This is a genomic window from Streptomyces sp. NPDC016851, from assembly GCF_055562795.1.
In genome coordinates this window covers 185,270-237,415 of the sequence record NZ_JBVHEP010000003.1, presented here as the reverse complement: position 1 = coordinate 237,415, position 52,146 = coordinate 185,270, and the positions used below count along the sequence as shown (strand labels likewise).

Below are 52,146 nucleotides of genomic sequence, written 5' to 3'. Positions count from 1 at the left end.
GGCGTCCAGGAGTCTTCGGCACCGAGCCGTGCGCCCGACCGACGCCGACGGCAACGAATCGTGGGAGTGCATGTCATGTGGCGCGAGTTCGTCGGAGCGTTCCCCTCAACGGAGCTCCGTGACCCCGTGTGTCCCGGCACCCTCGACCGGATCGAATCGGTCCTGGGGCAGCCGCTCCCGAGTGGCCTCCGCGCCTTTCTTCTCGAGAGCGATGGGCTGGCCGATGAATACGGCACCGACGTCATCTGGTCTGCCGAGCGGATCCTCTGCGACAATCTCTTGTTTCGCAACGACGAACAGTACAAGTCCCTGTACATGGCCTTCGATTCGCTGATGTTCTTCGGGGACAACGGCGGGGGAGACCAGTTCGCCTTCGTCCGGTGCCCCGAGCGCCAGGAGGTGTTCGTCTGGGACCATGAGACGGACAGCAGAAACCTCGTGGCACCGAGCCTGGAGCGCTATGTGCGCAGTGCGTTGGAGAGCGACGGCGGGGATTGGTACCGGTAGGGATACTGCTCATGGCGTCCGCATGGGACTGGGAAAGCGGCAAGGGCCTGTTGGGCCTCGACGACCCTGCGGAGTGGGATGCCGCGTGGGAGCGCGGTGAGAGTCGTCTCGGTACAGCGGCGATCGGGTTGGCGCTCCAGTGTTCGCTGGAGGAGGCCTCGCCTCGGATCGTGAGGGCGACGCAGTCGCCGCATCCCGAGCAGCGGGGATACGCGTTCACTGCCGCGGGTACCGCAGCGCGGCTGAACCGGGAGTTGACGCCGGAGCTGTACGCGGTGCTGCGCGTGGAGGGGTTCAAGGGCCAGGCCGGGGACGCCATCGACGACACGCTGACCTTCGTGCCGTTCCGCAAGCTGCCGGCGTGGTTCAAGTGGCGGTGGGTGCAGGCGACGGTGTGGAACAAGGTGGAGGGCTGGTGGCTGCGCTTTGTGGACATCGTCGGGGAGGCGTGGAGGGCTGGGCGCGGGCGTCGTTCCTGATGCTTGTAGGGTCTCCGGCATCATGACGGCAGAATTTCTTATGCGCCTCGACGAGGGCATGCTCGAATACTTCCGAGACATCGCGAGCGAAATGGTGTCGAGGTTCGGTATCTCCCGTGCCGAGGCCGTGGCGAGGATCAACGACCGGTACCAGCACGTCGACATTTCTCCCTACCCGGATCTCATGTGCCATGAGTTTCCGGAGTACTGGGCTTATGGCCTGTACTACCACCCGGACGAGGCGGGCCGACTGCCGACCGGGGGCGAGGTCGACCATGAGTCCATCGACTTCTCCGTCTTGAAGGTACGCCCCGCTCCTGAATCGGGCTCACCCGTCTGGACGATCAAGGATTGAGATGCGACCCAGGCTTCACATCACCGGAACCTCAGAGCCCTGGGTCGTATTGATTCCCCATGGAGAGGCCGGGATCCAGCAGCAGCTGTCACGGCTGGAGGCCAAGGGAGGCCGTGTCCACCACTTCGACTCCCGCGACCTGATGACCGAGGACGGGATCTACCGTTCGTTCGCGGAGGTTCTACGATTTCCCGGGTACTTCGGCAGGAACTGGGACGCGCTGGTGGACTGCCTGGACGATCTGTGCGCTGAGGTGACCGGTGGAGTCGGGATCGTAGGGGTAATTCGCGAGGCGGATCGACTCCTGGAAGCGGAACACTCCCCCCTCTTCGTATCGGTCCTCTGCCAGGGTGCTGACCGTGCGAACTCATCGGTCGATCTGGATGGCTTCCCCCTGGACCGGCCGGCGATCGTCGAACACTTCGTTTTCGAGTTCCACGAGTTCGATCGCGAGAAGATGGCGCGACGGATTGATCAAAATGACCTGACAGTCACCAGCGGTGAAATGTTCGTCGCTGCCGGGCTCAATCCCGAGAAATGGCATTGACATAAATGGTTGACGTAACTGAAGAACTGAGTCGGCTGTCCGACCTCGACAGGCTCACTGGTCAGGCCGTGGAAGCGGTTCTCGCCGCATCGGGCTGGGAAGGCGAGCGCAGGAACCCGGCGAAGGAATGGGCGACCACCTGGAGGCGGGGCGACGCCGGCGCTTGGATCCAGGGCGACGAGCCGGTGGAGGTGGAGTTCACCCTCTGGTTCCGCGAGGTCGCCGACGAGTGGCCCGACCCTGACACGTACCTGGACGACTTGTACGACGCTGCTGCCGCCGAACTCCCGGCTGTCGTCTCCCAGCTCGAGTCCGGAGCGCTCGGCACTCGCCTCGAGGTGTGCGACGAGGATCTGACAGGCGGGGCGGACTTCATCGACCACACCGCCTGGAGGGTCTCCGGCAAGGTCCTGCTGGCAGGGGTCAAGCACGATGACACCGAGGTGCCGGTGCAACTCGTCGTCGTCCTGCGCGAGGCGGGGCGGCCGGCCCGCTGATTCGACCACCACCTTGCACTGGCGGCGAGTCACCCATGCACCGTTCGTGTTCCCGGCCGTGTCGTCGTAGCTCCATAAATAAGGAGATTCATGACCTACCTCGCTGTTTTCGAAGGAAAGAGCGGCCAGGTCGTCGACCGCGATGCTCTTGTTCGGGCGCTCCGGTCGGACTGGCCCGAGGCCGACGTCTCCGTGAGCAGCGGTGACAGTCCCGGGCGCGAAGTGCGGGACGTGGCATGGCTGTATCGCGCGGCGGGAGACCGGCTGGAAGGCCGGACCCACATCGATGGGACCTGTCTCTACCTGGAAGGCCCCCTGGACCTCGCTGCCCGATTCGCCGTCTGGTATCGGAGGCTGGTGCCGCCGAACGAGGAACTCACCTTCTGTGATGACTCCTACAGCTTCGCGGTGCCGGTAACCGCGGAGGCGAGCCCTCAGAGCATCGAGCAGGCGGTGGAGGCGACCTTCTGACTCGACGGGGCTCCATCCTCGTAGGCAGCACAACAAAGGGCTGGTGGCAGGATGATCAGCTGGATGTGGCTGAGGAGGCCCTCGGCGTAGCGCTGCCGGACGACTACAAGTGGCTCGTCGAGCGGTACGGGCCGGGATCCTTCGATGATTTCCTGCACATCTTCCAGCCGGAGTCGCCCTTCTCCATGACCCGTCTCCTGGAGTCCTCGGAGCGGGCCGCTGGGATCCTGGACCAGGCGCGGGAGAGGGGTGTGAACATCCCGTACGAGACCGACGAACTGCTGGCCGTCGGGGCAACGGACAACGGCGACACGATCTACTGGGTGACCTGTCCGGAGGAGGAGCCGAATTCCTGGACCATCACAGCCAACGGCGCGCGCACCATGAAGTGGCCGCACTTCGAAGGCGGACTCGTCGAGTTCCTGGCCGCGGTGAGGTCCGGTGCGCATCACGTGGACGTCTTTCCGCAGGTTTTCCCCCGAGAGCCGGTGTTCTCCCCCTACCCGGCTCCGGATGCGCGCCGCCGCTGATCATCAGGTGGCTGCCCTCGCACCACGTCGGTTCGTGATGGCGTCCGACTTGGACTGGGAAAGCGGCGAAGGACTGTTGGGCATCGACGACCCGGCAGAGTGGGACGCCGCGTTCGAGCGTGGTGAAAAGCATCTCGGAACAGCGGCGATCGGTTTGGCCTTCAACTGTTCGCTGGAGGATGCGTCGCCGCGGATCGTCCGGGCGATGCAGCTACCGGATGCAGCTCAGCGCGGGTTCGCGTTCACGGCGGCGGGCACCGCGGCCCGGCTCAACGGCGCGTTGACGCCAGAGCTGTACGCCACACTGCGGGCGGAGGGCCTCGGCCGCAAGAGCATCGCCGAGAACGCCATCGACGACACCCTCGACTACGTGCCGTTCCGGCAGCTTCCGCTGTGGCTCAAATGGCGCAAGGTCGTGTCAAAGGTGCAGGACAAGCTGGAGACCTGGCGGCTGGAATCCGTCTACGCCGTCAGTGACGCCTGGCGGGCCCTGCGCGGCCGGCGGTGATGAACAAGAAGGGGCAGAGGATTGGCACCTACGACGCGGACCTCAACTACATCAAGAAGTAACGGATTCTCGCTTCAGGTGGTCTCTGTCCCGTCACCGAAAGAAGTCGAAGCCGGCGGTGGCGCCGTTGGTCGCATCGTGGTGGGGGAGTTCGCAGAGGATTTTCCGATGGCTCTGTCCTATTGGGGAGTGGAGCAATATCGTGCCAGCTGGGTCAAGGCCTTGAGGGCTCTGGAGCGCGAGAGCGATGCGACGTCGTGTCTCATTTCATCCATCACAGACCCAGAGAACAGTAACTTTATTTTCTGTTGGCCCCTTTACAGGTCAGGGGAAATCGTCTACGTCCAGAACTCGATCATTTTTCTCGAAGAGCTGGAGGAGGGATTTATTCCTGACGAGCCATGGCATTTTGTGGAAGCGCGATCAGCTATTGATGAAGATGGGAATGAGATCTCTGAGTGGCAGACGACTATTGATAGAGTCAGGGATTGGCGCATAAGGGGAGGTCAACATGGATCCGGCTGCGGTAGTTTCGGTATTTCCCGGCGTGGAGGAGTTCGCGGGGATCCCTGATGCCTGGCACTGGTCCCCTGTGCCAGGCCTGGACTTCGCTGCAGCTCTTAGTGCTGATGGGCGCCATCTCTTCCAGGTGAATGCTCGCGACACGTACGACCAGGCACTGGTGGGTGCGCTTCTCCAGGCTGCACGCGAAAACAGTTCGCTGTTGCTGGAAAAAGGTGCGCTGCTGAGCACTCTCCAAGGCTTTCGTCACCCCGGACGAAACTTCGAAGTCCTCGCGGCCGCACGGCCCGGGGTTCATCGCTACCATGAAGTTCAGCAGCCCGAGCTCCAGCAGGTCACATGGGCAGTCTTTCCCGGCTATGCATGTGAATTTGCGGACCCGAGCCGCTACTCACTCGAAGACGCACGGGAGAGTTTCATCCGGTTCCTCTCGCCGGCCAATCTCAACAGGGAATCCGTGCCGTTTCTCAGGCTCTGGTACGACAACACGGTCACCAAGGGGGGAACTGACGGCCCGGACGGAATCCTTGCAGCGGAGACCACGCTGTACCGGGAGATCAAACTGCTTGAAGGCGCGCCGGGCAGTTTCGTCCGGTTCGAAAACTTCCGAGGGCGCGTTTTCCGCATCGAGTGGGACTCGGAGCGAACCTGGACGCTCACCGAAGAGACGCAGGGCAGCGGTCCGGACACCCTCGCCCTTTCTGACATGTTGTCGTTCGTGGAGCAGTCCCTGCGATGACGCATCCCCGCCTGCGGGTCACCGTGGCCGACGACGAGGTCTGGGACGACCCTTCCGGCTGACAGATCAAGGGGCTTTTCGTGACGATCTGACGCTGCTGCTCGAATATCGAAACGGAAGCGCCCTTGCGCACTATCGCGCGGAGGTGAGCGTGAGGTCGGACCGGGGAGGTGCCGATCTGGTGATCCCTGTCATGCTGGAGTGGGCCGCCCGCCGACCGGGTTGGCGTACGGCATTGCCCTGGGTGCGCTGGGACGCGGACGACCGGCCGTGAAGCCGCATCAGCCGGATGTCGGAACGATCTGCGAGTGAGCGTTCGACAGAGGTCGGGCCGGGGCTGGTCCTGGCAGACCGAAGAAGTGCTGCGCCGCGCGGGCTGGCGCCCCGGGCGTTCGGTGCCGACCGAGACATGGGAATCGGTCCTGCGTGAACGCGGCTCCTTCGTCGTCCACGAAGCCGCGCGCCGGTTCCTCTCCGAGTCTGGCGACCTGGTGACGTACGGATGGCCCGCCGGCTCGATCACCACCTCGTCGGCCGTCCGGAGCGGGGCGTCCCTCTACCGCGTCGCCTCGGATTGTCCGGGCGACGCAGATGCCGGACGTGGTTCAGCGAGCGTTCGCTTTCACCGCCGACCATGTGCCGTTCCGGCAGCTGCCGCAGTGGCTCAAGTGGTGGAAGATCGCGTCAGAGGTGCAGGACAAACTGGAGGCCTGGCGGCTGGACGCGACCTACGCGATCAGTGACGCCTGGAAGGCGCTGCGCCGACGGCGCTGAGGGAAGACTCTCGGCTGTCGCGGCCGAGCGGGACGCCGCACACGAGCCGGCCGTGCGAGCCCTTGTTTGACCTACGTCACCCCCGGGGTATTCTCTCCGGCTCGATTGGCGTCCGCCGTGCCCCGTATGGCAGACTGTCCGAGTTGCTCGGTCGAGTGTTGATGCTGCGCGCCTCCCGCCGGGAGGACCGGAAGCGAGTCCCACAGTACTCGTCGCCCTAACTGCCACACGGCAGCGCTGGGGCGGACGTACGGGAATCTTTCGGGAAGTGTCAGTGCGGCGCCGGCCAGGCACCCGGTGGGCTTTCGCCTCCGGCTCGCGGTACCGGAAGGGCCGTGTGCAATCCCGCAGGGATGTTCGATCAAGGGACATCTATGTCAGCGGGAGAGCGACACGCCCGACCGCGTGGGTCGGAGAGGGAAGAGAAATGGAACACCGGGTTCCAGAGCGTTACGAGAGACAGGACTACTGAGTAGCCATGGCGGGACAGAAGATCCGCATCCGGCTCAAGGCCTACGACCACGAGGTCATCGACAGCTCGGCGAAGAAGATCGTCGAGACGGTGACGCGTACTGGTGCGTCGGTCGCGGGCCCGGTGCCGCTGCCCACTGAGAAGAACGTGTACTGCGTCATCAAGTCGCCGCACAAGTACAAGGACTCGCGCGAGCACTTCGAGATGCGCACGCACAAGCGCCTGATCGACATCCTCGACCCCACCCCCAAGACCGTTGACTCTCTGATGCGACTCGACCTCCCGGCCGGTGTCGACATCGAGATCAAGCTCTGAGGCCGGTGATCTGAGAGATGGCTAAGCAGATCAAGGGCATCCTGGGCGAGAAGCTCGGCATGACGCAGGTGTGGGACGCGAACAACCGCGTCGTCCCGGTCACCGTCGTCAAGGCCGGCCCCAACGTCGTCACCCAGGTCCGTACGAACGATGTCGACGGCTACGAGTCCGTCCAGATCGCTTTCGGCGAGATCGACCCGCGCAAGGTGAACAAGCCCCTCAAGGGCCACTTCTCCAAGGCCGACGTCACCCCCCGTCGCCACCTCGTCGAGATCCGCACCGCGGACGCCTCCGAGTACACGCTGGGCCAGGAGATCACCGCTGAGGTGTTCGAGGCCGGCGTGAAGGTCGACGTGACCGGCAAGAGCAAGGGCAAGGGCTTCGCCGGTGTCATGAAGCGTCACAACTTCAAGGGCCTCGGCGCCGGACACGGCACCCAGCGCAAGCACCGCTCTCCCGGCTCCATCGGTGGCTGTGCCACCCCGGGCCGCGTGTTCAAGGGCCTCCGCATGGCGGGTCGCATGGGCAACGAGCGGGTCACCACCCAGAACCTGACCGTCCACGCCGTTGACGCGGAGAAGGGTCTGCTGCTCATCAAGGGCGCGGTTCCCGGTCCGAACGGCGGCCTCGTCCTGGTCCGCACCGCGGCCAAGGGGGCCTGAGGTAATGAGCACTGTTGACATCCTTTCGCCGGCGGGCGACAAGGCCGGTTCCGTCGAGCTCCCCGCGGAGATCTTCGACGTCGAGAAGGTCAGCATTCCGCTGATCCACCAGGTCGTCGTCGCACAGCTGGCCGCTGCCCGTCAGGGCACGCACAAGACCAAGACCCGTGGCGAGGTCCGCGGCGGTGGCAAGAAGCCGTACCGCCAGAAGGGCACCGGTCGCGCCCGTCAGGGTTCGACCCGCGCGCCGCAGTTCGCCGGTGGTGGCGTCGTGCACGGTCCCGTGCCGCGTGACTACTCGCAGCGGACGCCCAAGAAGATGAAGGCTGCCGCGCTGCGTCACGCCCTCACCGACCGGGCCCGTCACAACCGCATCCACGTCGTCTCCGGCGTGGTCGAGGGCGAGAACCCCTCCACGAAGGCCGCCAAGAGCCTGTTCGGCAAGATCAGCGAGCGCAAGAACCTGCTCCTGGTCGTCGACCGCGCCGACGAGGCCGCGTGGCTGTCCGCCCGCAACCTGCCCCAGGTCCACATCCTGGAGCCGGGCCAGCTGAACACGTACGACGTTCTCGTCTCGGACGACGTGGTCTTCACCAAGGCCGCTTTCGAGTCCTTCGTCGCCGGCCCGAAGGCCAACGACACCGAAGGGAGCGAGGTCTGATGGCCATCCGTCACCCCGCTATCGCCTCGAAGGCCGCGAAGAAGGCCAAGGAGGCTCGCGTCAAGAAGGCGCGTCGCCACGCCACCGAGGGCAAGAACACCGTCGAGACCCCGCTGAGCAAGTCCTTCACGGACCCCCGTGACGTGCTGCTCAAGCCGGTCGTCTCGGAGAAGAGCTACGCGCTCCTCGACGAGGGCAAGTACACGTTCATCGTCGACCCGAGCGCCAACAAGACCCAGATCAAGCAGGCCGTTCAGTCGGTCTTCTCGGTCAAGGTCACCGGGGTCAACACGATCAACCGCCAGGGCAAGCGCAAGCGGACCCGCACGGGCTTCGGCCAGCGCGCGTCCACCAAGCGCGCGATCGTGACCCTCGCCGAGGGCGACCGTATCGACATCTTCGGCGGTCCGACCGCGTAAGCGGTCAGGATCGTCCGGAATCGGACGAGGACTGAGAAATGGGTATCCGCAAGTACAAGCCGACGACTCCTGGCCGTCGTGGCGCCAGCGTCGCCGACTTCGTCGAGGTCACGCGGTCCACGCCGGAGAAGTCGTTGGTCCGCCCCCTGCACAGCAAGGGTGGCCGTAACAACTCCGGTCGTGTGACCGTCCGCCACCAGGGTGGTGGCCACAAGCGCGCCTACCGCGTGATCGACTTCCGTCGTCACGACAAGGACGGCGTGCCGGCGAAGGTCGCGCACATCGAGTACGACCCCAACCGCACCGCGCGCATCGCGCTGCTGCACTACGCGGACGGCGAGAAGCGCTACATCCTCGCGCCGCGTGGCCTGTCGCAGGGCGACCGCGTCGAGAACGGTCCCGGGGCCGACATCAAGCCGGGCAACAACCTGGCCCTGCGCAACATCCCGGTCGGTACCACGCTGCACGCCATCGAGCTGCGTCCGGGCGGCGGCGCGAAGTTCGCCCGCTCCGCCGGCGCCTCGGTGCAGCTGCTCGCGAAGGAGGGCTCGATGGCCCACCTCCGCATGCCGTCCGGTGAGATCCGCCTGGTCGACCAGCGCTGCCGCGCCACGGTCGGCGAGGTGGGCAACGCCGAGCAGAGCAACATCAACTGGGGCAAGGCCGGCCGTAAGCGCTGGCTGGGCGTCCGCCCGACCGTGCGTGGTGTGGTCATGAACCCGGTTGACCACCCGCACGGTGGTGGTGAGGGCCGTACCTCCGGTGGTCGCCACCCGGTGTCCCCGTGGGGCAAGAAGGAAGGCCGTACTCGTTCGCCCAAGAAGGCGTCGAACAAGTACATCGTCCGCCGCCGCAAGACGAACAAGAAGCGCTAGGAGCGGGTTTAGATGCCGCGCAGTCTCAAGAAGGGGCCCTTCGTCGACGACCACCTGATCAAGAAGGTGGACGCCCAGAACGAAGCCGGCACCAAGAACGTCATCAAGACCTGGTCCCGTCGCTCCATGATCGTGCCGGCCATGCTCGGCCACACGCTCGCGGTGCACAACGGCAAGACCCACATTCCGGTGTTTGTCACCGAGTCGATGGTCGGCCACAAGCTCGGCGAGTTCTCGCCGACGCGCACCTTCCGGGGTCACGTCAAGGACGACCGGAAGTCGAAGCGCCGCTAAGCGCGGGGTGGAATGACCATGACAGACACTGGAAGGACAACCATGGAAGCCAGGGCCCAGGCGCGGTACATCCGCGTCACGCCCATGAAGGCCCGCCGAGTGGTGGACCTCATCCGTGGCCTGAACGCCACGGAGGCTCAGGCGGTCCTGCGTTTCGCCCCGCAGGCCGCGAGCGTGCCGGTCGGCAAGGTGCTGGACAGCGCCATTGCCAACGCCGCGCACAACTACGACCACACCGATGTCGACAGCCTCTACATCTCCGAGGCCTACGTCGACGAGGGCCCGACCCTGAAGCGGTTCCGTCCGCGCGCCCAGGGCCGTGCCTACCGGATCCGCAAGCGGACCAGCCACATCACCGTGGTCGTCAGCAGCAAGGAAGGAACCCGGTAATGGGCCAGAAGGTAAACCCGCACGGGTTCCGGCTCGGCGTTACGACCGACTTCAAGTCGCGCTGGTACGCCGACAAGCTGTACAAGGACTACGTCAAGGAAGACGTCGCCATCCGTCGGATGATGACGTCCGGCATGGAGCGCGCCGGCATCTCCAAGGTCGAGATCGAGCGCACCCGTGACCGTGTGCGTGTGGACATCCACACCGCGCGTCCGGGCATCGTGATCGGCCGCCGCGGCGCCGAGGCCGACCGCATCCGCGGTGACCTCGAGAAGCTCACCGGCAAGCAGGTCCAGCTGAACATCCTCGAGGTCAAGAACCCCGAGACCGACGCTCAGCTGGTCGCCCAGGCCGTCGCCGAGCAGCTCTCCTCCCGCGTCTCCTTCCGTCGGGCCATGCGCAAGAGCATGCAGTCCGCCATGAAGGCCGGCGCCAAGGGCATCAAGATCCAGTGCGGTGGCCGCCTCGGTGGCGCCGAGATGTCCCGCTCGGAGTTCTACCGCGAGGGCCGTGTGCCCCTGCACACGCTCCGCGCGAACGTGGACTACGGCTTCTTCGAGGCCAAGACGACCTTCGGCCGCATCGGCGTGAAGGTCTGGATCTACAAGGGCGACGTCAAGAACATCGCCGAGGTCCGCGCCGAGAACGCCGCTGCCCGTGCGGGTAACCGCCCGGCCCGCGGCGGTGCCGACCGCCCGGCCCGTGGTGGCCGCGGTGGCGAGCGGCGCGGTCGCAAGCCGCAGCAGGCTGCCGGCGCCGAGGCCCCCAAGGCCGAGGCTCCCGCTGCCGCCGCTCCGGCTGAGAGCACCGGAACGGAGGCCTGACCGACATGCTGATCCCCCGTAGGGTCAAGCACCGCAAGCAGCACCACCCCAAGCGCAGTGGTATGGCCAAGGGTGGCACTGAGGTCGCATTCGGCGAGTACGGTATCCAGGCGCTGACCCCGGCGTATGTGACGAACCGTCAGATCGAGGCCGCTCGTATCGCCATGACGCGTCACATCAAGCGTGGTGGCAAGGTCTGGATCAACATCTACCCGGACCGCCCCCTCACCAAGAAGCCGGCCGAGACCCGCATGGGTTCCGGTAAGGGCTCGCCGGAGTGGTGGGTGGCCAACGTCAAGCCCGGACGCGTGATGTTCGAGCTGTCGTACCCCAACGAGAAGATCGCGCGCGAGGCCCTGACCCGTGCGGCTCACAAGCTGCCGATGAAGTGCAAGATCGTCAAGCGCGAGGCAGGTGAAGCGTGATGTCGGCCGGTACCAAGGCGTCCGAGCTGCGCGAGCTGGGCAACGAGGAGCTGCTCAACAAGCTCCGCGAGGCCAAGGAAGAGCTGTTCAACCTCCGCTTCCAGGCGGCGACGGGCCAGCTCGAGAACCACGGTCGGCTCAAGGCCGTCCGCAAGGACATCGCGCGGATCTACACCCTGATGCGTGAGCGCGAGCTGGGCATCGAGACGGTGGAGAGCGCCTGATGAGCGAGAGCAACGTGACTGAAGAGACCAAGACGGACCGCGGATTCCGCAAGACCCGTGAGGGTCTGGTCGTCAGCGACAAGATGGACAAGACCGTCGTCGTCGCCGTCGAGGACCGCGTCAAGCACGCGCTGTACGGCAAGGTCATCCGCCGTACGAACAAGCTCAAGGCGCACGACGAGCAGAACGCCGCGGGTGTCGGCGACCGCGTCCTCCTCATGGAGACCCGGCCGCTGTCCGCGACGAAGCGCTGGCGCGTCGTGGAGATCCTCGAGAAGGCGAAGTAACCAAGCGGGGGCGCAAGCCCCCTGCTGACCCCCGCCGGGGGCGGCCATGCGGCCCCCGGCGTGGGTTTTCGCCCGCAGAGGCTTAAGTAATTCCTTCGGGGGCTACCCCGCAGGACAGTTCCGCCAGGCTCGCAGGTGCGTCCCGAAAGGGCCCTGCGGGAACCGGCAGACAACCAGGAGATAGACGTGATCCAGCAGGAGTCGCGACTGCGTGTCGCCGACAACACGGGTGCGAAGGAGATCCTCTGCATCCGTGTGCTCGGCGGCTCCGGTCGCCGCTACGCGGGTATCGGTGACGTCATCGTCGCCACCGTCAAGGACGCGATCCCCGGTGGCAACGTGAAGAAGGGTGACGTCGTCAAGGCGGTCATCGTTCGCACCGTCAAGGAGCGCCGCCGTCCGGACGGCTCGTACATCCGCTTCGACGAGAACGCCGCCGTCATTCTGAAGAACGACGGCGACCCTCGTGGCACCCGTATCTTCGGCCCGGTCGGCCGTGAGCTGCGCGAGAAGAAGTTCATGAAGATCATCTCCCTCGCGCCGGAGGTGCTGTGAGCATGAAGATCAAGAAGGGCGACCTGGTCCAGGTCATCACCGGTAAGGACAAGGGCAAGCAGGGCAAGGTCATCGCGGCCTTCCCCCGCGAGGACCGTGTCCTGGTCGAGGGTGTCAACCGGGTCAAGAAGCACACCAAGGCCGGTCCGACGGCTCGCGGTTCGCAGGCCGGCGGCATCGTCACCACCGAGGCGCCGATCCACGTCTCCAACGTCCAGCTGGTCGTGGAGAAGGACGGCAACAAGGTCGTGACCCGCGTCGGTTACCGCTTCGACGACGAAGGCAACAAGATCCGCGTTGCCAAGCGGACGGGTGAGGACATCTGATGACGACCACCACCACTCCGCGCCTGAAGCAGAAGTACCGTGAGGAGATCACGGGCAAGCTGCGTGACGAGTTCAAGTACGAGAACGTCATGCAGATCCCCGGTCTCGTGAAGATCGTGGTCAACATGGGTGTGGGCGACGCCGCCCGCGACTCCAAGCTGATCGAGGGCGCCATCCGCGACCTCACCACGATCACCGGTCAGAAGCCGGCCGTCACCAAGGCCCGCAAGTCCATCGCGCAGTTCAAGCTGCGTGAGGGCCAGCCGATCGGTGCCCACGTCACGCTCCGTGGCGACCGCATGTGGGAGTTCCTGGACCGCACCCTGTCGCTGGCGCTCCCGCGCATCCGCGACTTCCGCGGCCTGTCCCCCAAGCAGTTCGACGGCCGTGGCAACTACACCTTCGGTCTCACGGAGCAGGTCATGTTCCACGAGATCGACCAGGACAAGATCGACCGCGTCCGGGGTATGGACATCACCGTGGTCACCACGGCGACCAACGACGCTGAGGGCCGCGCGCTCCTCCGTCACCTCGGCTTCCCCTTCAAGGAGGCGTGAGCGAGATGGCGAAGAAGGCTCTGATCGCGAAGGCTGCTCGTAAGCCCAAGTTCGGCGTACGTGGCTACACGCGCTGCCAGCGCTGTGGTCGTCCGCACTCCGTGTACCGCAAGTTCGGCCTGTGCCGCGTGTGCCTCCGTGAGATGGCTCACCGTGGCGAGCTGCCGGGCGTGACCAAGAGCTCCTGGTAATCCCCCCAATCAGGGATTAGCAGGGCTCTCGGTAAGCATCTGGGGCGGCAGGACGTCCAGCTCGCATGCCTTAGGCTTGTGGGGTTGGGCGTCTGCCGCCGCCCTTACGACTTACTACGCCGTAGGTCCACCGCGCCGCACCCGTCCCGTCTCGGATCGGGGAGAGGGATGGCGCACCAGGAAACCCCGGCGAGAGAGGCCGAAGGCCAATTCATGACCATGACTGATCCGATCGCAGACATGCTGACGCGTCTGCGGAACGCGAACTCGGCATACCACGACTCCGTGGCGATGCCGCACTCGAAGATCAAGTCGCACATCGCGGAGATCCTCCAGCAGGAGGGCTTCATCACGGGCTGGAAGGTCGAGGACGCCGAGGTCGGCAAGAACCTCGTCCTGGAGCTGAAGTTCGGCCCCAACCGTGAGCGCTCCATCGCGGGCATCAAGCGGATCTCCAAGCCCGGTCTCCGGGTGTACGCCAAGTCCACCAACCTGCCGAAGGTGCTGGGCGGCCTGGGCGTGGCGATCATCTCCACGTCCCACGGTCTCCTGACCGACAAGCAGGCGCAGAAGAAGGGCGTGGGTGGGGAAGTCCTCGCCTACGTCTGGTAGTTCGGGAACGGAGGAGAGACAAAATGTCGCGTATCGGCAAGCTCCCCATCCCGGTTCCCGCCGGCGTGGACGTCACCATCGACGGCCGTACGGTCGCGGTCAAGGGCCCCAAGGGCGAACTGACCCACACCGTCATCGCGCCGATCGACATCGCCAAGGCCGAGGACGGCACCCTTCAGGTGCTGCGGCCCAACGACGAGCGGCAGAGCAAGGCCCTGCACGGCCTGTCCCGCACGCTGGTGGCGAACATGATCACCGGTGTGACCCAGGGATACGTCAAGAAGCTCGAAATCAGCGGTGTCGGCTACCGCGTCGTGGCGAAGGGCTCCAACCTGGAGTTCTCCCTCGGCTACAGCCACCCGATCCTGGTCGAGGCCCCCGAGGGCATCACCTTCAAGGTGGAGTCCCCGACCCGTTTCTCGGTTGAGGGCATCGACAAGCAGAAGGTCGGCGAGGTTGCGGCCAACATCCGCAAGCTGCGCAGGCCCGACCCGTACAAGGCCAAGGGCGTCAAGTACGAGGGCGAAGTCATCCGCCGCAAGGTCGGAAAGGCGGGTAAGTAAGCCATGGCATACGGACAGAAGATCCTTAAGGGCGACGCCTACAAGCGCGCCGCGATCAAGCGCCGCCACATCCGGATCCGTAAGCACATCAACGGTACGGCGGAGCGTCCGCGTCTGGTCGTTACCCGCTCGAACCGCCACATCGTGGCCCAGGTGATCGACGACATCAAGGGTCACACCCTTGCGTCGGCGTCCACCCTGGACACCTCGATCCGCGGTGGCGAGGGCGACAAGTCCGCGCAGGCCAAGCAGGTCGGCGCCCTGGTCGCCGAGCGCGCCAAGGCCGCCGGTGTCGAGGCCGTCGTGTTCGACCGTGGTGGTAACCAGTACGCGGGGCGCATCGCCGCCCTGGCGGACGCCGCCCGCGAGGCCGGACTCAAGTTCTGAGTCCTGGTTCCGTAGCTAGCGGAGACAGAGAGAGGTAATTCCAATGGCTGGACCCCAGCGCCGCGGTGGCGGTGCCGGTGGCGGCGAGCGGCGGGACCGGAAGGGCCGTGACGGCGGCGCAGCTGCCGCCGAGAAGACCGCGTACGTTGAGCGCGTTGTCGCGATCAACCGCGTCGCCAAGGTTGTGAAGGGTGGTCGTCGCTTCAGCTTCACCGCGCTGGTCGTGGTGGGCGACGGTGACGGCACCGTGGGTGTCGGTTACGGCAAGGCCAAGGAGGTGCCGGCCGCCATCGCCAAGGGCGTTGAGGAGGCCAAGAAGCACTTCTTCAAGGTCCCGCGTATCCAGGGCACCATCCCGCACCCGATCACGGGTGAAAAGGCTGCCGGCGTCGTTCTCCTCAAGCCGGCTTCGCCGGGTACCGGTGTTATCGCCGGTGGTCCCGTGCGTGCCGTCCTGGAGTGCGCCGGTATCCACGACGTGCTGTCGAAGTCGCTCGGCTCGTCGAACGCGATCAACATCGTGCACGCGACCGTGGAGGCCCTGAAGGGTCTGCAGCGTCCCGAGGAGATCGCGGCCCGCCGTGGTCTGCCGCTCGAGGATGTCGCTCCCGCGGCTCTGCTGCGTGCGCGTGCCGGGGCTGGTGCTGCGTAATGGCTCAGCTCAAGATCACGCAGACGAAGTCGTACATCGGCAGCAAGCAGAACCACCGTGACACCCTGCGCTCCCTTGGTCTCAAGGGCATCAACACGCAGGTCGTCAAGGAGGACCGCCCCGAGTTCCGCGGCATGGTGCACACCGTCCGCCACCTCGTGACGGTCGAGGAGGTCGACTGATCATGGCGGAGAACAACCCGCTCAAGATCCACAACCTCCGTCCCGCCCCGGGCGCCAAGACCGCCAAGACCCGTGTCGGTCGTGGTGAGGCGTCGAAGGGTAAGACGGCCGGTCGTGGTACCAAGGGCACGAAGGCCCGCTACCAGGTTCCGGAGCGCTTCGAGGGTGGGCAGATGCCCCTCCACATGCGCCTCCCGAAGCTGAAGGGCTTCAAGAACCCGTTCAAGACCGAGTACCAGGTCGTGAACCTCGACAAGCTGGCCTCCCTCTACCCCGAGGGTGGCGAGGTCACCGTCGAGTCGCTGGTGGCCAAGGGCGCTGTTCGCAAGAACAGCCTCGTCAAGGTCCTCGGCCAGGGCGAGATCTCCGTGGCGCTGCAGGTGACGGTCGACGCCGTCTCCGGCTCCGCCAAGGAGAAGATCACCGCCGCCGGCGGTTCCGTCACCGAGCTCGTCTGAACACCACAGGCGTCTTGATGACCTGAACGATCCCGACCGGGGATACCCCACAAATGGGGTATCCCCGGTTGGTCGTTCCTAGGGCGGCAGTCCCGCCGGTAAGGTGGCCTGCACTGCCCTCTTTTCACGGGGTGCTGCACTTCCGGCACTCTGAGCGGCAGTTGCCCGTTACCTATTCGTCGAACCTCAAGACCGTCACCCTTGACGCAGTTGCGCGGGGGTCGCAGGAGGCACCGTGCTCACCGCGTTCGCCCGGGCGTTCAAGACGCCCGACCTGCGCAAGAAGCTGCTCTTCACGCTCGGCATCATCGTGGTCTACCGGGTCGGTACGCATGTCCCGATCCCAGGCGTCGACTACCGGAACGTCCAGACCTGTATCGACAACGCCGAGGCCAACCAGGGCCTGTTCGGCCTGGTCAACATGTTCAGCGGCGGCGCGCTGCTGCAGATCACGATCTTCGCGCTGGGCATCATGCCGTACATCACGGCGAGCATCATTCTGCAGCTGCTGACCGTGGTGATCCCGCGCCTGGAAGCCCTGAAGAAGGAGGGCCAGGCCGGTACGGCGAAGATCACGCAGTACACCCGTTACCTGACGGTGGCCCTCGCCATCCTCCAGGGCACCGGCCTCGTCGCCACCGCTCGCAGCGGCGCCCTGTTCTCGGGGTGCCCGGTGGCCAGCCAGATCGTCCCTGACCAGTCGATCTTCGTCACCATCACCATGGTCATCACCATGACCGCCGGTACGGCGTTCGTGATGTGGCTCGGCGAGCTCATCACCGACCGCGGCATCGGCAACGGCATGTCGATCCTGATGTTCATCTCGATCGCCGCCACCTTCCCGTCCGCCCTGTGGGCCATCAAGGAGCAGGGCTCGCTGGCCGGCGGCTGGATCGAGTTCGGCACCGTCATCGCGGTCGGCCTCGTCGTGATCGGCCTGGTCGTCTTCGTCGAGCAGGCTCAGCGCCGCATCCCGGTCCAGTACGCGAAGCGCATGATCGGCCGCCGATCCTACGGCGGTACGTCGACGTACATCCCGCTGAAGGTCAACCAGGCCGGCATCATCCCTGTGATCTTCGCCTCGTCGCTGCTCTACATCCCGGCGCTGGTCGCGCAGTTCGCCGGTGGAAACTCCGGTTGGAAGGTCTGGATCGAGAAGAATCTTGCGCTGCCGGACGCCCCGATGCACATGGTTCTCTACTTCATCCTGATCATTTTCTTCGCCTTCTTCTACGTGGCTATCTCGTTCAACCCCGAGGAAGTCGCAGACAACATGAAGAAGTATGGTGGCTTCATCCCGGGCATCCGGGCTGGCCGACCGACCGCTGAGTACCTGTCGTACGTGCTCAACCGGATCACCTGGCCGGGTTCGCTGTACTTGGGACTGATCGCTCTCGTGCCGACGATGGCGTTGGCTGGTTTCGGGGCAAACCAGAACTTCCCGTTCGGTGGGACCAGCATCCTGATCATCGTGGGTGTGGGTCTCGAGACGGTGAAGCAGATCGAGAGCCAGCTCCAGCAGCGCAATTACGAAGGGTTCCTCCGCTGATGCGTATCGTCCTCGTCGGGCCGCCGGGTGCCGGTAAGGGAACGCAGGCCGCGTTCCTGGCTCAGAACTTGTCGATCCCGCACATCTCCACGGGCGACCTGTTCCGGGCCAACATCAGCCAGCAGACGGAACTCGGCAAACTGGCGAAGTCCTACATGGACGCGGGCAATCTCGTGCCCGACGAGGTCACCATCGCCATGGCGAAGGACCGCATGGAGCAGCCGGACGCCGAGAACGGCTTCCTGCTGGACGGCTTCCCCCGCAACGTCTCCCAGGCCGAAGCGCTCGACGAGCTGCTCGAGACCGAGAGCATGCAGCTCGACGCGGTGCTGGACCTGGAGGTCCCCGAGGACGAGGTGGTCAAGCGCATCGCCGGCCGCCGCATCTGCCGTAACGACTCCGCGCACGTCTTCCACGTGACGTACAAGCAGCCGGCCAAGGAGGGCGTCTGCGACGTCTGCGGCGGCGAGCTGTACCAGCGGGACGACGACTCCGAGGAGACCGTCCGCAAGCGGCTGGAGGTCTACCACACGCAGACCGAGCCGATCATCGACTACTACAAGGCGCAGGGGCTGGTCGTGACCATCTCCGCGCTCGGCAAGGTCGAGGAGGTCACGGCTCGCGCCATGGAGGCGCTGCAGCGTGACGAGGACGGCAAGTAGTCGTTCATGCACAGCTACGGCCGCGGTTCCCCTCCGGGAGCCGCGGCTGCTGTGTGGGCGGGGTCTTCGCGCGGCCCCGTATCGTTGAAGGCATTCATGTTGTCCGCAGGTCCAGAAAGGCCGTAGCCCCCATGGTGCAGATCAAGACCCCCGAGCAGATCGCCAAGATGCGTGAGGCGGGGCTGGTCGTCGCCGCCATTCACGCGGCGACCCGCGAAGCCGCCGTGCCGGGGGCCACGACGAAGGATCTGGACCAGGTCGCCCGGAAGGTGCTCGCCGAGCACAACGCCAAGCCGAACTTCCTCGGGTACGGCGGTTTCCCCGCGACCATCTGCACCTCGGTGAACGAGGTCGTCGTCCACGGCATCCCCTCCGACGACGTCGTCCTCAAGGACGGGGACGTGATCTCCATCGACTGCGGCGCGATCATCGACGGCTGGCACGGCGACGCCGCGTACACGGCCTTCGTGGGCTCCGGTCACGCGCCGGAACTGGTCGAGCTCTCCCGGGTGACCGAGGAGTCGATGTGGGCCGGCATCGCGGCCATGAAGCAGGGCAACCGGCTGGTCGACGTCTCCCGGGCGATCGAGACGTACATCCGCCGCCAGCCCAAGCCCGGCGGTGGCCGGTACGGGATCATCGAGGACTACGGCGGTCACGGCATCGGCACCGAGATGCACATGGACCCGCACCTGCTGAACTACGTGGACCGCCGGCGCGGCAAGGGTCCGAAGCTGGTGCCCGGGTTCTGCCTCGCGATCGAGCCGATGGTGTCGCTGGGGACGCCGAAGACGGAGGTCCTGGAGGACGACTGGACGGTCGTCACCACGGACGGTACGTGGTCGTCCCACTGGGAGCACTCCGTCGCGCTGACGGAGGAGGGGCCGCTGGTGCTCACGTCTCCCGACGGGGGTAAGGCGAAGCTCGCCGAGCTCGGCATCGTCGCTGCTCCGGATCCGCTGGGCTGAGGCCTTCCGGGGTGGGCGGGTCCGCTGGCCGGCGGCTGCGGGTTCGTCGTGGCTTGTCGCGCCCACGCGGCGGAGCCGCATATCGACACAGCCCCGCGCCCCTATGGGGGCGCGCTTAAAGATCTGTCTGCTGGGGCAGGCTTTCTCGATTCGTGTTTCCGAGGGCCCTGTCGTAGACTGACTCGTCGGCTCTTGTGCATCCGCATGTCTGCATGCGCTCGCACTGAGTCGATCAAGGTAGTCGATTCGAAGGGCGAAGCGTGGCCAAGAAGCAAGGTGCCATCGAGATCGAGGGCACTGTCGTCGAGTCTCTTCCGAACGCCATGTTCAAGGTCGAGCTCCAGAACGGCCACCAGGTCCTGGCACACATCAGCGGCAAGATGCGTATGCACTACATCCGCATCCTCCCTGACGACCGGGTCGTGGTGGAGCTGTCTCCGTACGACCTGACGCGTGGCCGGATCGTCTACCGCTACAAGTAGATCTTGCCCGCGCCCCGGCTTCCGGGGTGGTGGCACTGACCCGGAGAACCTCACCCATGAAGGTCAAGCCGAGCGTCAAGAAGATCTGCGACAAGTGCAGGGTGATCCGCCGTCACGGCCGGGTCATGGTCATCTGCGACAACCCGCGCCACAAGCAGCGCCAGGGCTGACGCACGACCGATCCCTCTGCCTTCATCGCAGGGATTCGCGCGACGCAAGCTGAATATGTTCATACGCAGGACCCAGACCCCCGGGTCTGACACCCCCGGTCGGAGGCCGGGGACCCAGTTCGTACCTCATACGGCGGCTGGGAGTCGGTTCTGCGGAAGACCTCCGTCAAGTAACTGGAGCCATTGAATGGCACGCGTTTCCGGTGTTGACATCCCGCGCGACAAGCGCGTGGAGATCGCCCTCACCTACGTGTTCGGCATCGGCCGGACCCTCTCGCAGCAGACGCTGGCCGCCACCGGCGTCGACCCGAACACCCGCGTTCGCGACCTCTCCGAGGAGCAGCTCGTCGCGATCCGCGAGTTCGTGGACAACAACATCAAGACCGAGGGTGACCTCCGTCGCGAGATCCAGGCCGACATCCGCCGCAAGGTCGAGATCGGTACCTACCAGGGTCTGCGTCACCGCCGTGGTCTGCCCGTCCGCGGTCAGCGCACCAGCACCAACGCCCGCACCCGCAAGGGCCCGCGTCGCGCCATCGCCGGCAAGAAGAAGCCGGGCAAGAAGTAGTCCTCAGCGGACGCTCGTCAGCGGTCTTCGCTGCAGGACCGACCACCTCCCGTAGGAGTTATAGATGCCCCCCAAGGGTCGTCAGGGCGCTGCCAAGAAGGTGCGCCGCAAGGAAAAGAAGAACGTCGCTCACGGCCACGCGCACATCAAGAGCACGTTCAACAACACCATCGTCTCGATCACGGACCCGTCCGGCAACGTGATCTCCTGGGCCTCCGCCGGCCACGTCGGCTTCAAGGGCTCCCGGAAGTCCACGCCGTTCGCCGCGCAGATGGCCGCCGAGTCGGCTGCCCGCCGCGCCCAGGAGCACGGCATGCGCAAGGTCGACGTGTTCGTCAAGGGCCCGGGTTCCGGTCGTGAGACCGCCATCCGTTCGCTCCAGGCGACCGGTCTCGAGGTCGGCTCCATCCAGGACGTCACCCCGACCCCGCACAACGGTTGCCGTCCGCCGAAGCGCCGTCGCGTCTGACGTTCGTTTCACGGGCAGCGTTTTCGGGCGGTACGGCTCTGCAAAGGGGCGTATCGCCCGTACCCTTGCAGTACCCGTCCCTTTTTGTCGGGGACGGTCGAGTCGGGCGTCATATAGCGGGCGCCCCCGACTGAAGGATCTGATCCACACATGCTGATCGCTCAGCGTCCCTCGTTGACCGAAGAGGTCGTCGACGAATTCCGCTCCCGGTTCGTGATCGAGCCGCTGGAGCCGGGCTTCGGTTACACCCTCGGCAACTCCCTGCGCCGGACCCTCCTGTCCTCGATCCCGGGTGCGGCGGTCACGTCCATCCGCATCGACGGTGTCCTGCACGAGTTCACCACCGTGCCGGGCGTCAAGGAGGACGTCACCGACCTGATCCTCAACATCAAGCAGCTGGTCGTCTCCTCGGAGCACGACGAGCCGGTCGTGATGTACCTGCGCAAGCAGGGCCCGGGTCTGGTCACCGCCGCCGACATCGCGCCGCCGGCCGGTGTCGAGGTGCACAACCCCGACCTCGTCCTCGCCACGCTCAACGGCAAGGGCAAGCTGGAGATGGAGCTGACGGTCGAGCGCGGCCGCGGTTACGTCTCGGCCGTGCAGAACAAGCAGGTGGGCCAGGAGATCGGCCGGATCCCGGTCGACTCGATCTACTCGCCGGTGCTCAAGGTCACGTACAAGGTCGAGGCCACGCGTGTCGAGCAGCGGACCGACTTCGACAAGCTGATCGTCGACGTCGAGACCAAGCAGGCCATGCGTCCGCGTGACGCCATGGCGTCGGCCGGCAAGACCCTGGTCGAGCTGTTCGGTCTGGCCCGCGAGCTCAACATCGACGCCGAGGGCATCGACATGGGTCCGTCCCCGACGGACGCCGCCCTCGCCGCCGATCTCGCGCTGCCGATCGAGGAGCTTGAGCTCACCGTCCGGTCGTACAACTGCCTCAAGCGTGAGGGCATCCACTCCGTGGGTGAGCTCGTGGCGCGTTCCGAGGCCGACCTGCTCGACATCCGCAACTTCGGTGCGAAGTCGATCGACGAGGTCAAGGCGAAGCTGGCCGGCATGGGCCTGGCCCTGAAGGACAGCCCGCCCGGATTCGACCCGACCGCCGCGGCGGACGCCTTCGGGGCGGACGACGACGCGGACGCGGGCTTCGTGGAGACCGAGCAGTACTGAGTCTCTGCTTCCGGGGTTCGCGTCAGCGGACCCCGGATCTCCGACGGGCAACCGCTCGCTCGGATACTGACCCCGGTACCTGATACGGCCGGGGCAGACACCTAGGAGAAACACCATGCCGAAGCCCACCAAGGGTGCCCGTATGGGCGGCAGCGCCGCGCACGAGAAGCTGCTCCTCGCGAACCTCGCGAAGGCGCTGTTCGAGCACGGTCGCATCACCACCACCGAGGCGAAGGCGCGCAAGCTGCGTCCGTACGCCGAGCGTCTGGTCACCAAGGCGAAGAAGGGCGACCTTCACAACCGCCGTCAGGTGCTCCAGGTCATCACGGACAAGAGCGTCGTCCACACGCTCTTCACCGAGATCGGCCCGCGCTACGAGAACCGTCCGGGTGGCTACACCCGCATCACCAAGATCGGTAACCGCCGTGGCGACAACGCGCCCATGGCTGTCATCGAACTGGTCGAGGCGCTGACGGTGGCGCAGGAGGCGACCGGCGAGGCGGAGGCCGCGACCAAGCGTGCCGCGAAGGACGCCGAGGGCTCTGAGGCTCAGGTCGATGTGACCAAGGCCGAGGACGCCGAGGAGTCCAAGGACGCCTAAGCGTCTGCCGGGGATTGTTTGTTGGCGGCTGCGGCTTCGTCGTGGTTGTTCGCGCAGTTCCCCGCGCCCCTGAGAGGGCGTTTGCGGGTCCGTTCCTTTTCAGGGGCGGGCCCGCTTTTGTGTTGCTGAGAGGATCTGTACGTGAGTGATGAAGCAGCAGCCGGTCATGTGCGTGTGCGTCTTGATCTGTCGTACGACGGGAGTGAGTTCTCCGGGTGGGCCAAGCAGGCCGGGGGGCGGCGGACCGTGCAGGGGGAGATCGAGGATGCCCTGCGGACCGTGACGCGGTCGGGGCAGACATACGAGCTGACCGTGGCGGGGCGTACCGATGCCGGGGTGCACGCCCGGGGGCAGGTGGCGCATGTCGATCTGCCGCGTGAGGTCTGGGCCGAGCACAGCCAGAAGCTGCTGAAGCGGCTCGCCGGGCGGCTGCCCAGGGACGTGCGGGTGTGGGCCCTCAGGGAGGCGCCCAGTGGCTTCAACGCGCGGTTCTCGGCGGTCTGGCGGCGGTACGCGTACCGGGTCACCGACAATCCCGGGGGCGTCGATCCGCTGCTGCGCAACCATGTGCTGTGGCACGACTGGCCCTTGGACGTCGACGCCATGAACGAGGCCGCCCGGCGGCTGCTCGGGGAGCACGACTTCGCCGCCTACTGCAAGAAGCGGGAGGGGGCCACCACCATCCGCACGCTCCAGGAACTGAGCCTGGACAAGGGCGCGGACGGGATCATCACGGCGACCGTGCGGGCCGACGCCTTCTGCCACAACATGGTGCGCTCGCTCATCGGGGCGCTGCTGTTCGTGGGCGACGGGCACCGGCCGCCGGACTGGCCCGCGAAGGTGCTGGCGGCCGGCGTGCGGGACTCGGCCGTGCACGTCGTACGGCCGCACGGGCTGACGCTGGAGGAGGTCGGCTACCCGGCCGACGAGTTGCTGGCCGCGCGCAACAAGGAGGCACGCAACAAGCGGTCGTTGCCGTCGGGGTTGCCGTCGGCGGGGTGCTGCTGACCGGCTTCCGGGGGCCCCTCACCGGCGGGCGGAGTTCCAGGTGGTGACCAGCCCTGAGAGGGCCTTGGTGGCGGCGTCGGCGTCGGAGCCGTCGCCGCGTGCCTTGGGGGAGAGCTCCACGTGGACGAACGTGGCGTGGTGGCGTTCCGCGGCCTTGCCCTGGACGTTCGTGGTGCCTTCCAGGGGGCAGCGGGCCGACCAGCCCCGGCAGACCCGCAGCCCGTCGTCCTGCATGGCGTCGGCCAGGGCGGCGGCCTCGGTGAGGGTGCTGCGCGCGGCTCCAGTGGAGAGGACCGCCTCGTAGGGGCGGTCCGAGTCCTTGGCGAAGCCGTGCAGTTGCACGCCCGGGACGTCGCGTTTCTGGAGTTCCACGACGATGGCGTGGAAGACGCTGTCCTCCTCGTGGGCGACGTCGGCGGCGTCGCCCCGGCCCGCCTCGCGGTGCGCGCCGGCGAGGACCAGGGAGCCGCCGGGGTTGTCCTCCAGGAGCCGCACGCCGAGGCGTTCGGTGTCCCGGTCGGAGACCGGGTGCGGTACCTGGGCGTTCCAGCGGACGTCGGAGTCGGCGGTCAGATAGAGGCGCCCCCAGCGTTCGGCCCGGCCCGGGCGGGCGGCGGCGATCTCGTCGTACCTGCGGCCGGACTCGGTGTCGGTGAGGCGGGTGAGCTTGAGGCCGAGGGGGTCGAGCAGTCGTTCGGCCTGCGTGGCGTCGCCGTCCAGGAGGTGGCCGACGCCCTCGGCGACGCGCTCGCGTTGGGTGTCGTCCGGCGGGGTGTACGCGGCGTCGGGATCCAGATCCGCCGTGTACGCGAGGATCCTGCTGCGGAGGTCCACCAGTTCCCGGGCGCCCGGAGTGGAGTCGTCCGTTGACCGGTCTGGTGCCGATTGACAGCCGAACAAGGCGAGGACGAGTCCGAATTGGACCAAAATACGAGTCAAATGTGACTGTCTTGTGACGGTAACTTCCGTGGTGCTTGTGTGCTTCATGTGAATATGATGCGGTGACACTTCGTAATCCTCTCCGGATCGCCCGGGCGGCAACCGCTTTCGTGGCCACCGTCGCCGTCGCGACCGCGTGCAGCTCCGCGGCCTCCGCGCCGCAGGTGAAGCCGGGCGGCCGCTCGTTCACCGTCGCCGCCGCAGGTGATGTGCTGATCCACCCCGAGCTGGTCGACCAGGCCGCCAAGGATGCCAAGAAGACCGGCGAGGGTGAGGCCGGGCTGGACTTCAAGCCCTTGCTCGCCGGGATCGAGCCGGTCATCAGCAAGGCGGACCTGGCGATCTGTCACATGGAGACGCCCGTCGGCAATCCGCGGGGCCCCTTCGAGGGGTACCCGGAGTTCCTCGTGCCGCCGCAGATCCTGACGTCGCTCAAGGATGTGGGCTACGACACCTGCTCCACGGCCTCCAACCACACCTACGACCACGGTCTGGGCGCTGTACGGCGCACCTTGAACGCCATGGACAAGGCCGGCCTCGGACACACGGGCTCCGCCCGCACGCCCAAGGAGGCGGAACGGATCAACATCCGTGACGTCAACGGCGTCAAGGTGGCCCACCTCTCGTTCTCCTGGATGTCGTTCCTCAACCCGACGCCGGAGAAGGAGAAGTGGGCGTTCAACCAGATCGACACGGACGCGATCAAGGACGCCGAGGCCCGCGCCCGCGAGAAGGGCGCCGAGGTGGTCATCCTCTCGGTCCACTGGGGCCTTGAGCACTACAACGAACCGAGTGTTCCCCAGCTGCAGCTGGCGGAGCGGCTCACCGAGGAGACCGGGGTCGACCTGGTGATCGGACACCACGCCCACGTGGTGCAGCCGATCCAGAAGGTGAACGGCACCTGGATCGCCTACAGCCTGGGCAACCAGGTCGCCCGGCACTCCTCGCCCACCGGGCTCACCGAGGAGGGCGCGATCGGCTGGTTCGAGTTCCGCGAGACGACCGACGGCTGGGACGTCGCCGCCCGCTACGCCACGACGCTGGTGGACATCCCGCCCGAGGTGGAGGCCGGTGAGAAGCCGCCCGCCGGCGCGGTCGAGGACCACCGGGTGGTGGACGTACGGCGGGCACTCGAGACGCCGGGCGACCTCTCCGAGGAGCGGCTCGCCCGCTACCGGCTGGCGGCCGACCGCACGCGCGGCTTCCTGTACAACCGCGGGGCGCCGGGAGGCGACGGCCTGAAGGAGCTCGCGCTGGAGCGTGACTAGCGCCACAGCGCATCCGGGGCGACCGGCACAACTTCGTCGCTCGCCAACAGTCTTGTATACGGCGGTCCCTCACCCCTCCCGCGGGAGCGGTGTTCTGAGCGGCCGTTCTTCACCCAGAGAGGCCGGAGGAGACCACCGGTGACACCCACCCGCGCCGTGCGCCCCGTGAAGGGAGGACGGCGGCGCAGCCGGAGACGCGCGGACATGCCGCTGCTGGGCGGCGTCCGTCCCCCGATCGCGCTGCTGTGCGTGCTGGTGCTCGCACTCGCGGGCCTCACCGCCCAGGTGCTCGGACCCGCCGGCGAGCAGGCCGTACCGCAGGCGGTGCTCTCCTCGCAGCAGCACTTCGCGGAGGACGGGGCCATCGCCCTGCGTGCCTCCATCGACGAGCGGGTCACCGACCTGAACCGCACCGCCGCCGCGCTGAACGCGGGGCCGCCGGTCAAGCCCGAGCGCGTCCTGTCCGACCTGGGGAAGACCTACCAGAAGTGGACGGGCACCACGGTCCTGGACCTGGAGAGCGGCAAGGTCCTGGCCGCCAGGGGTGAAACGATTCCCCTCGGATGGCTGGACAAGGACGTCCTCACCGGGGACAAGGCCCTCAAGCCCCGCATGGTGCGGCTGGAGACCGGCGACGTCCGCCTGATGACGATGGCGGTCCTGGACTTCGAGGACGGGCCGCAGCAGCTGCTGCTCGCCTCCAACAGCCTGTCCGTGCCCGCCATCAACCTGGGCCAGTTCCGCTCCATGGCGGTCGTCGCCACCGGCGGGGAGATCCTGGCCACGGCAGGCTTCGAGCAGTCCGAGGCGCTCAACTCCGACCAGGAGCGCAAGGAGCTGGGCTTCCTCCAGAAGCAGATGAGCGGGCTGTCCGCGCAGGCGGCACGGGAGACCGAGCAGGACCCCGTCAGCGCCAGGGAGCCGGGTTCCCGCGGGTACCCCGGTGTCAGCGGGACCCTGGTCGGCGGGAGCTACAACGGCCGTGTCGCCACGGCCGGTTACGCCTCCCTCTCGTCCGCCGACCCGGAGGAGAAGAAGAGCGTCGGCGCGGGCCTCGGGCTCACCGTCGTGGCCCTGCTGCCCGTGGTCCAGCAGCAGGGCGCCGCCGCGGACCGGGAGTTGTACGGGCTGCTGGCGGCCGGAGCCCTGGTGGTGCTCGGACTGCTCGCCGCGGCCGTGCTGTGGGCGACCGTGCAGCGGCCGCTGCTGCGGCTGTTCCTGGAGTCCCGCCGACTGGCCCGGGGCGACCTGACCCGCCCGGTGGACGTGCCCCGCTGGGGTGAGGCCGCGCGCATCGGCTCCGCACTGGAGAGGCTGCGCGCGCAGCTGGGCGGCCCGAGCGAGGATCCCGGCGGGCGCCAGCGCGTCAAGGGGCGGTTCGGGGTGCGCGGGCCGCTCGCGCTGACCGCCGTCCTGCTGCTGCTGTGGTGTCTGCCCGTCGGCCTGCTGCTGAACCGCACCGACGACTCCGTCAGCATCCCGGCCAGCATGGTCGCGGACCAGCGTGACCGCACCGACCTGGTCGCCGACCGGGTGCGTCGGGCGCTCAACGAGGCGCAGGCGGACCTGGTGTCCACGTCCCGGCTGATCGACCCGGACGACACCGACGCCGGCCGCACTCTGCTCGAGGAGACCCTGCGCGAGCACACCCGCTACGAGGCGCTGTACCTCCTCGACGAGGACGGCGAGGTCGTCGGCCGCGCGGGCGAGGAGCCGCGCGCCGACTTCGCCGACGGGGACGACGTGCCGCTGGTCCGGGTCGTCGGCAAGGGCGGGAAGAAGCCGGTCGTCCAGGCCGCCGCGCCCCTGCCGGGCGGCAAGGGCATGACCCTGGTCGGCGAGGTCCGCATCGAGTTCCTCAACTCCCTGCTGAAGCGGCCCGGCCTCGGTGAGGTCCGTGTGGTCGACTCCAAGACGCAGACCATCGCCGCCAGCGACGGCTTCCTGGCCTTCGAGGACCTGCCGCGCGACGCGCTCACCGACCTCGTCCGGGCCGGCAGCGTCCACGTCGGCGCCGGGCCCGTCGAGAACGGCCTGCTGATCCGCGAGGGACGCGGGACCACGGTCGCCGCGGCCGCCCCGTTCTCCGGCGGCGGTGTGGCGGCCGACATCGGCTGGACCGTGGTCAGCTGGCAGAACGCCAAGGACTTCCAGATCACCCCGTACGAGCGCGAGGACCGCAGCGTCCTGGCCGGACTGCTCGGCCTGGCGCTGATCGTCGTCTGCCTCGGCTGGGTGTACCTGGTGGTGGCCCGGCCGATGCGGGCCCTGGCGGCCAGCGCGGAGAAGCTGGCCGACGGCGACCTCAAGTCCGTGCTCTACCCCCGCTACCAGGACGAGGTCGGCGCCGTCGTACGCAGCCTCGAACTGCTGCGCCAGCAACTCCACGCCCGTAAGCAGACCCAGGCGCGCCGGCTCGCGGAGCCGGAAGCCGGCGTTCGGGGAAGGTGACCCAGCCGTGCTCTATCTGTACTTCGTCCTGCTCACCGGCAGCGTGCTGCTGCTCGTGGCGGGCATCGTGGAACAGCGCCGGCACTACGCCAGCCTGCACAGCATCCCGTCGCGCGTGCTCGTCAACGGCATCCGCGGCAAGTCCTCCATCACCCGGCTGTGCGCCGGGGCCCTGCGCGGCGGCGACCTGGTCACCGTGGCGAAGACCACGGGCACGGCGGCCCGGTTCATCCACCCGGACGCCACCGAGGAGCCGGTCTACCGCAAGTTCGGCATCGCCAACGTGGTGGAGCAGATCGGCATCGTGCGCCGGGCCGCCACCTACCGGCCCGACGCCCTCGTCATCGAGTGCATGGCCGTCATGCCGGCCCTGCAGGAGGTGAACCAGAGCAAGCTGATCCGCTCCACGATCGGCGTGCTGTGCAACGTCCGCGAGGACCACCTCGCCGAGATGGGGCCCACCCTCGACGACGTGGCGCGGTCGCTGTGCCGCTCCATGCCGGAGGACGGCATCTGCGTCACCGCCGAGAAGGAGCGCTTCCACATCCTCCAGGAGGAGGCCGACGCCCGTAACTGCCAGTTGATCTACGCCGACCCGGAGACCGTCACCGACGAGGAGCTGCGCGGCTTCAGCTGGTTCACCTTCAAGGAGAACGTCGCGATCGCCCTCGTCGTGGCCGAACTGCTCGGCGTGGAACGGCAGGTCGCCCTGCAGGGCATGTACGACGCCCCGCCGGACCCGGGCGTGCTGTCCGTCGAGCGCTACGCGACGCCCGAGGGCAAGCGGCTCGCCTTCGCCAACGTCTTCGCGGCCAACGACCCCGAGTCGACGCTGATGAACATCAACCAGCTGCTCGACCTCGGAGCCATCCACCGGCCGCTGAACGTCGTGATCAACTGCCGGCCCGACCGCGTGGAGCGCAACGGGCAGATGGGCGAGATCATCCCCGACCTCCAGCCGGACCACGTCTTCGTCATCGGGCACCCCGCCAAGAGCGCGATCGACGCCATCCCCGCCGAGTGGCGCGACCGCGCGATCGACCTCGGGGGTGAGCGCCGGTCGGCCGAGGAGTTCATGCCCGCCCTGCTGGAGCGCCTGGCCGCCGACTCCTCCCTGGTCGCCATCGGCAACATCCACGGCCAGGGCGAGGAACTGCTGGAGTACCTGGCCGAACTCCCGGCGGACGAGTCCGCGCCCGCGGAAGCGGACCGGCCCGCGGACGCCCCGGTGCCGCCGCATCAGCCGGCGCGCCTGGATCCGTACGCCTCATACCCCGTGGCCTATGAGGAGCGCTACCAGGCCACGCAGACCCAGGAGATCCCGGTGGTCCGCATCCCCGCTCAGCAGCGCCAGCCGTCGTGGGCGCAGCAGCACGCCGCTCAGCACCAGGGCCAGTACGGCCAAGGGCAGGGCCAGTACGCCGCCCCGGTCCAGGAGACCTGGCCGCACGGCGACGACGCGGGCGGCGGTCATCCGTACCCGGCGGCCGACGGCGGTGGGCAGCATCCGCGCCACTGACCTCCACGGGCGGGGACGACACCCCGCGCCCGCACGCCTGAGCCGACCGCCCCGCACCACGACCCGCACCCGTGCCCGGAGACCCCGTTGACCACCGCCGCCCTGACCCCCGAGATGGCCGCCCTCGGCATCGCCATCGGCCTGTTCTTCTCGCTGTTGTGCTACCTGACCACCAACCTGTCGCCCGGCGGCATGATCACGCCGGGCTGGCTCGCCCTGACCCTCATCGAGGACCTCCAGCGGGCGGCCATGGTGGTCGGCGTCACCGCCCTGACCTACGCGGGCACCAAGGTCATGCAGCGGCTGGTGATCCTCTACGGCAAGCGGCTGTTCGCCGCGGTGGTCCTGCTGGGCGTGCTGCTCCAGGCCACGGTGATGATCGTGCTGTCGATCGAGTTCCCGCTGCTGTACGGCAACCAGACCCTCGGCTTCATCGTGCCCGGCCTGATCGCCTACCAGATGGTCCGCCAGCCCAAGGGGGCGACGCTGCTGGCGACCGGCACCGTCTCGCTCATGGCCTACATCGTCGTCGCCGCCGGACTGCTGCTCGGCATCATGCCCACCGTCTGAGACCGGCGTCCCGGCGACCGAGAACCCAGGAGAGAACACATGGCAGGGAAGAAGAAATCGAGGCCGGTCCTCTCCGGCCTCGTGGTGCTGGGGCTCGTCGCGACCTCCGGCTACCTCACCGTGGAGCTGCGCAAGCAGGAGGAGAAGGGCGTCCCGGAGATCACGAACGTCGGCGTGCTGGACGGCTCGGACCGGGCCGGCGGCGCGGCGAAGACCCGCGACAAGGGCGGGGAGACATGGTCCCGGCTGGAGAATCCCGCACGCTCCGTGCTGCGCGGCTCCGACGGTCAGGTCAGGGCGGTGTTCACCGACGGGGCGCGCACCGCGACCCTGACCGGACCGGCCCGCACCTTCACCGAGCCGTCCTCGACGAGCTCCAAGGTCTCCACGACGGACTGGGTCCGCCTCATGCCCGAGCCCTGGAAGAAGGGCGCGGACAAGGAGAAGTGGTTCAAGGACTGGTACAAGGAGTACGAGTCCAGCAAGGAGGACGACCTCCTGGCGATCTCCTTCCAGTACGTCGCGGGCGCCAAGCAGAAGAAGGACGAGCAGGGCACCGTCATCGCCGGTGACGCCAACTTCGGGCCCCTCAACGCGAACGGGGCGGAGGGCGGCGACCTGCGCCTGGAGCAGTCCGACTTCTACGACTACCTCGGCGTCCAGTACCCCTTCCGCGACGGCGTGATCGGCCAGCCGGAGACCGCGCGTGCCCGGTCGATCGACTGCTCGGGCTACATGCGGATGGTGTTCGGCTACCGCGCCCGCTACCCGCTGATGTCCTCGGACGAGTCGGGTGACGGCCTGCCGCGCACCGCCAACGGCATGGCCCGCTCCGATCAGGGTGCCGACATCCTGCCGCTCACCGGCATCTCGGCCAAGGACCGGCCCACCGGCATCGACCAGCTCCAGCCCGGGGACCTGGTCTTCTTCAAGCTCGACACCCGGACGAAGCAGCGCCTGGACCACGTCGGCATGGTGCTCGGCTACGACACCGAGGGCCACCTGCTCTTCGTCTCCAGCCGCGAGGAGGTCAACGGACCGACCATCGGCGACGTCGGCGGAGTGTCCCGGCTGGACGGCAACGGCTACTACGCCAAGACGCTGCGCAGCGCGAAGAGGCTGTGACCGGGCGTGCCGCGGCCGGTCACCCGTCGGCCGCGGCCGACGCCTGCGCCTGGCCGCGGCGGTGGATCTGGCGGAACGTGAACAGCTGGAGGTTGTCGCCCGAGGCGAACACCTTCGTGTCCTTCTCCGTCACGTCCTTGCCGCTGGTGAAGCCGGCGTTGGTGAAGTAGGCGTAGCGGCCGTAGGAGTTGCTGGTCGTACGGCAGAACCCGGCTTCGCAGAAGGGCTTCACGCCGCCGCCGGAGAGCGACTTGACGAAGCTCTTCTTGTTGGTCTGCCCCTTGGCCTTGGCGGCCTGCGCCTCGGTGTCGAAGACCGCCACGCCGACCGTCACGGCTATGCCGTCCACGGAGTAGGTGACGCGTATCAGGCGCGTGCAGTCGTTCGCCGTGAGGATCTTCGGCAGCGTGCCGCCCGAGGCCGAGGCGCAGTTCTTGGTGTCGGCCGTGGGGCCCTTCTTGTACGTCGTCTCGCCCATGGTCAGCTGCGTGCCCGGGAAGAGCGTGTCCGGGCTGAGCTCAGCCGTGTCCTTCTTCGCGCTGGCGATGAAGTCCTTCGGGTCCAGCGGGGGCGGGGCGCTGGTCGGGGCGAAGGACGGGGCCGAGGCGGACTCGCTCGGGATGTCGGCCGAGGGCACCTGGGAGGTCGGGCTGCCGGCCTGGCTGTCGCCGCCGGCGGAGACCACGGCCACGGCGACGGCGGCACCGATCGCGACGGTGGCGAGGGCGCCGCCGCCGACCAGGAACAGCCGGCGTCGTTTGTTACGGGCCTCGGACGCCTCGGCGAGCGCGGCCCAGTCCGGAGACTGGCCGCCCCCGCTGCTCCAGGGCTGCTGCGACTGCGGTTTCCATGGATCCCACTGGGACTGGGGTCCCCCCTGCCCAAAGCTCATGGGGCGCATCTTAGACGGGACATGGGGCGTGCTGGTCCGCCTGGTTGGACCCTCGAACCCCTAGCGTTCCTCCCATGCGGACGGGCAAAGGCGACATCTGCGGGTGGTTGGGACGACTGCTGCCGGCCGGGGTGCTGCTGGTGTGCCTGTGGTCCTGGCCGTCGGCCGCGGCCGCGATCGGGGTGTGGCCGTCGGTCGGGCTCGGGGTGCTGCGGGCGCTGCGCGGGCCGGGCGGCGGCGGCTCCCTGCCGCGCCGGTGCGCCGCGGTGCTCGTCAATGTGCTGCTGACGGCGGTGTTTCCGTACGTGCGGCCGGTGCGGCGCCGGACGCTGCGCAGGGCCGTGACTCTCTGTGCCGTCCTGTGCGTCTCCGTAGCCGATCGTCGGCGATGATCCCGCGTTTTGACCCCTGTCGTGAGCCCCGGTATTCTGCTCTTTCGTTGTGTATTGGCTTGCTCATTCTCACGGGACGGGCCCTTACACCGGTCCACCGGGCCGATGACCAGCGACCAGCACGCGGTTTGCGTCACCGCAGTGCGGTCAAGGCTGTCGTGATCGTTTCGGTGACCTGTTATGGACCATTCACTCGAAGCGAAGGCTACGAACCGTGCGTACGTACAGCCCCAAGCCCGGCGATGTGACGCGCCAGTGGCACGTCATCGACGCCCAGGACGTTGTCCTGGGTCGTCTCGCCACCACCGCAGCGACCCTCCTCCGGGGCAAGCACAAGCCGATCTATGCGCCCCACGTCGACGCTGGTGACTTCGTCATCATCATCAACGCGGACAAGGTGCACCTGTCCGGCAACAAGCGGACCCAGAAGATGGCGTACCGCCACTCCGGTTACCCGGGTGGTCTGCGCTCCGTCCGTTACGACGAGCTGCTCGACAAGAACCCCGAGAAGGCCATCGAGAAGGCCGTCAAGGGCATGCTCCCCAAGAACACTCTGGGCCGTCAGATGCTCTCGAAGCTGAAGGTCTACAAGGGTGACCAGCACCCGCACGGCGCGCAGCAGCCGCAGCCGTACGAGATCACCCAGGTCGCGCAGTAAGTCCGGCCACCCCCTAAGACTGAAGAGAATCTGAGGAGAATCGTGGCCGAGACCACTGCCGAGCAGCCGCTCGAAGAGCTTGACATCGACAGCTACACCACCGAGTCCGAGGTGCCCGTCGAGGGCGAGTACACCTCGGAGTCCATGGCCTCCCGCTTCGGCGAGCCCCAGCCGGCCGCCGGCCTGGGCCGTCGCAAGAACGCCATCGCCCGCGTCCGGATCATCCCGGGCACCGGCAAGTGGAAGATCAACGGTCGCACCCTCGAGGACTACTTCCCGAACAAGGTGCACCAGCAGGAAGTCAACGAGCCCTTCAAGGTGCTCGAGCTCGAGGGCCGCTACGACGTCGTCGCCCGCATCGCCGGTGGCGGTGTCTCCGGCCAGGCCGGTGCGCTCCGTCTCGGTGTCGCCCGCGCGCTGAACGAGGCGGACGTCGACAACAACCGCGGCGCCCTCAAGAAGGCCGGCTTCCTCCGCCGCGACGACCGTGCGGTCGAGCGCAAGAAGGCCGGTCTGAAGAAGGCCCGCAAGGCCCCGCAGTACAGCAAGCGCTAATCGCGTCGCTGTCGTTGCGACTGTCTTCGCAACGTTGCGCCTGATTTCGCAACGATCGCCCCGGCGGCACGTTCTGTGCCGCCGGGGCGTTCCCGTACACAACCCCTGCGGATGTCGGACCGTCCCCGGGGATGTACTGGAGCCGCACTCTCTCGCAATTCGGAGGACACCACAGTGGGACGACTCTTCGGCACGGACGGCGTGCGCGGTGTCGCCAACGCGGACCTGACGGCGGAGATGGCCCTCGGCCTCTCCGTGGCCGCGGCGCACGTACTGGCCGAGGCGGGCACGTTCGAGGGACACCGGCCGACCGCGGTGGTCGGGCGGGATCCGCGTGCGTCCGGGGAGTTCCTGGAGGCCGCCGTGGTCGCGGGCCTCGCCAGCGCCGGCGTGGACGTCCTGCGGGTCGGCGTGCTGCCGACGCCGGCGGTGGCGTACCTGACCGGCGAGCTCGGCGCCGACCTCGGTGTGATGCTCTCCGCGAGCCACAACGCCATGCCCGACAACGGCATCAAGTTCTTCGCCCGCGGCGGGCACAAGCTCGCCGACGAGCTGGAGGACCGGATCGAGTCCGTCTACGAGGAGCACCGCACCGGCGCCCCGTGGGACCGGCCGACCGGGGCCGGGGTGGGCCGCGTGCGTGACTCCGAGGAGGGCGCCGACCGGTACGTCGAGCATCTGCTGCGCGTCCTGCCGAACCGGCTCGACGGGCTGAAGGTCGTCCTCGACGAGGCGCACGGCGCCGCCCACCGGGTCTCGCCCGAGGTCTTCCAGCGGGCCGGTGCCGAGGTTGTCACGATCGGGGCCGAGCCGGACGGGCTCAACATCAACGACGGGTGCGGCTCCACGCACCTGGACAAGATCAAGGCCGCCGTCGTCGAGCACGGGGCCGACCTGGGCATCGCGCACGACGGGGACGCCGACCGGTGCCTCGCCGTGGACCACACCGGCGAGGAGGTGGACGGCGACCAGATCCTGGCCGTGCTCGCCCTGGCCATGCGCGAGGCGTCCACGCTGCGGTCCGACACGGTCGTGGCGACGGTGATGTCCAACCTCGGCTTCAAGCTCGCCATGGAGCGCGAGGGCATCCGGCTCGTGCAGACCGCCGTGGGTGACCGGTACGTGCTGGAGGAGATGAAGGAGCACGGGTTCGCCCTCGGGGGCGAGCAGTCCGGGCACGTGATCATCCTCGACCACGCGACGACGGGCGACGGCACGCTGACGGGGCTGCTGCTGGCGGCGCGGGTCGCACAGAGCGGGCGTCCGCTGCGGGAGCTGGCGTCGGTGATGGAGCGGCTGCCGCAGGTGCTGATCAATGTGCGGGACGTCGACAAGTCCCGGGTGACGACGTCGGCCGAGCTGTCCTCGGCGGTCGCCGACGCGGAGCGGGAGCTGGGCGCCACCGGGCGGGTGTTGTTGCGGTCCTCGGGGACCGAGCCGCTGGTTCGCGTGATGGTGGAGGCGGCCGATATCGAGCAGGCTCGGGCTGTGGCCGGGCGGTTGGCCGATGTCGTGAAGTCTGCGTTGGGGTAGTCGGCCTTTGCGGGCAGGGGGTGGGGGTTCTGCTGAGTGCGGGCTGCGGGTTGTCCGTGGCTTGTCGCGCCCACGCGGCGGAGCCGCACATAGATGCAGCCCCGCGCCCCTTATGGTCGCTTCGACCAGAGCCATTTCTGGGTCAGCAAGGTCAGCGTGCCGGCGACGATGATGCCCAGCAGGTTCAGCAGGAGCTGTTCCGTGGAGCCCTTGGTCTGGCCCATGTCGCCGTAGCTCAGGGCCACCGCCGCGTTCGCCGCGGCCGGGATCGTGGTCACCGAGATGGCCACACCCACCAGGGCGCCCGACTTGGCGGAGGTCAGGGAGAGCGTGCCGGCGATGCCGGCCAGGACCGCCACGACGAACGAGAACCAGTCGGGGGCGTAGATGAACCCCGTGTTGGGGCGGTCCGCCCTGAGCCGCCCCTCGCTGAACAGGCCGACCGCGTCCATGAAGAGGCTGAAGCCGACCGTCACCGCCATCGCCACCGCGAAGCCCACCAGGAGGGCGATCAGCGAGCGCAGGGCCAGGCGTGCTTTGCTGCGGACGATCGCGGTGCAGATGCCGGCGAGAGGGCCGAACTCCGGGCCCACCGCCATGGCGCCCACGATCAGGATCGCGTTGTCCAGGACCACACCGCAGGCGGCGAGCATCGTGGCGAGGGTGATGAACGCGAGGTAGGTGACGGAGAGGGTCGACTCCTCGTGCGTCGCGTCGCTGAGGTGCTCCCACAGGACCGCGTCGGCGCCCTCGCCGGGTGCGTCGGCCGCGGCCTGGTCGGCCCGCTCGGACAGCGACAGGTCGATGGCCTCGACGGCGATGGAGCCATGGGTGTCGATGCCGAGTTCTCGCAGGCCGACGAGCAGTTCGTCACCCGCCTCGCGCGCCACGTCGCACATCACGACGTCCCCGGCGGGGTTGCGGGCGGCGTCCGGCAGCACGACGAGGTGGGCGGTGCCGACCGTCTTGTCGATCAGCCGCACCACGTCGTCGGTCTTGTCGGGCGGTGTGATCAGGCGCAGGTGGAGCATGACGGTTATCTAACCGGTCTTTGCCCCGGGCGTCACAGCTTGCGCAGGCTGAGGCGCTGCACCTTGTGGTCCGGGCCCTTGCGCAGGACGAGGGTGGCGCGGCCGCGGGTGGGGGCGATGTTCTCGACCAGGTTGGGCTGGTTGATGGTGCGCCACATCGTCCGGGCGTAGTCGAGGGCCTCCTCCTCCGAGACCTGGGTGTACTTGCGGAAGTACGAGGAAGGGTTCTGGAAGGCGGTCGCGCGCAGCTTGCGGAAGCGGTTGAGGTACCAGCGCTCGATGTCCTCGACGCGGGCGTCGACGTACACGCTGAAGTCGAAGTAGTCGGCGAGACCGACCCGGGTGCGGCCGTCCTTGCCCGGGAGGGCGGGCTGGAGGACGTTCAGGCCCTCGACGATCAGGATGTCGGGGCGGCGGACCGTGAGCTTCTTGTCGGGGACGATGTCGTAGATCAGGTGGGAGTAGACGGGGGCCGTGACCTCGTCCTTGCCGGCCTTGATGTCGGCGACGAAGCGGGTCAGCGCGCGGCGGTCGAAGGACTCGGGGAATCCTTTCCGCGACATCAGGCCGCGGGCCTGGAGCTCCTTGGTGGGCAGCAGGAAGCCGTCGGTGGTGACCAGTTCGACGCGCGGGTGTTCCGGCCAGCGCGAGAGCAGGGCTTGGAGGAGCCGGGCGACCGTCGACTTGCCCACGGCGACCGAGCCGGCGACTCCTATGACGAACGGGGTGCCGGACTGGGAGCCCTGCTCGCCCAGGAACGTGTTGAGCGCGCCTCTGAGGCCGTCCGTGGCACCGACGTAGAGGTTGAGAAGTCTGGACAGCGGGAGGTAGATGTCCCGCACCTCGTCGAGGTCGATGACATCGCCGAGGCCGCGCAGCTTCTCGACCTCCTCGGCCGTCAGCGGCAGCGGCGTCTTGTCGCGCAACGCGCTCCACTCGGCTCGGGTGAGGTCGACGTAGGGAGTCGCCTCCGGCCGCTGCCGGTGGGCGCTCCGGGGCATCGAGGAAGCCGGAGAGATCACAGTCCATTGTTACGGGCGTACGAACGGACGGTGAGGTGGGATCCGTCACGCAGCGTCCTCGGTCCCTCCCATTTGGGAGAAAACCGGCCAAGGGGAGGAATGTCAGTGGCGTGCGTCACAGTTGTGGGAGAGGTGGGCCCGGGCCGGGGTCCAGGAACACCGAGGGGTGACCCATGACGTATGCGATAGAAGCGGAAGGCCTGGTCAAACGGTTCAAGGAGACCGAGGCGCTGGCCGGTGTCGACCTGGCGGCCCGCAAGGGCACGGTGCTCGGGCTGCTGGGGCCCAACGGTGCCGGGAAGACGACCGCGGTGCGGATCTTCGCGACGCTGCTGCGCCCGGACGGGGGCACGGCCCGGGTGGCCGGTCACGACGTGGTCCGCGAGGCCGGGGTCGTACGGGCCATGGTCGGGTTGACCGGGCAGTACGCGGCGGTCGACGAGAACCTGACCGGCACGGAGAACCTGCTGCTCATCGGCCGGCTGCTGGGCCTGCCGAGACGGGAGGCGAAGGCGCGGGCGGGGGAGCTGCTGGAGCGTTTCCAGCTGACGCACGCGGCCGGCCGGGCCGTGAAGACGTTCTCGGGAGGCATGCGCCGGCGCCTGGACCTCGCGGCCAGCCTGGTGGGACGGCCCCGCATCCTCTTCCTCGACGAGCCGACCACGGGCCTCGACCCGCACAGCCGTGGTGAGCTGTGGGACATGCTGCGCGCCCTGGTCGCGGACGGTGCGACCGCTCTGCTGACCACGCAGTACCTGAACGAGGCCGATGTGCTCGCCGACGACATCGTGGTGATCGACAAGGGCCGGGTGATTGCCGAGGGTGCGCCGGACCAGCTGAAGGCCCAGGTCGGCGGCCAGGTGCTGGAGCTGCGGCCGATCCTCGGGCAGGACCTCGCGCGGGCGCACGCCCTGGTGGCCGGGGCCGCCGGCCCGGAGACGCGGATCGAGGGCGAGAGGATCACCGCTCCGGTGAAGGACCCCGAGCTGATGCCTGCCGTCGTGCGCGCGCTGGACCGCGAGGGGATCGCGGTGGGCGAGCTGGCCCTGCGCCGCTCCTCGCTCGACGAGGTCTTCCTCGCCCTGACCGGCCACCGTGCCGAACCGGGCGAGCCCGAGCAGAACGGCGGCGCGGCCGTCCGGGACGAGGGCGAGGGCGAGGACGAGCTGGAGAAGGCGGTGAGCCGCTCATGACCGCCACCACCATCACCGCGCCGGTCACCGCGTCGGGTCGCGTGCCGCCCCTCGCCGGGGTGCGGCAGACCTTCACGATGGCCTGGCGGAGTCTGGTCGCCGTCAAGCACAACCCGCTCGAACTGGTCGACTACAGCATCACGCCGATCATGTTCGTCTTCCTGTTCACCTACGTGCTGGGCGGGCAGATGGCCGGATCGCCCGAGGCGTACCTGAAATACGCGCTGCCCGGGATCATCGTGCAGAACACGCTGTTCATGACGATGTACACGGCGATGGCGCTCAACACCGACCTCACCAAAGGTGTCTTCGACCGGCTGCGCAGCCTTCCCATCGCGCGCTCCGCCCCGCTGATCGGGCGGATCACGGCCGACCTCGCGAAGCACGTGTGGGCGATGCTGCTGATGATCGGCCTCGGACTGGCGCTCGGCTTCCGCGTCACCGGCGGGTTCGACACGTTCCTGCTCGGCGTGCTGCTGGTGGTGGTGTTCGCCGCGGCCGTGTCGTGGTGCGCGGTGCTGATCGGGATGCTGGCCGGTGACGCGGAGAAGGTGCAGGCCTTCGCCTTCACGATCATCTTCCCGGTCACCTTCACCAGCAGCGCCTTCGTCGTCGTCGACACCATGCCCGGGTGGCTCCAGGCGTGGAGCGACGTCAACCCGGTCACGCACCTGTCCGACGCCTTCCGCGGGCTACTGCTCGGCGGGGCGGTGGCGGAGCCGGTGCTGTGGTCGCTGGTGTGGGCGGCGGGAATCGCGCTCGTGTTCTATCCGCTGGCGATGAGGTCGTATCGCGCGAAGGTGTGAGGGCAGGGGCGGATCTTCGCGGGTCTTCGTGGGTCTTCGCGCGTCTTCGCGGTCTTCGCGGGTCTTCGTCAGGGAGCAGGCCTTCGTACCCCGGTGGGAATTTCCGATTTCGGGCACGCTACGGCAGGTTCGGCGCGGGAATCGACCCTAAGCTGCCGCCCATGTGTGGAATCGTGGGATACGTGGGGCCGCAGCCGGCGCTCGAGGTCGTGACGGCCGGGCTGAAGCGGCTGGAGTACCGGGGCTACGACTCGGCGGGCGTCGCCGTGCTGGCCGACGGGGGGCTGGCGACGGCCAAGAAGGCAGGCAAGCTCCTCAACCTGGAGAAGGAACTGGACGGCAGGCCGCTGCCGACGGGCACGACGGGCATCGGTCACACCCGGTGGGCCACACACGGCGGCCCGACCGACGCCAACGCCCACCCGCACATCGACAACGCGGGACGGGTCGCGGTCGTCCACAACGGCATCATCGAGAACTTCGCCCTGCTGCGGGCCGAGTTGGAGGAGCGGGGGCACGAACTGACCTCCGAGACCGACACCGAGGTCGTCGCCCACCTGCTCGCCGAGGAGTTCTCCTCGTGCGCGGACCTCGCCGAGGCGATGCGGCTGGTGTGCCGGCGGCTGGAGGGCGCGTTCACGCTGGTCGCGGTGCACGCCGACGAGCCGGACGTGGTGGTGGGCGCGCGGCGGAACTCGCCGCTGGTGGTGGGCGTTGGGGAGGGCGAGGCCTTTCTCGCCTCGGACGTCGCCGCGTTCATCGCCCACACGCGGTCGGCGATCGAGCTGGGACAGGACCAGGTGGTGGAGCTGCGCCGGGACGGCGTGACGGTGACGGGCTTCGACGGCCGCCCCGCCGACGTCCGCTCGTACCACGTCGACTGGGACGCGTCGGCCGCGGAAAAGGGGGGCTATGACTACTTCATGCTCAAGGAGATCGCCGAGCAGCCCAAGGCGGTCGCCGATACGCTGCTGGGCCGGATCGACGGCTCGGGTTCGCTGACCCTGGACGAGGTGCGGATCCCCGCGGGGGTGCTGCGGGAGATCGACAAGGTCGTCATCGTCGCGTGCGGTACGGCCTTCCACGCCGGGATGATCGCCAAGTACGCCATCGAGCACTGGACGCGGCTGCCGTGCGAGGTGGAACTGGCCAGTGAGTTCCGGTACCGGGATCCGATCCTGGACGCGCAGACCCTCGTCATCGCCATCTCCCAGTCCGGCGAGACCATGGACACGCTCATGGCACTGCGGCATGCCCGCGAGCAGGGCTCCAAGGTGCTGGCGATCTGCAACACCAACGGCTCGACGATCCCGCGCGAGTCGGACGCGGTGCTGTACACGCACGCCGGTCCCGAGGTGGCCGTCGCCTCCACCAAGGCGTTCCTGACGCAGCTCGTCGCGTGTTACCTGGTCGCCCTGTATCTGGGCCAGGTGCGGGGCACCAAGTGGGGGGACGAGATCCGGGCGGTGATCCGCGACCTGTCCTCGATCGGCGGCGCGGTGGAGCAGGTGCTGAGCACGATGGAGCCGGTGCGGGAGCTGGCCCGCACGCTCGCCTCGAAGAACACGGTGTTGTTCCTCGGCCGGCATGTGGGGTATCCCGTGGCGCTGGAGGGCGCGCTCAAGCTCAAGGAACTGGCCTACATGCACGCCGAGGGCTTCGCGGCGGGGGAGTTGAAGCACGGGCCGATCGCCCTGATCGAGGAGGATCTGCCGGTGGTCGTCGTGGTGCCGTCGCCGCGCGGGCGGTCCGTGCTGCACGACAAGATGGTGTCCAACATCCAGGAGATCCGGGCGCGGGGCGCGCGGACGATCGTCATCGCGGAGGACGGGGACGAGGCGGTGGCGCCGTACGCGGACCACTTGATCCGGGTGCCGGCCACGCCGACCCTGCTCCAGCCGCTCGTGGCGGCGGTACCGCTTCAGGTGTTCGCGTGCGAGCTGGCGACGGCTCGCGGGAACGAGGTGGACCAGCCTCGGAATCTGGCGAAGTCGGTGACGGTGGAGTAGCGGAGCAACAGAAAAGGGGCGAACGGCCGGTCGCCGTTCGCCCCTGTGCAGCCTGCGACTACCAGTTGATGCAGGTCTTCGGGACCCAGCCGTTCACCTTGTCGCCGCCGTAGTACCACATGTTGCTCTTCTTGCCGCAGGCCGTGTAGGAACCGCCCTTGTAGGCCTTGCCGTCGTTGCAGATCCCGCCGCGCTTGCCCTTGCCCCAGATGCCGAGGGCGGTGGCGGACGTCTTCGGCGAGGTCCGGACCTTGACGGTCTCCTTGGCCTTGACGTTGACGATCGCCTTGCTGCAGTCCTTCGGCGGGGCCGCGGCGGCGGTGCCGGCTGCGGCGACGGTGCCGGTGAGGGCCGTGGCGAAGAGAGCTATCGAAGTGGCCGCGGTTCCCAGCGACTTGAACTTCATGGTGGTGCGTTCCTCCCGTTGTTGCGATGTGGTTTGCACATCGCGGTCATCGCGAACTGTACAAGGGGGAGGGGCAGTTCAAGATCGAGGGTTCAGTACGGGTAGCTCCAGGGCGGCGGCGGCTTGGGGCTGTAGGGGAGCTTGGTCCAGCCGTCGGGGGTCACCTGGTAGAAGTCCCCGTTGTCGCCGTCCATCCGCGAGCTGCCGTGCACGTGGACGACGTCCGCGTGGAGGCGGTAGTGGAAGCCGCCCATCATGCCGACCACCCGGAAGAAGATCCGCACGTCCAGCGCCTCCGTCAGGGGGGACAGTGATGGCAGGAGGTGCTCGATCTCGTCGAAGCAGCTGCCGGTGCGCTCCCGCAGCATCGCGTGGAAGTGCCGCTCCAACGTTTCGGAGGGAGCGGGGAGTTGCCGTACCGCGACGGGCTCCAGGAGTTCCAGCAGATGCGTGTGACCCCGCTCCCGCGCGATGTCCACCGGTCGCCGTCCGTCCCGGGCGCGCTGCGTGCGCCAGGCGCCGTGCGCGATCAGCCGGGAGACGACCGCGATCGTGGCGCCGTGCCAGGCGGCCTGGTGCAGCGGGGCGAACCCGCTGCGGTTCCCGGGGCGGGCGAGATTGACCCGCTCGGGATTCTTCACCAGCTCATCGAACAGGCCGTCCCAGTCGGCGTCCCGCGCCAGGTCCGAGAACCGGTCCCGCTCCTTCAGGTACCAGTCCCCGTAGCGTTCGCGGTCGGTGAGGCCGTCCCATTCCATGCCGATCATGCTAGTCATCGCCGTCGAGGCCGGAGGCGGCGGAGTCTCACCGTAGGGTGCTGCGCATGAGCATCATCGGGGTCGGGATCGACGTCGCCGAGATCGATCGGTTCGCGGCGTCGCTGGAGCGTACGCCCGCGTTGGCCGGACGGCTGTTCGTGGAGCGGGAGTTGCTGCTGCCCAGTGGGGAGCGCCGGGGGGTCGCCTCCCTGGCTGCGCGGTTCGCCGCCAAGGAGGCCCTGGCCAAGGCGCTCGGTGCGCCGCCCGGGCTGCTCTGGACCGATGCCGAGGTGTGTGTCGAGGACAGTGGGCAGCCGTGGCTGCGGGTGACCGGGACCGTGGCCGCGCGGGCCGCCGAGCTCGGTGTGCGGTCCTGGCACGTGTCCCTGAGCCATGACGCGGGTGTCGCCTCGGCCGTTGTGATCGCTGAGGGCTGACAGGGGGCCGCGTCCCCGTCCGGGAGGGAATGGCATGACCACGGTGAAGGGCGTCGATCCCCGCGGTACGCAGCACTGCGAGACGTCGGCTCTGGGTGTGCTGCTGCGGCACCAGGGGATCGACCTGTCCGAGCCCATGCTCTTCGGCCTCGGGTCCGGGCTGTCCTTTATCTACTGGGACAGCAAGAACATGGACTTTCCCTTTCTCGGCGGGCGCGTCAAGCCCTTCGAGCTCACCAGGAACCTGGCCGCCCGGCTGGGGCTGGAGCTCGCGGTCCAGGAGACCGGATCGGCCCGTAAGGGGTGGGAGAACGTGGCGAGCGCCATCGACGCCGGCCGTCCCGTGGGGCTCCAGCTCGACAGCTACCACCTGGACTACTTCACCTCGAAGGTGCACTTCGGCGGTCATGTCGTCGCCCTGTACGGCTACGACGAGCACGACGCCTACCTGGTGGACACCGACCAGCAGGGCGGAGCCGTGTCCACCAGCCTGGGCAGTCTCGCCCGGGCGCGGGCCGAGCGCGGGCCGATGACCGCGCGGCACCGGTCCTTCACGCTGACCGCCGACGGGGAGGTGCCCTCCCTGGAGAGTCGGATCATTCCGGCCATCACCGAATGCGCCGACGCCTTCCTCGATCCGCCCATCGCCAACCTCGGCCACCGAGGCATCGAGAAGGCCGGGAAGCTCGTACCCGGCTGGTTCCGGCGCACCGACGCCCCCCGGCGGGACCTGCCGCAGGCCGCCCTGCTGATGGAGAAGGCCGGCACCGGCGGTGCTCTGTTCCGCAACCTCTACCGCGACTTCCTCGCCGAGTGCGCCGAGTGGCTCGACAGCGGCCGTCTGCGCACCGGGCACGCGCTGTACTCGGAGGCGGCCGGCCTGTGGACGGACGTGGCCGCGCTCCTCACGAATGCCGGTGAGTCGGGCGATGAGCAGTGCCTCGTGGAGGCGGGTGCTGTTCTCGCGGAGATCGCCCGTATCGAACGCGAAGCCATGGAGGCACTGAGCCGCCTGCGCGGTGAAGCCCCCGCCGATTGAGGGCGAGGGCTCCACGGGCCAGGGCTTCGCGGTGGGCGCGGGCGTCAGCAGATCGTCTGGCTGCTGTTCACCCGCGTGATGTTGCGGAACGTCGTGTTCTCGCCGCAGGGGCTCTCCCTGATGGCCGAGTTGGTGACCGTCAGGTTCTGGATGGTGATGTCCTTGTTGTTCGGGAACTCCGAGCGGGCGGCCAGGCGCAGTTCGCCGCCGCCCGAGATCGTGCCGCTCTGGGCCGCGAGGTTGACGTTGTAGCAGTTCTCGATCAGGACCGAGTTGTTGCCGGTGTTGGAGATCGTCACCTTGTTGATCGCCGCCCCGCCGCTCTCCGAGACGCAGAACACCCCGCGTCCGCCGCCGCGCGCGATGACCTCGCCGACCCGGATGTTGGTCGGGTAGCCGCTGCCGACCCGGCCGTTGCGGTTGGCCATGCGGAAGGCCGCGTAGCCGGTGCCCGTGCCCGCGTTCTCCGCGTCCACCTTGGTGACGTTGGCGTTGATGGTCTGGTTGAGCAGCAGGCCGGACTCGCCGACGTTGCGGGCGGTGACGGTGCCGATGGTGATGCCGTCGACGCCGTAGGTCTCGACGGCGTGGCTGGACGCGCCGGAGACGTAGACGTTGCCGATGCGGACGTTGCGCGTCCACTGGCTGGTGTCGCCGCGGTTGTCGATGCGGATGCCCAGGCCGCGGGAGAGGCGCATGTCTATCTGGCCGAGCACGACGTTCTGGACGTTGCGCAGGAAGATGCCGTAGAGCGGGGTGCCGGTGAGCTTGAGGTTCTGGACCTCCACGTCGCGGGTGCCGCGGGAGTAGACCGGCGCCTGGTCGCCGGAGCCGCTGCCGGTGACGTTGATGGTGCCGCAGACGTCGAGGACGGTGTAGCTCGGGAGCGAGATGCGTGAGCCCGCCGAGATCGAGCCCGAGCCGCGGACCACGACCCGCTCCTTCGAGGTGCGTCCGGAGCTGAGACTGTTGACGGCCGCTTGGACGGCCGCGCGCATGTCGGTTCCCGTGTAGACCGTGCTGCCGCCGCGCCTGGCGGTCCAGTTGCTGCCGTTCTGCACGGCCTCGGCCTGGAAGGAGCCGTCTCCGCAGGCAGCCGCTCGCGCGGGGGCTGCGGTGGCGGGGGCGGTCAGGGTGCCGGCGGCGGTGAGGACGGCGGTGGCACCGGCGGCGGCGAGGAATGCGGCTCTGCGTCCCATGGTGGCCTCGGTTTCGTCGAATGTGGGGGGTGTGCAAGCGCTTTCTGCGCGGCCGGTGAGTCTGGCAAAGGGCAGGCAAAGCGTCAATGGATGCGACACGGTCCGCAGTTGCGCGAGATACGGGGGAGTGGCCGGGCGCTCCTACGGGAAACTCGACCGCATGCGTAGTGCGTACAGCGTGGACACGGTCAGGACCGCCGAACGGGAGCTGATGGCGCGGCTGCCGGAGGGGGCGCTGATGCAACGCGCCGCCGCCGGACTCGCCGCGGCCTGCGCCGACCTGCTGGGGCGGGTGTACGGGAGCAGGGTCGTGCTGCTGGTCGGAAGCGGGGACAACGGCGGTGACGCGTTGTACGCCGGGGCCCGGCTGGCCCGGCGAGGGGCCGGTGTCACGGCGGTGCTGCTCGCGCCGGAGCGGGCTCACGCCGGGGGGCTCGCGGCGCTGCGGCGGGCCGGGGGGCGGGTCGTGAGCGCCGGTGGGGCCGAAGGGGCCGGCGGGGGCGCGCAGGGTGTCGAGGAGCTGGTCGAGCGGGCGGATCTCGTCGTGGACGGGATCGTCGGGATCGGCGGGAAGGGCGGCCTGCGGCCGGACGCGGTGCCGCTGGCCGCCGCCGCCGAGCGGTCGCGGGGTGCCGTCGTCGCCGTCGACCTGCCGAGTGGGGTCGACGCCGACACCGGGGAGGTGCGCGGCGTCGCCGTCCGGGCCGATCTGACGGTGACGTTCGGGACGCACAAGCCCGGGCTGCTGATCGATCCGGCCCGGGAGTACGCGGGGTCGGTGCGGCTGGTCGACATCGGGCTGGAGCTGCCGGTCGAGCCGGAGCTGGAGGCGTTGCAGCACGCGGACGTGGCGCGGCTGCTGCCGGTGCCGCGGGCCGAGAGCGACAAGTACCGGCGGGGTGTCGTCGGTATCGCCGCCGGGTCCGCGCGCTATCCCGGGGCCGCCGTGCTCGCCGTCGCCGGGGCGCTGCGGGGCGGGGCCGGGGCCGTGCGGTACGTCGGACCGGCCGGGGACGCCGTCCTCACACGGTTCCCCGAGACGCTCGTGTCGGACCAGGGGCCGAAGCACGCCGGGCGGGTGCAGGCGTGGGTCGTCGGGCCGGGGGCCGGGGACGACGCGGCGACGGTGGGGGAGGTGCTGGCGGCGGACGTCCCGGTGCTGGTCGACGCGGACGGGCTGCGGCTGGCCGAGGCGGGGGTCGTACGGGCGCGGCGGGCGCCGACGCTGATGACGCCGCACGCCGGGGAGGCGGCGGCGCTGCTCGGGGTCGACCGGGATGAGGTCGAAGGCGGGCGGCTGGCTGCGGTGCGGGAGCTGGCCGGGCGGTACGGGGCGACCGTGCTGCTGAAGGGGTCCACGACGTTGGTCGCCGACTCGGGGGGCGGTGCGGTGCGGGTCAATCCGACGGGAACGTCCTGGCTGGCCACGGCGGGGAGCGGGGACGTGCTGTCGGGGCTCGCGGGGTCGTTGCTGGCGGCGGGGCTTTCGGCGGTGGACGCGGGGAGTGTGGGGGCGTATGTGCACGGGCTGGCCGGGAGGCTGGCGGCGGACGGGGCGCCGGTGGGGGCGCATGACGTGGCGGAGGCCGTTCCGGAGGCTTGGCGGAATGTTGTGGGCTGAGTGAGTGGGCGGGCTGGGGGCCGGTGGGGGTTGCCGTGGGGGTGGGTCGCCCCCTCCTCCCCTTCCCGTCCCGATTCCGGGGGCTGCCGCCCCCGGGCCCCCGCTTCGGCCTGGACGGCCTCGTCCTCAAGCGCCGGACGGGCTGGGGTGGCTGGGCGTCGCTGTTCGGTGCGGGCCGTCCGCCGGGCGCTGGCGTCCCGTGCCTCGCCGTCAGGTGCAGGCCGTCCGGGGGACCCGGCCGCGCGGCAACCCCGGGGCGTTCCGGCGTGCCGTTTCTCTGATCACATGACCAGCAGACGTATCGCCGGGCGCGCCCTCGCCCTCCTGCTCGCCGCTGTCACCGCGCTGCCCGTCGGTGTCGCCGGTGCCGCTCCCGTACCGCCCGCTCCGGGGCCCCTGGGCGAGCTGGTCCCGGGCGTCGCACCGGGGCCCGGGCAGCCCTGGTCCGTCGACACGCCCGACCAGGCGCTGCCGCCGGTGGTGTACACGCCGTCGGCCGAGGAGGAAGCCGTCGAGCCGCGTGCGGCGGTGGAGGGGACGTACGCGCTCGTCGAGTACGTGCCGTTGGGGGAGGCGGTCGCGCGGGTGAGCTGCACCGGGAAGGCCGGGCCGTATCAGCGGCAGGTCGAGCGGTGGCTGGGGCTGAGGGTGGACGGGGTGCAGTCGGCGGCCGACTGCCGGGTCATCCGGGCGTTCCAGGTGAGGCAGGGCATCAAACCGGCCATCGGGTTCGCCGGGCCCGTGACGTGGGGCCGGATGCAGTACCTGTCGGCGCGCCGGAACCCCAATGCCGCCGGTCGCTGCCCGGTACGGAGCTACCCCGTGGCGTGTGTGGATCTCAGTCGGCAGCTGACCTGGGTGCAGAAGGGGCGGAAGATCGTGTTCGGGGCGGTGCCGATCCGCAGCGGGCGGGCCGGGTACCGGACTCGCGCCGGCTGGCACAAGGTCTACTGGCGGCACAAGAACCACTGGTCGACGCTGTACAACACGCCCATGCCGTACGCCCAGTTCTTCAGCGGCGGACAGGCCTTCCACGGCGTCTACGGCAGCCTCAACACCGCCGTCGGCTCCAGGGGCTGCGTCAATCTCTCCGTCCCCGACGCGCGGAGGCTGTGGAGCGTGCTGAAGCAGGGGGATCGCGTGTTCGTGTGGGGGCGCAGGCCCGGGACGTAGCGGCTGCCGTCGGGGGCCGCTGCCTCGGGCGGGTCGGGCCCCTCTGAGACACTGGGCGCGATGAGCGAGAGAACAGCCCCGCGGACCGCGCCCCTGCGGGCCCGCGCGGAGATCGACCTGGCCGCCCTGCGGGCCAATGTGCGGGCGCTGCGTGCCCACGCGCCGGGCGCTGCCCTGATGGCCGTGGTGAAGTCCGAGGCGTACGGCCACGGGGCCGTGCCGTGTGCCCGCGCGGCCGTCGCCGCGGGAGCGGACTGGCTGGGTACGGCGACGCCCGAGGAGGCCCTCGCCCTGCGGGCCGCCGGGCTGCCGGGGCGCATCATGTGCTGGCTGTGGACGCCGGGCGGGCCCTGGCGCGAGGCGATCGAGGCGGACGTCGACGTGTCCGTCAGCGGGCTGTGGGCCCTGGCGGAGGTCACCGAGGCCGCCCGGCGGGCGGACCGGCCCGCGCGGGTGCAGCTCAAGGCCGACACCGGTCTCGGGCGGGGCGGCTGCCAGCCCGGGGAGGACTGGGCCGGGCTCGTCCGGGAGGCGCTGCGCGCCGAGGCCGAGGGGCTCCTGCGCGTCACGGGGCTCTGGTCGCACTTCGCCTGCGCCGACGAACCCGGCCATCCCTCCATCGCCGCCCAGCTCGGCCGCTTCCGGGAGATGGTCGCGTACGCCGAGGAGCGGGGCGCCCGCCCCGAGGTGCGGCACATCGCCAACTCGCCGGCCACGCTCACGCTGCCCGAGAGCCATTTCGACCTGGTCCGCACCGGCATCGCCACCTACGGCATCTCGCCCAGCCCCGAGCTGGGCACCCCGGCCGACTTCGGGCTGCGTCCGGTGATGACGCTGTCCGCCTCGCTCGCCCTGGTCAAGCACGTGCCGGGCGGGCACGGCGTCAGCTACGGCCACCGGTACGTGACGCCGGGCGCGACCACGCTCGGCCTCGTCCCGCTGGGCTACGCCGACGGCATCCCGCGGCACGCCTCCTCGGCCGGGCCGGTCCTGGTCGAGGGCAAGTGGCGCACGATCGCGGGGCGGGTCGCCATGGACCAGTTCGTGGTCGACCTGGGCGGCGACGAGCCGGCGCCGGGCGCCGAGGCGGTGCTCTTCGGGCCCGGGGACCGCGGCGAGCCCACCGCCGAGGACTGGGCGCAGGCGGCCGGAACCATCGCCTACGAGATCGTGACCCGGATCGGAACGCGCGTTCCTCGCGTCTATGTGAATGAGGAACAGGACGGGTAACTCGCACAGAGGACCGGTCACGCGCAGAACAACAGGCACCCTGACAACACCAGCACCATCAGCACCACCACCAGCAGCACCACCAGCATCAGCATCGGCAGCAGCCCGGCGAAGAGGAGCGGTACGTGAGCGAGAGCAGTGCGGAGGTCGTCGCGAACGCCGCCACCGCGGCCGTCGCGGCCTCCGCCGCGGGGGCGGCGGGAGGCTGGCGCCGGGCGACCGGCATCGCCGGTGTCGCGATAGGCGTGGTGGCCGCGGGCGCGGCCGCCGGTGTCGCCCTGGAGCGGATGACGGTCGGCCGGGGCATGCGCCAGAAGGCCCGGCTCGCCCTCGACTCCGCGGGGCCCTACGGCTCGCTGCGCGGCATGCCCGGCAAGGCGTTCGCCGACGACGACACGGAGCTGTACTACGAGGTCGACGAGCTCGACCCGGAGGCCGCCCCCGCCGCCATCGGCCCGCGCCGCCGCAGGCTCTTCGGCCGGAAGGCCCCCGCCCCCGTCACCGTCGTCTTCAGCCACGGTTACTGCCTCAGCCAGGACTCCTGGCACTTCCAGCGGGCGGCGCTCAGAGGCGTCGTACGGACCGTGCACTGGGACCAGCGCAGCCACGGCCGGTCCGGGCGGGGAGTGGCCCAGGGGCGGGACGAGCCGGTCACCATCGAGCAGCTGGGCCGCGACTTGAAGGCCGTCATCGACGCGGCCGCGCCCGAGGGGCCGCTCGTGCTGGTCGGGCACTCGATGGGCGGCATGACGGTGATGGCGCTGGCCGACCAGTACCCCGAGCTGGTCCGGGAGCGGGTCGTCGGGGTCGCCTTCGTGGGGACGTCGTCGGGGCGGCTCGGCGAGGTCAACTACGGGCTTCCGGTGGCCGGCGTCAACGCGGTGCGGCGGGTGCTGCCCGGTGTGCTGAAGGCGATGGGGCAGCGGGCCGAGCTGGTGGAGAAGGGGCGCCGGGCCACGGCGGACCTGTTCGCCGGGGTCATCAAGCGGTACTCGTTCGCGTCCCGGGACGTCGACCCGGCCGTCGCCCGGTTCGCCGAGCGGATGATCGAGAGCACGCCCATCGACGTGGTCGCCGAGTACTACCCGGCGTTCAACGACCACGACAAGACGGAGGCGCTCGGGTGTTTCGCGGACATGCCGGTACTCGTCCTGGCCGGGGTGCAGGATCTGGTCACGCCGAGTGAGCACAGCGAGGCCATCGCCGATCTGCTGCCGGACGCCGAGCTGGTGCTGGTGCCGGACGCGGGGCACCTGGTGATGCTGGAACACCCGGAAGTGGTCACCGACCGCCTCGCCGACCTGCTCACCCGCACGGGTGCCGTGCCGGCAGGAGCTACCGTGAAGGGCTATGGAAGCACCAGCAGCACCGCACAACCCGGCTGAGCCCGGATCCGTCCAGATCGTCGTCACGTCCCCCGAGCAGATGCGGGAGCTGGGCCGCAGGCTCGCGAAACTGCTGCGCGCGGGTGACCTGGTGATGCTCAGCGGGGAGCTCGGGGCGGGCAAGACGACACTGACGCGTGGGCTGGGCGAGGGGCTCGGCGTGCGCGGGGCCGTCACCTCGCCGACGTTCGTGATCGCCCGGGTGCATCCCTCGCTGGGCGACGGGCCGCCACTGGTCCACGTCGACGCCTACCGCCTCTCCGGCGGTCTCGACGAGATGGAGGACCTCGATCTCGATGTCTCGCTGCCCGAGTCCGTGGTCGTCGTGGAGTGGGGCGAGGGCAAGGTCGAGGAGCTGACCGAGGACCGGCTCCAGGTGGTCATCCACCGCGCGGTGGGCGACACGACCGACGAGGTCAGGCAGATGACGATCACCGGCGTCGGGGAACGCTGGGCTTCGGCGGACCTGAGCGTGCTCGCGGCGTAGCTCCCGGCGCGTGGTGTTTTGATGAACGTTCCGACAAGGCGTCGGCAAAATGTTGCGTTCGGCGTCTTGTGCGTGGTCACATGGTATCCAGTCCGTAGTTAGGTCTACCTAACTACGTCCGCCCCGCCTTCGGGAGGCGTCCATGTCGGCTACAGAGAGCAAGGGGCAGCCGCTGCCGTTCGCGGTCGCCGGGGTGTCCATGCGCGACCTGCTGGCGGCGGGCGAGGCGGCGGCCCTGATCTCCACGCCCCCGCGCGCACCCGACCCGGAACTCACGGAGCCGACGACAGACCACCGCGAAGCGGCATAGCGGCGCAGCGGCGGATCATGCCCTGCGGCCCTGCGGCCCTGCGGCCCTGCGGCCGATCGTCGCGACGTTCACATCGCCTCGCGTCCCGCGCGGGGCCCGGGCCCGTCAGACGATCGTGAACTTTGGCCTAGCGGCCTAGCGGCCTAGCGGCCTAGCGGCCTAGCGGCCTAGCGGCCTAGCGGCCTAGCGGCCTAGCGGCCTAGCGGCCTAGCGGCCTAGCGGCCTAGC

The 52,146-nt window shown here is 68.7% G+C and carries 69 protein-coding genes and 1 pseudogene; 63 read left to right on the top strand and 7 right to left on the bottom strand.

Annotated features, from left to right (window positions below; genetic code table 11):
• Window positions 1-75: 75 nt before the first annotated feature.
• The 43 genes and pseudogenes from ACZ3I3_RS06420 (at window position 76) to truA (ending at window position 23,910) form a co-directional block, all read left to right on the top strand.
• Entirely contained in the window at window positions 76-507 is a 432-nt protein-coding gene (locus tag ACZ3I3_RS06420; protein WP_467363018.1) for an SMI1/KNR4 family protein, read from the top strand.
• An 11-nt stretch (window positions 508-518) separates the two neighbouring features.
• Complete coding sequence (locus ACZ3I3_RS06415; protein WP_467363017.1) at window positions 519-986, top strand: hypothetical protein; 468 nt, start codon at window positions 519-521, stop codon at window positions 984-986.
• 22 nt (window positions 987-1,008) lie between these two features.
• On the top strand, window positions 1,009-1,341 hold the full coding sequence (locus ACZ3I3_RS06410; RefSeq protein WP_467363015.1) for a hypothetical protein: 333 nt from the start codon (window positions 1,009-1,011) through the stop codon (window positions 1,339-1,341).
• A 1-nt stretch (window position 1,342) separates the two neighbouring features.
• The gene (locus tag ACZ3I3_RS06405) at window positions 1,343-1,888 is read left to right on the top strand and encodes a barstar family protein (RefSeq protein WP_467363013.1); all 546 of its coding nucleotides are present in this window, start codon (window positions 1,343-1,345) and stop codon (window positions 1,886-1,888) included.
• A 5-nt stretch (window positions 1,889-1,893) separates the two neighbouring features.
• Window positions 1,894-2,385 (top strand): hypothetical protein, encoded by a 492-nt coding sequence (locus ACZ3I3_RS06400; RefSeq protein ID WP_467363011.1) that lies wholly within the window; start codon window positions 1,894-1,896, stop codon window positions 2,383-2,385.
• A 90-nt stretch (window positions 2,386-2,475) separates the two neighbouring features.
• Window positions 2,476-2,856: a hypothetical protein gene (locus tag ACZ3I3_RS06395; RefSeq protein ID WP_467363010.1), complete on the top strand. Its 381-nt coding sequence runs from the start codon at window positions 2,476-2,478 to the stop codon at window positions 2,854-2,856.
• A complete protein-coding gene (locus ACZ3I3_RS06390) occupies window positions 2,853-3,386 on the top strand; it encodes an SMI1/KNR4 family protein (protein WP_467363373.1) in 534 nt (177 codons plus the stop codon). The genes ACZ3I3_RS06395 and ACZ3I3_RS06390 overlap by 4 nt, the downstream gene beginning before the upstream one ends.
• Window positions 3,370-3,894, top strand: a complete 525-nt coding sequence (locus tag ACZ3I3_RS06385; protein WP_467363009.1) for a hypothetical protein — start codon at window positions 3,370-3,372, stop codon at window positions 3,892-3,894. Before ACZ3I3_RS06390 ends, ACZ3I3_RS06385 begins: the two co-directional genes overlap by 17 nt.
• 78 nt (window positions 3,895-3,972) lie before the next feature.
• Window positions 3,973-4,467, top strand: coding sequence for a hypothetical protein (locus ACZ3I3_RS06380; RefSeq protein WP_467363007.1), 495 nt, complete (start codon window positions 3,973-3,975; stop codon window positions 4,465-4,467).
• Window positions 4,406-5,155, top strand: a complete 750-nt coding sequence (locus tag ACZ3I3_RS06375; RefSeq protein ID WP_467363006.1) for a hypothetical protein — start codon at window positions 4,406-4,408, stop codon at window positions 5,153-5,155. Before ACZ3I3_RS06380 ends, ACZ3I3_RS06375 begins: the two co-directional genes overlap by 62 nt.
• Window positions 5,156-5,463: 308 nt before the next feature.
• A pseudogene (locus ACZ3I3_RS06370) lies at window positions 5,464-5,637 on the top strand (SUKH-3 domain-containing protein); the annotation flags it as partial.
• A 118-nt stretch (window positions 5,638-5,755) separates the two neighbouring features.
• Window positions 5,756-5,929, top strand: coding sequence for a hypothetical protein (locus tag ACZ3I3_RS06365; protein ID WP_467363387.1), 174 nt, complete (start codon window positions 5,756-5,758; stop codon window positions 5,927-5,929).
• Between the two features lie 478 nt (window positions 5,930-6,407).
• Window positions 6,408-6,716 carry a 30S ribosomal protein S10 gene (gene rpsJ, locus ACZ3I3_RS06360; RefSeq protein WP_003948644.1) on the top strand — a complete coding sequence of 103 codons (309 nt, stop codon included), beginning with the start codon at window positions 6,408-6,410 and terminating at the stop codon, window positions 6,714-6,716.
• Window positions 6,717-6,733: 17 nt separating this feature from the next.
• The gene (rplC, locus tag ACZ3I3_RS06355) at window positions 6,734-7,378 is read left to right on the top strand and encodes a 50S ribosomal protein L3 (protein WP_059424828.1); all 645 of its coding nucleotides are present in this window, start codon (window positions 6,734-6,736) and stop codon (window positions 7,376-7,378) included.
• A gap of 4 nt (window positions 7,379-7,382) precedes the next feature.
• Window positions 7,383-8,039, top strand: a complete 657-nt coding sequence (gene rplD / locus ACZ3I3_RS06350; protein ID WP_467363003.1) for a 50S ribosomal protein L4 — start codon at window positions 7,383-7,385, stop codon at window positions 8,037-8,039.
• Window positions 8,039-8,458, top strand: a complete 420-nt coding sequence (gene rplW / locus ACZ3I3_RS06345; RefSeq protein WP_338782539.1) for a 50S ribosomal protein L23 — start codon at window positions 8,039-8,041, stop codon at window positions 8,456-8,458. Before rplD ends, rplW begins: the two co-directional genes overlap by 1 nt.
• Window positions 8,459-8,496: 38 nt before the next feature.
• On the top strand, window positions 8,497-9,333 hold the full coding sequence (gene rplB, locus ACZ3I3_RS06340; RefSeq protein WP_086560683.1) for a 50S ribosomal protein L2: 837 nt from the start codon (window positions 8,497-8,499) through the stop codon (window positions 9,331-9,333).
• A gap of 12 nt (window positions 9,334-9,345) precedes the next feature.
• Entirely contained in the window at window positions 9,346-9,627 is a 282-nt protein-coding gene (gene rpsS / locus ACZ3I3_RS06335) for a 30S ribosomal protein S19 (RefSeq protein ID WP_003992359.1), read from the top strand.
• Between the two features lie 42 nt (window positions 9,628-9,669).
• Window positions 9,670-10,017, top strand: coding sequence for a 50S ribosomal protein L22 (rplV, locus tag ACZ3I3_RS06330; protein ID WP_010036727.1), 348 nt, complete (start codon window positions 9,670-9,672; stop codon window positions 10,015-10,017).
• Entirely contained in the window at window positions 10,017-10,841 is an 825-nt protein-coding gene (gene rpsC, locus ACZ3I3_RS06325) for a 30S ribosomal protein S3 (protein ID WP_010036723.1), read from the top strand. Before rplV ends, rpsC begins: the two co-directional genes overlap by 1 nt.
• Window positions 10,842-10,846: 5 nt before the next feature.
• Complete coding sequence (gene rplP, locus ACZ3I3_RS06320; RefSeq protein ID WP_086601013.1) at window positions 10,847-11,266, top strand: 50S ribosomal protein L16; 420 nt, start codon at window positions 10,847-10,849, stop codon at window positions 11,264-11,266.
• Window positions 11,266-11,490, top strand: coding sequence for a 50S ribosomal protein L29 (gene rpmC / locus ACZ3I3_RS06315; RefSeq protein WP_010036720.1), 225 nt, complete (start codon window positions 11,266-11,268; stop codon window positions 11,488-11,490). Before rplP ends, rpmC begins: the two co-directional genes overlap by 1 nt.
• On the top strand, window positions 11,490-11,777 hold the full coding sequence (rpsQ, locus tag ACZ3I3_RS06310; RefSeq protein WP_010036717.1) for a 30S ribosomal protein S17: 288 nt from the start codon (window positions 11,490-11,492) through the stop codon (window positions 11,775-11,777). Before rpmC ends, rpsQ begins: the two co-directional genes overlap by 1 nt.
• 186 nt (window positions 11,778-11,963) lie before the next feature.
• On the top strand, window positions 11,964-12,332 hold the full coding sequence (rplN, locus tag ACZ3I3_RS06305; RefSeq protein WP_003998823.1) for a 50S ribosomal protein L14: 369 nt from the start codon (window positions 11,964-11,966) through the stop codon (window positions 12,330-12,332).
• Between the two features lie 2 nt (window positions 12,333-12,334).
• Window positions 12,335-12,658, top strand: a complete 324-nt coding sequence (gene rplX, locus ACZ3I3_RS06300) for a 50S ribosomal protein L24 (protein ID WP_003992365.1) — start codon at window positions 12,335-12,337, stop codon at window positions 12,656-12,658.
• Entirely contained in the window at window positions 12,658-13,215 is a 558-nt protein-coding gene (rplE, locus tag ACZ3I3_RS06295; RefSeq protein ID WP_010036711.1) for a 50S ribosomal protein L5, read from the top strand. Before rplX ends, rplE begins: the two co-directional genes overlap by 1 nt.
• Before the next feature lie 5 nt (window positions 13,216-13,220).
• Window positions 13,221-13,406, top strand: a complete 186-nt coding sequence (locus tag ACZ3I3_RS06290; protein WP_003948630.1) for a type Z 30S ribosomal protein S14 — start codon at window positions 13,221-13,223, stop codon at window positions 13,404-13,406.
• Between the two features lie 213 nt (window positions 13,407-13,619).
• Entirely contained in the window at window positions 13,620-14,018 is a 399-nt protein-coding gene (gene rpsH / locus ACZ3I3_RS06285; RefSeq protein ID WP_003992367.1) for a 30S ribosomal protein S8, read from the top strand.
• 23 nt (window positions 14,019-14,041) lie between these two features.
• A complete protein-coding gene (rplF, locus tag ACZ3I3_RS06280; RefSeq protein WP_010036705.1) occupies window positions 14,042-14,581 on the top strand; it encodes a 50S ribosomal protein L6 in 540 nt (179 codons plus the stop codon).
• Window positions 14,582-14,584: 3 nt separating this feature from the next.
• Window positions 14,585-14,968, top strand: a complete 384-nt coding sequence (gene rplR, locus ACZ3I3_RS06275) for a 50S ribosomal protein L18 (RefSeq protein WP_007494754.1) — start codon at window positions 14,585-14,587, stop codon at window positions 14,966-14,968.
• Window positions 14,969-15,011: 43 nt separating this feature from the next.
• Window positions 15,012-15,620 carry a 30S ribosomal protein S5 gene (gene rpsE, locus ACZ3I3_RS06270; protein ID WP_030671799.1) on the top strand — a complete coding sequence of 203 codons (609 nt, stop codon included), beginning with the start codon at window positions 15,012-15,014 and terminating at the stop codon, window positions 15,618-15,620.
• Entirely contained in the window at window positions 15,620-15,802 is a 183-nt protein-coding gene (gene rpmD, locus ACZ3I3_RS06265) for a 50S ribosomal protein L30 (RefSeq protein ID WP_005481207.1), read from the top strand. Before rpsE ends, rpmD begins: the two co-directional genes overlap by 1 nt.
• 2 nt (window positions 15,803-15,804) lie before the next feature.
• A complete protein-coding gene (gene rplO, locus ACZ3I3_RS06260) occupies window positions 15,805-16,260 on the top strand; it encodes a 50S ribosomal protein L15 (RefSeq protein WP_086560685.1) in 456 nt (151 codons plus the stop codon).
• A 235-nt stretch (window positions 16,261-16,495) separates the two neighbouring features.
• Window positions 16,496-17,809, top strand: a complete 1,314-nt coding sequence (secY, locus tag ACZ3I3_RS06255; protein WP_467362998.1) for a preprotein translocase subunit SecY — start codon at window positions 16,496-16,498, stop codon at window positions 17,807-17,809.
• Window positions 17,809-18,471 (top strand): adenylate kinase, encoded by a 663-nt coding sequence (locus ACZ3I3_RS06250; protein ID WP_467362997.1) that lies wholly within the window; start codon window positions 17,809-17,811, stop codon window positions 18,469-18,471. The genes secY and ACZ3I3_RS06250 overlap by 1 nt, the downstream gene beginning before the upstream one ends.
• Before the next feature lie 131 nt (window positions 18,472-18,602).
• A complete protein-coding gene (gene map, locus ACZ3I3_RS06245) occupies window positions 18,603-19,439 on the top strand; it encodes a type I methionyl aminopeptidase (RefSeq protein WP_401466337.1) in 837 nt (278 codons plus the stop codon).
• A gap of 260 nt (window positions 19,440-19,699) precedes the next feature.
• Entirely contained in the window at window positions 19,700-19,921 is a 222-nt protein-coding gene (gene infA, locus ACZ3I3_RS06240; RefSeq protein WP_003948620.1) for a translation initiation factor IF-1, read from the top strand.
• 56 nt (window positions 19,922-19,977) lie between these two features.
• Window positions 19,978-20,091, top strand: coding sequence for a 50S ribosomal protein L36 (rpmJ, locus tag ACZ3I3_RS06235; RefSeq protein ID WP_003974245.1), 114 nt, complete (start codon window positions 19,978-19,980; stop codon window positions 20,089-20,091).
• A gap of 187 nt (window positions 20,092-20,278) precedes the next feature.
• Window positions 20,279-20,659 (top strand): 30S ribosomal protein S13, encoded by a 381-nt coding sequence (gene rpsM, locus ACZ3I3_RS06230; RefSeq protein ID WP_003992375.1) that lies wholly within the window; start codon window positions 20,279-20,281, stop codon window positions 20,657-20,659.
• A gap of 64 nt (window positions 20,660-20,723) precedes the next feature.
• Entirely contained in the window at window positions 20,724-21,128 is a 405-nt protein-coding gene (rpsK, locus tag ACZ3I3_RS06225; protein WP_003956432.1) for a 30S ribosomal protein S11, read from the top strand.
• A 150-nt stretch (window positions 21,129-21,278) separates the two neighbouring features.
• Window positions 21,279-22,301 carry a DNA-directed RNA polymerase subunit alpha gene (locus ACZ3I3_RS06220; protein WP_003966937.1) on the top strand — a complete coding sequence of 341 codons (1,023 nt, stop codon included), beginning with the start codon at window positions 21,279-21,281 and terminating at the stop codon, window positions 22,299-22,301.
• A gap of 115 nt (window positions 22,302-22,416) precedes the next feature.
• Window positions 22,417-22,902: a 50S ribosomal protein L17 gene (gene rplQ / locus ACZ3I3_RS06215; protein ID WP_467362993.1), complete on the top strand. Its 486-nt coding sequence runs from the start codon at window positions 22,417-22,419 to the stop codon at window positions 22,900-22,902.
• A gap of 141 nt (window positions 22,903-23,043) precedes the next feature.
• A complete protein-coding gene (gene truA / locus ACZ3I3_RS06210; RefSeq protein WP_467362992.1) occupies window positions 23,044-23,910 on the top strand; it encodes a tRNA pseudouridine(38-40) synthase TruA in 867 nt (288 codons plus the stop codon).
• A gap of 18 nt (window positions 23,911-23,928) precedes the next feature.
• Here truA and ACZ3I3_RS06205 read toward each other — a convergent pair whose 3' ends face one another.
• Window positions 23,929-24,744 carry a hypothetical protein gene (locus ACZ3I3_RS06205; protein WP_467362991.1) on the bottom strand — a complete coding sequence of 272 codons (816 nt, stop codon included), beginning with the start codon at window positions 24,742-24,744 and terminating at the stop codon, window positions 23,929-23,931.
• 215 nt (window positions 24,745-24,959) lie between these two features.
• Between ACZ3I3_RS06205 and ACZ3I3_RS06200 the strand changes: the two genes are divergently transcribed.
• The 5 genes from ACZ3I3_RS06200 to ACZ3I3_RS06180 all read left to right on the top strand — a co-directional run bounded on the left by ACZ3I3_RS06200 (window position 24,960) and on the right by ACZ3I3_RS06180 (window position 31,782).
• Window positions 24,960-26,117 carry a CapA family protein gene (locus tag ACZ3I3_RS06200; RefSeq protein WP_467363372.1) on the top strand — a complete coding sequence of 386 codons (1,158 nt, stop codon included), beginning with the start codon at window positions 24,960-24,962 and terminating at the stop codon, window positions 26,115-26,117.
• A 204-nt stretch (window positions 26,118-26,321) separates the two neighbouring features.
• Entirely contained in the window at window positions 26,322-28,568 is a 2,247-nt protein-coding gene (locus ACZ3I3_RS06195; RefSeq protein ID WP_467363370.1) for a HAMP domain-containing protein, read from the top strand.
• Between the two features lie 7 nt (window positions 28,569-28,575).
• Complete coding sequence (gene pgsB / locus ACZ3I3_RS06190; RefSeq protein WP_467362990.1) at window positions 28,576-30,087, top strand: poly-gamma-glutamate synthase PgsB; 1,512 nt, start codon at window positions 28,576-28,578, stop codon at window positions 30,085-30,087.
• Window positions 30,088-30,174: 87 nt separating this feature from the next.
• On the top strand, window positions 30,175-30,657 hold the full coding sequence (locus tag ACZ3I3_RS06185) for a poly-gamma-glutamate biosynthesis protein PgsC/CapC (RefSeq protein WP_020276280.1): 483 nt from the start codon (window positions 30,175-30,177) through the stop codon (window positions 30,655-30,657).
• A 39-nt stretch (window positions 30,658-30,696) separates the two neighbouring features.
• Window positions 30,697-31,782 carry an NlpC/P60 family protein gene (locus ACZ3I3_RS06180; protein ID WP_467362988.1) on the top strand — a complete coding sequence of 362 codons (1,086 nt, stop codon included), beginning with the start codon at window positions 30,697-30,699 and terminating at the stop codon, window positions 31,780-31,782.
• 19 nt (window positions 31,783-31,801) lie between these two features.
• Here the strand turns inward: ACZ3I3_RS06180 and ACZ3I3_RS06175 are convergent, their stop codons facing one another.
• Window positions 31,802-32,674, bottom strand: coding sequence for a hypothetical protein (locus ACZ3I3_RS06175; RefSeq protein WP_467362987.1), 873 nt, complete (start codon window positions 32,672-32,674; stop codon window positions 31,802-31,804).
• Between the two features lie 74 nt (window positions 32,675-32,748).
• Between ACZ3I3_RS06175 and ACZ3I3_RS06170 the strand changes: the two genes are divergently transcribed.
• The 4 genes from ACZ3I3_RS06170 to glmM all read left to right on the top strand — a co-directional run bounded on the left by ACZ3I3_RS06170 (window position 32,749) and on the right by glmM (window position 35,812).
• Complete coding sequence (locus ACZ3I3_RS06170; RefSeq protein ID WP_467362985.1) at window positions 32,749-33,066, top strand: hypothetical protein; 318 nt, start codon at window positions 32,749-32,751, stop codon at window positions 33,064-33,066.
• A 214-nt stretch (window positions 33,067-33,280) separates the two neighbouring features.
• A complete protein-coding gene (gene rplM, locus ACZ3I3_RS06165) occupies window positions 33,281-33,724 on the top strand; it encodes a 50S ribosomal protein L13 (protein WP_010036634.1) in 444 nt (147 codons plus the stop codon).
• Window positions 33,725-33,766: 42 nt separating this feature from the next.
• Complete coding sequence (gene rpsI / locus ACZ3I3_RS06160; protein WP_356925149.1) at window positions 33,767-34,279, top strand: 30S ribosomal protein S9; 513 nt, start codon at window positions 33,767-33,769, stop codon at window positions 34,277-34,279.
• A gap of 174 nt (window positions 34,280-34,453) precedes the next feature.
• Window positions 34,454-35,812 carry a phosphoglucosamine mutase gene (glmM, locus tag ACZ3I3_RS06155; protein WP_467362984.1) on the top strand — a complete coding sequence of 453 codons (1,359 nt, stop codon included), beginning with the start codon at window positions 34,454-34,456 and terminating at the stop codon, window positions 35,810-35,812.
• A 110-nt stretch (window positions 35,813-35,922) separates the two neighbouring features.
• Here the strand turns inward: glmM and ACZ3I3_RS06150 are convergent, their stop codons facing one another.
• Both ACZ3I3_RS06150 and coaA read right to left on the bottom strand, forming a co-directional pair.
• The gene (locus ACZ3I3_RS06150) at window positions 35,923-36,843 is read right to left on the bottom strand and encodes a DUF389 domain-containing protein (RefSeq protein ID WP_467362982.1); all 921 of its coding nucleotides are present in this window, start codon (window positions 36,841-36,843) and stop codon (window positions 35,923-35,925) included.
• 32 nt (window positions 36,844-36,875) lie between these two features.
• Window positions 36,876-37,844, bottom strand: a complete 969-nt coding sequence (coaA, locus tag ACZ3I3_RS06145; protein WP_167409705.1) for a type I pantothenate kinase — start codon at window positions 37,842-37,844, stop codon at window positions 36,876-36,878.
• A 194-nt stretch (window positions 37,845-38,038) separates the two neighbouring features.
• Here coaA and ACZ3I3_RS06140 point away from each other — a divergent pair, with 194 nt between their 5' ends.
• The 3 genes from ACZ3I3_RS06140 (at window position 38,039) to glmS (ending at window position 41,873) form a co-directional block, all read left to right on the top strand.
• The gene (locus tag ACZ3I3_RS06140; RefSeq protein ID WP_467362980.1) at window positions 38,039-39,058 is read left to right on the top strand and encodes an ATP-binding cassette domain-containing protein; all 1,020 of its coding nucleotides are present in this window, start codon (window positions 38,039-38,041) and stop codon (window positions 39,056-39,058) included.
• Window positions 39,055-39,864, top strand: a complete 810-nt coding sequence (locus tag ACZ3I3_RS06135) for an ABC transporter permease (RefSeq protein ID WP_467362978.1) — start codon at window positions 39,055-39,057, stop codon at window positions 39,862-39,864. Before ACZ3I3_RS06140 ends, ACZ3I3_RS06135 begins: the two co-directional genes overlap by 4 nt.
• A 161-nt stretch (window positions 39,865-40,025) precedes the next feature.
• Complete coding sequence (glmS, locus tag ACZ3I3_RS06130; RefSeq protein WP_467362976.1) at window positions 40,026-41,873, top strand: glutamine--fructose-6-phosphate transaminase (isomerizing); 1,848 nt, start codon at window positions 40,026-40,028, stop codon at window positions 41,871-41,873.
• Between the two features lie 58 nt (window positions 41,874-41,931).
• Here the strand turns inward: glmS and ACZ3I3_RS06125 are convergent, their stop codons facing one another.
• Both ACZ3I3_RS06125 and ACZ3I3_RS06120 read right to left on the bottom strand, forming a co-directional pair.
• Window positions 41,932-42,279 (bottom strand): hypothetical protein, encoded by a 348-nt coding sequence (locus tag ACZ3I3_RS06125; RefSeq protein WP_467362974.1) that lies wholly within the window; start codon window positions 42,277-42,279, stop codon window positions 41,932-41,934.
• Window positions 42,280-42,371: 92 nt separating this feature from the next.
• Window positions 42,372-43,037 (bottom strand): ankyrin repeat domain-containing protein, encoded by a 666-nt coding sequence (locus tag ACZ3I3_RS06120; RefSeq protein ID WP_467362973.1) that lies wholly within the window; start codon window positions 43,035-43,037, stop codon window positions 42,372-42,374.
• Window positions 43,038-43,102: 65 nt separating this feature from the next.
• Between ACZ3I3_RS06120 and ACZ3I3_RS06115 the strand changes: the two genes are divergently transcribed.
• Window positions 43,103-43,474: a holo-ACP synthase gene (locus ACZ3I3_RS06115; protein ID WP_086565408.1), complete on the top strand. Its 372-nt coding sequence runs from the start codon at window positions 43,103-43,105 to the stop codon at window positions 43,472-43,474.
• Window positions 43,475-43,508: 34 nt separating this feature from the next.
• On the top strand, window positions 43,509-44,513 hold the full coding sequence (locus ACZ3I3_RS06110) for a BtrH N-terminal domain-containing protein (protein ID WP_467362971.1): 1,005 nt from the start codon (window positions 43,509-43,511) through the stop codon (window positions 44,511-44,513).
• Window positions 44,514-44,557: 44 nt separating this feature from the next.
• Here ACZ3I3_RS06110 and ACZ3I3_RS06105 read toward each other — a convergent pair whose 3' ends face one another.
• Window positions 44,558-45,712 (bottom strand): hypothetical protein, encoded by a 1,155-nt coding sequence (locus tag ACZ3I3_RS06105; RefSeq protein WP_467362969.1) that lies wholly within the window; start codon window positions 45,710-45,712, stop codon window positions 44,558-44,560.
• Between the two features lie 160 nt (window positions 45,713-45,872).
• Between ACZ3I3_RS06105 and ACZ3I3_RS06100 the strand changes: the two genes are divergently transcribed.
• From ACZ3I3_RS06100 to ACZ3I3_RS06075, 6 genes are all read left to right on the top strand, one after another.
• Complete coding sequence (locus ACZ3I3_RS06100; protein WP_467362967.1) at window positions 45,873-47,333, top strand: NAD(P)H-hydrate dehydratase; 1,461 nt, start codon at window positions 45,873-45,875, stop codon at window positions 47,331-47,333.
• Window positions 47,334-47,618: 285 nt separating this feature from the next.
• A complete protein-coding gene (locus ACZ3I3_RS06095) occupies window positions 47,619-48,506 on the top strand; it encodes a L,D-transpeptidase (RefSeq protein WP_467362966.1) in 888 nt (295 codons plus the stop codon).
• A 60-nt stretch (window positions 48,507-48,566) separates the two neighbouring features.
• Window positions 48,567-49,736 carry an alanine racemase gene (alr, locus tag ACZ3I3_RS06090; RefSeq protein ID WP_467362964.1) on the top strand — a complete coding sequence of 390 codons (1,170 nt, stop codon included), beginning with the start codon at window positions 48,567-48,569 and terminating at the stop codon, window positions 49,734-49,736.
• 125 nt (window positions 49,737-49,861) lie between these two features.
• Window positions 49,862-51,121 (top strand): alpha/beta fold hydrolase, encoded by a 1,260-nt coding sequence (locus ACZ3I3_RS06085; RefSeq protein ID WP_467362963.1) that lies wholly within the window; start codon window positions 49,862-49,864, stop codon window positions 51,119-51,121.
• The gene (tsaE, locus tag ACZ3I3_RS06080; protein ID WP_399407567.1) at window positions 51,087-51,608 is read left to right on the top strand and encodes a tRNA (adenosine(37)-N6)-threonylcarbamoyltransferase complex ATPase subunit type 1 TsaE; all 522 of its coding nucleotides are present in this window, start codon (window positions 51,087-51,089) and stop codon (window positions 51,606-51,608) included. Before ACZ3I3_RS06085 ends, tsaE begins: the two co-directional genes overlap by 35 nt.
• Before the next feature lie 142 nt (window positions 51,609-51,750).
• On the top strand, window positions 51,751-51,918 hold the full coding sequence (locus ACZ3I3_RS06075; protein WP_467362961.1) for a hypothetical protein: 168 nt from the start codon (window positions 51,751-51,753) through the stop codon (window positions 51,916-51,918).
• Window positions 51,919-52,146: the final 228 nt, after the last annotated feature.

What these genes read in the sequence shown, in the direction of transcription:
- rplC (WP_059424828.1), top strand. Translation starts at nt 6,734, where the DNA reads ATGGCTAAGCAGATCAAGGGCATCCTGGGCGAGAAGCTCGGCATGACG.
- ACZ3I3_RS06415 (WP_467363017.1), top strand. Translation starts at nt 519, where the DNA reads ATGGCGTCCGCATGGGACTGGGAAAGCGGCAAGGGCCTGTTGGGCCTC.
- rpmC (WP_010036720.1), top strand. Translation starts at nt 11,266, where the DNA reads ATGTCGGCCGGTACCAAGGCGTCCGAGCTGCGCGAGCTGGGCAACGAG.
- rpsQ (WP_010036717.1), top strand. Translation starts at nt 11,490, where the DNA reads ATGAGCGAGAGCAACGTGACTGAAGAGACCAAGACGGACCGCGGATTC.
- alr (WP_467362964.1), top strand. Translation starts at nt 48,567, where the DNA reads ATGAGCGAGAGAACAGCCCCGCGGACCGCGCCCCTGCGGGCCCGCGCG.
- ACZ3I3_RS06075 (WP_467362961.1), top strand. Translation starts at nt 51,751, where the DNA reads ATGTCGGCTACAGAGAGCAAGGGGCAGCCGCTGCCGTTCGCGGTCGCC.
- rplB (WP_086560683.1), top strand. Translation starts at nt 8,497, where the DNA reads ATGGGTATCCGCAAGTACAAGCCGACGACTCCTGGCCGTCGTGGCGCC.
- rpsE (WP_030671799.1), top strand. Translation starts at nt 15,012, where the DNA reads ATGGCTGGACCCCAGCGCCGCGGTGGCGGTGCCGGTGGCGGCGAGCGG.
- ACZ3I3_RS06140 (WP_467362980.1), top strand. Translation starts at nt 38,039, where the DNA reads ATGACGTATGCGATAGAAGCGGAAGGCCTGGTCAAACGGTTCAAGGAG.
- rplR (WP_007494754.1), top strand. Translation starts at nt 14,585, where the DNA reads ATGGCATACGGACAGAAGATCCTTAAGGGCGACGCCTACAAGCGCGCC.
- rpmD (WP_005481207.1), top strand. Translation starts at nt 15,620, where the DNA reads ATGGCTCAGCTCAAGATCACGCAGACGAAGTCGTACATCGGCAGCAAG.
- tsaE (WP_399407567.1), top strand. Translation starts at nt 51,087, where the DNA reads ATGGAAGCACCAGCAGCACCGCACAACCCGGCTGAGCCCGGATCCGTC.
- ACZ3I3_RS06170 (WP_467362985.1), top strand. Translation starts at nt 32,749, where the DNA reads ATGCGGACGGGCAAAGGCGACATCTGCGGGTGGTTGGGACGACTGCTG.
- rplW (WP_338782539.1), top strand. Translation starts at nt 8,039, where the DNA reads ATGGCCATCCGTCACCCCGCTATCGCCTCGAAGGCCGCGAAGAAGGCC.
- rplO (WP_086560685.1), top strand. Translation starts at nt 15,805, where the DNA reads ATGGCGGAGAACAACCCGCTCAAGATCCACAACCTCCGTCCCGCCCCG.
- ACZ3I3_RS06220 (WP_003966937.1), top strand. Translation starts at nt 21,279, where the DNA reads ATGCTGATCGCTCAGCGTCCCTCGTTGACCGAAGAGGTCGTCGACGAA.
- ACZ3I3_RS06385 (WP_467363009.1), top strand. Translation starts at nt 3,370, where the DNA reads ATGCGCGCCGCCGCTGATCATCAGGTGGCTGCCCTCGCACCACGTCGG.
- ACZ3I3_RS06095 (WP_467362966.1), top strand. Translation starts at nt 47,619, where the DNA reads ATGACCAGCAGACGTATCGCCGGGCGCGCCCTCGCCCTCCTGCTCGCC.
- rpsS (WP_003992359.1), top strand. Translation starts at nt 9,346, where the DNA reads ATGCCGCGCAGTCTCAAGAAGGGGCCCTTCGTCGACGACCACCTGATC.
- ACZ3I3_RS06290 (WP_003948630.1), top strand. Translation starts at nt 13,221, where the DNA reads ATGGCGAAGAAGGCTCTGATCGCGAAGGCTGCTCGTAAGCCCAAGTTC.
- rpsJ (WP_003948644.1), top strand. Translation starts at nt 6,408, where the DNA reads ATGGCGGGACAGAAGATCCGCATCCGGCTCAAGGCCTACGACCACGAG.
- map (WP_401466337.1), top strand. Translation starts at nt 18,603, where the DNA reads ATGGTGCAGATCAAGACCCCCGAGCAGATCGCCAAGATGCGTGAGGCG.
- rplE (WP_010036711.1), top strand. Translation starts at nt 12,658, where the DNA reads ATGACGACCACCACCACTCCGCGCCTGAAGCAGAAGTACCGTGAGGAG.
- ACZ3I3_RS06405 (WP_467363013.1), top strand. Translation starts at nt 1,343, where the DNA reads ATGCGACCCAGGCTTCACATCACCGGAACCTCAGAGCCCTGGGTCGTA.
- ACZ3I3_RS06250 (WP_467362997.1), top strand. Translation starts at nt 17,809, where the DNA reads ATGCGTATCGTCCTCGTCGGGCCGCCGGGTGCCGGTAAGGGAACGCAG.
- ACZ3I3_RS06105 (WP_467362969.1), bottom strand. Translation starts at nt 45,712, where the DNA reads ATGGGACGCAGAGCCGCATTCCTCGCCGCCGCCGGTGCCACCGCCGTC.
- rplF (WP_010036705.1), top strand. Translation starts at nt 14,042, where the DNA reads ATGTCGCGTATCGGCAAGCTCCCCATCCCGGTTCCCGCCGGCGTGGAC.
- rplV (WP_010036727.1), top strand. Translation starts at nt 9,670, where the DNA reads ATGGAAGCCAGGGCCCAGGCGCGGTACATCCGCGTCACGCCCATGAAG.
- ACZ3I3_RS06110 (WP_467362971.1), top strand. Translation starts at nt 43,509, where the DNA reads ATGACCACGGTGAAGGGCGTCGATCCCCGCGGTACGCAGCACTGCGAG.
- glmS (WP_467362976.1), top strand. Translation starts at nt 40,026, where the DNA reads ATGTGTGGAATCGTGGGATACGTGGGGCCGCAGCCGGCGCTCGAGGTC.
- rplX (WP_003992365.1), top strand. Translation starts at nt 12,335, where the DNA reads ATGAAGATCAAGAAGGGCGACCTGGTCCAGGTCATCACCGGTAAGGAC.
- rpsC (WP_010036723.1), top strand. Translation starts at nt 10,017, where the DNA reads ATGGGCCAGAAGGTAAACCCGCACGGGTTCCGGCTCGGCGTTACGACC.
- ACZ3I3_RS06120 (WP_467362973.1), bottom strand. Translation starts at nt 43,037, where the DNA reads ATGGAATGGGACGGCCTCACCGACCGCGAACGCTACGGGGACTGGTAC.
- ACZ3I3_RS06100 (WP_467362967.1), top strand. Translation starts at nt 45,873, where the DNA reads ATGCGTAGTGCGTACAGCGTGGACACGGTCAGGACCGCCGAACGGGAG.
- ACZ3I3_RS06135 (WP_467362978.1), top strand. Translation starts at nt 39,055, where the DNA reads ATGACCGCCACCACCATCACCGCGCCGGTCACCGCGTCGGGTCGCGTG.
- rplP (WP_086601013.1), top strand. Translation starts at nt 10,847, where the DNA reads ATGCTGATCCCCCGTAGGGTCAAGCACCGCAAGCAGCACCACCCCAAG.
- ACZ3I3_RS06125 (WP_467362974.1), bottom strand. Translation starts at nt 42,279, where the DNA reads ATGAAGTTCAAGTCGCTGGGAACCGCGGCCACTTCGATAGCTCTCTTC.
- rplD (WP_467363003.1), top strand. Translation starts at nt 7,383, where the DNA reads ATGAGCACTGTTGACATCCTTTCGCCGGCGGGCGACAAGGCCGGTTCC.
- rpmJ (WP_003974245.1), top strand. Translation starts at nt 19,978, where the DNA reads ATGAAGGTCAAGCCGAGCGTCAAGAAGATCTGCGACAAGTGCAGGGTG.
- coaA (WP_167409705.1), bottom strand. Translation starts at nt 37,844, where the DNA reads ATGCCCCGGAGCGCCCACCGGCAGCGGCCGGAGGCGACTCCCTACGTC.
- ACZ3I3_RS06375 (WP_467363006.1), top strand. Translation starts at nt 4,406, where the DNA reads ATGGATCCGGCTGCGGTAGTTTCGGTATTTCCCGGCGTGGAGGAGTTC.
- ACZ3I3_RS06195 (WP_467363370.1), top strand. Translation starts at nt 26,322, where the DNA reads ATGCCGCTGCTGGGCGGCGTCCGTCCCCCGATCGCGCTGCTGTGCGTG.
- rpsM (WP_003992375.1), top strand. Translation starts at nt 20,279, where the DNA reads ATGGCACGCGTTTCCGGTGTTGACATCCCGCGCGACAAGCGCGTGGAG.
- ACZ3I3_RS06400 (WP_467363011.1), top strand. Translation starts at nt 1,894, where the DNA reads ATGGTTGACGTAACTGAAGAACTGAGTCGGCTGTCCGACCTCGACAGG.
- ACZ3I3_RS06420 (WP_467363018.1), top strand. Translation starts at nt 76, where the DNA reads ATGTGGCGCGAGTTCGTCGGAGCGTTCCCCTCAACGGAGCTCCGTGAC.
- ACZ3I3_RS06410 (WP_467363015.1), top strand. Translation starts at nt 1,009, where the DNA reads ATGACGGCAGAATTTCTTATGCGCCTCGACGAGGGCATGCTCGAATAC.
- rpsH (WP_003992367.1), top strand. Translation starts at nt 13,620, where the DNA reads ATGACCATGACTGATCCGATCGCAGACATGCTGACGCGTCTGCGGAAC.
- ACZ3I3_RS06175 (WP_467362987.1), bottom strand. Translation starts at nt 32,674, where the DNA reads ATGAGCTTTGGGCAGGGGGGACCCCAGTCCCAGTGGGATCCATGGAAA.
- ACZ3I3_RS06150 (WP_467362982.1), bottom strand. Translation starts at nt 36,843, where the DNA reads ATGCTCCACCTGCGCCTGATCACACCGCCCGACAAGACCGACGACGTG.
- ACZ3I3_RS06115 (WP_086565408.1), top strand. Translation starts at nt 43,103, where the DNA reads ATGAGCATCATCGGGGTCGGGATCGACGTCGCCGAGATCGATCGGTTC.
- rplQ (WP_467362993.1), top strand. Translation starts at nt 22,417, where the DNA reads ATGCCGAAGCCCACCAAGGGTGCCCGTATGGGCGGCAGCGCCGCGCAC.
- rpsK (WP_003956432.1), top strand. Translation starts at nt 20,724, where the DNA reads ATGCCCCCCAAGGGTCGTCAGGGCGCTGCCAAGAAGGTGCGCCGCAAG.
- ACZ3I3_RS06395 (WP_467363010.1), top strand. Translation starts at nt 2,476, where the DNA reads ATGACCTACCTCGCTGTTTTCGAAGGAAAGAGCGGCCAGGTCGTCGAC.
- ACZ3I3_RS06180 (WP_467362988.1), top strand. Translation starts at nt 30,697, where the DNA reads ATGGCAGGGAAGAAGAAATCGAGGCCGGTCCTCTCCGGCCTCGTGGTG.